Below are 57,671 nucleotides of genomic sequence, written 5' to 3' on the forward strand. Positions count from 1 at the left end.
CTAATATTCCTAAATATCTTATGGATCAATTTGCGTTTGCATTTTCATCAATAAGATGCGCTTAACCGATTCGTTGAGGCGTTCATTCGAAATCGTTCCATCCGCCACCGCCTGGGTCAGCGCACGATGGACTTCATCGATATGAATCGTATCCGCATCAACAAGGATGAGATCACTGCCCGCCAAGATAGAGGCCACAGCGTAATCGCCTATCTTTTGATTGGATTGCAACGCACCCACATCGATACGGTCTGTCATAACGATACCCTTATAGCCAAGCTCCTTGCGAAGCCAACCATCAATAATCGCCTTAGAGGAGCTCGCCAAATTCTCGTTATCGATAGCGGGAATTTGAATATGGCTCATCACGAGCATATAGCTATTCGCCGTCGTCTGTGCAATGAGACGTTTAAAGACGGCTACATCATTATTGCTGAGATACGCTTTCGCCTCATTAGCAGATCCAAAGGACGCATCCCCTAAGGTCACCGCCGGAAAGTAGTTATAAGCAAACCACATATGATTAATTTGGTAACGCTCCACCATGGCAAGGTTTATGTGACCTGCCCACGTGGGGTCCGATGTATAGGACATATTCGGTACGCCAAGGTTAGCATTAGGCCCCATAACCAAGTTAAAGCCCATATCCCGCATTTCAATAGCAGATCGCGTGGCCAAATTAATGATATGATCCATAGGCAATTGCCCCCACCGATTGGGCTTCGGTAACCGCAAGAAACTTTCATTCCCATGCAATATGCGATCACGATGCACCGCAATATAAGGTGTCACCATGCTAGAGGTTATCGCCGTTTGCATAATATCGCTGGTGAAAGTTTTCACTTGGTTCTTATTAATAAGATTTTTATTCGTTAGCATAACGCCACTGACACGGTATTTTCGGATCACATCCTTTTGGGATTGTCCTATCGTACTACCATGAAGGCTGATCATCATCAGCTGCCCCACCTTATCCTCTTGGGACATGGCCGCAATCCAAGTGTCCACCTTTTCAGACACGGGTTTATTGGACTCCAGGACGGCACGGTACGATACGGTTCGTACCGTTTCTTGTTCTGCCTGACTCTCATGTTGGCATCCAGTTGTACCAACGACAGCAACTAGTAAGGCAAGGCCACTCAGGACCCGCCGAAAAAACTGGTTCATCTCTCCTAAAAGCTCCTTAATGCTTACGCAATATTATGAATATTATGGGCTTTCTATGTTGCTCTCCCAATGCAACACCCATAAGTCCCCTCTTGATCCGTACAGTATATTTTTATATTATACACTAAATGATTCATCTTTTCCTCATAATAAAATAATTTTTTTATACTGAATTATTATAATAAAGTTATACAGTAAAAATATGTGAATTTTGAATAATTATACAAAAAAATCCTACGGATCGTTTAAAAAGTGACCGCACTGTAACAAAGGCTACGTGAGTATCAAGTCACTCATGACCCGTAGGATTTTCTATTTTATATTGTTGTACCCTAAATAGCTAACTATCATTAGCCTTTAAATTTAGGGGATGTTGGGCATGTTTCAGGTGTTACGTCTTTACGAGTACCAAGAACCGCGCTGCGGTCTGTGTAGTGTGTGTGTAAAAGTTCGTGTGCCTTATGGCCCAATGGTTCGCCTAAGAAATCTTTGTACAATGTTTGGATTTCTTCATTTTCATAGGACGCAACCCATTTGTAGTTTTCGTCAGCTTCGTAAAGACCGCCGATACGAGCTTCTTTAGTTTTCACGGCTTGCGGCAATTTAGTGCGCGGTTGGCCACCGCCACCAATACAGCCACCTGGGCACGCCATAACTTCGACAAAGTCGTAGTGTTTACCGCTGTCTTTCAATGCATTCAAGAAGTCACGTGTATTTTTACCACCGTGAACAACGGCAACGGACAATGTTACGTCATCACCCAATTGAACAGTTGCCTCTTTTACGCCTTCCATACCGCGAACGTCTTCGAGGTGAGTCAACGCATATGGAGGTGGCTCTTTATCAGTGATGAGCTTGTAAGCCGTACGCATCGCCGCTTCCATAACACCACCTGTGTTACCGAAGATGATGGATGCGCCAGTTTCCATGCCGATTAAGTCGTCGAATTGAGATTCTTCCACTGTGTTGAAGTCGATATGTTCCTCTTGAATCCAACGAATAAACTCACGAGTTGTGATGGAAATATCTGTGTCCATGCCAAGGGATTCGTCATTGTGGTAACGAGCCGCTGCATTTTCTTCTTCCCGTTTCGTTTCTGCTTTTTTAGCCGTACAAGGGTTTACAGATACGGATACGATCTTACGAGGATCGATGCCTTTTTTCTCTGCAAAGTACGTTTTAATCATAGCCGCTTCCATAGCGATACAAGAACGTGTGGAAGACAAGTTAGGAATCAATTCAGGGAAATAGATTTCCGCAAAGCGCACCCACGCTGGGCAACAGCTTGTAAACTGAGGGATTTGACCGCCATTTTTAAGGCGTTCTACAAGCTCGGATGCTTCCTCCATGATGGTTAAGTCCGCACCAAAGTTAGTATCTACTACATAGTCTGCACCAAGTTTACGCAAGGCACCGACCATTTTGCCTTCCAAGAATGTACCTGGTTCGTAGCCGAAGCCTTCACCGATGGCTACACGAACAGCAGGAGCCGTTTGGATAACGACGATTTTTTCAGGATCTGCAAGGGCTGCTTTTACCTTTTCAAGCTCGGATTTAGCATGCATGGAGTCGAATGGGCATGCTGCCGCACATTGACCGCAATGAATACATACAGGCACATCGCCGTTTGCATCAAGGTCGTAATAATCAAGTACGCTCATTACATCCGCACAAGCGCGACGGCATAACGTACAGTTTTTACACTTGGAAATGTCGTGATAAATGGATGGATTGTCTAGTGCAATCGGCACGCGTTTATCGATAAATTCGTATTGAGACATGAGGACCTCCTCTAACAAACTATAATGACCAAACTATTGGGGCGAAATATGCCAAACTACGGAGCACTGCGCCCAAGCCATACTTCTGCATCTTACCTATAGTATACGCTATGGTGAAAGTTTATACTATGTAGAATTGTTACACTTTTGCACAAAACCTCTGAAAAAGTGTACTGTAAATCACATTTTACCATGAAAAAATGAATAATTCACCTAAAAAACGCACGCTCTTTAAAAGAACGTGCGCCAGTGAAGCTTTCACAAAATCATTCAATCTAAACAAGCCTGTACTGATCAATAGTGTACTCGTCTGTAGGATTCAATTATTTACCGCCCCAAATAAGTTGGAATACAGCGTACGCAGGCGTACCTGGCTCAACCTTACGGCTATTTTTATTAACTTGTTCCTCTTTCACAACATAACCTTGTGGGTTATAAAGAGTTACCTTAAGATCCTTAACTTCCCGTTTTTTATGATTGAACTCTTCAGTCACGATATAGTGGTAACCTTCGTAATCCATAGCTTTAATGTCCATTACCGCTTTTTTATCATCTTTTTTAACAGAATCATTGTCGATAGACCAAGTAACACCATTACTATCAGTGCCTACTGTATACCAATTAGCCGCATCAACACTACCAATACCGCCGATTAATAATGCACCTGCTGCCAAAACAGCTGCCAATGTTTTTTTCATATTAATACCTCTCAAAGAAAATACAAAAATATACAAACTAGTATATAAGGGAAAACTAAATATTTTATGAAAGACAAACTTATGGACTCGAATCTTAAAGCTTCACATAATAGGTCGAACGGCCGCCACCCTTACGCTGAATACGACCAGCCTTCACAAGAGAACGCACTGCACCTTCAATAGCACTATCACTGATATTTGGACACCATTCTCTAATATCTTGCTTTGTGAAAGCCCCTAAATGCCTATCGATGGCAGCTTGCACCTGATTCATCGCAGAACCGCTATTTACTATCAAAGCACTGCGGTCCTCAAAGTCATGATAAGCGGCCAATAACATTTGTAACCAATACCGAATGAAAGCCGTAGGGCAGGAGCTTTCACCATACCACGCATCACTAGACTCGCGTAAAGCCGCATAATACATGTCCTTATTTGCTGCAATTTTAGCCTCTAAGGACACATATTTACCGACCATAAAGCCACTGCGATACAACAATAACGTCATCAACAATCGACTCATGCGACCGTTCCCATCATTAAAAGGGTGAATATATAAAAAGTCATGAATAAAAATGGGAATCGCTAGAAGTGGTTCCACCTCGCCATTACCTACAACCCGATTATATTCCGCGCAAATCTGATCTAAAGCCTCCGCCGTTTCATAAGGTGCTAGCGGAGTAAATAATACCTCTGTTCGACCATCTGGATACGTAGCACTAATATAATTCTGTACGCTCTTTAACTGCCCACCACGTGCATTAAACTGGTAATTATACAAAATCTTGTGCAACTGCAAAATATGGTTCCGAGACAACGATATAGAATCATAACTCTCATGGATAACATTCAATGCATCACGATATCCCATGATTTCCTGCTCATCCCGATTACGAGGTGTCGTCTTATCAGCCACTAATTGCCGGAGGCGAATGCTCGTCGTCACAATCCCTTCAATCGCATTTGAAGCCTCTGTACTCTGTACCTTTGCCAACTCTACAAGCGAATCTAATATGGCAGGACTCTGTGAAAGCAAAACCTCCTCCTTGCCATTTGCCCGATAAATCCCCGCAATAAGACTCAAAATATCCATATCCCACGACAAAGATTGAATCTGACCATACTCAAAACGACGCATACACACACCTCCATTCCGCTCTAATCCCTTATAAATAAAACTATTCCCTTAAATTATACCATAAAATAAGGGAATAAATTTAGAATTTACCAAATCAAGTGATATACGTAATCTAGATTACTTTCTTCTTGTATTTGTATGTCTGTATTGTCGTATATTTGGCCACCGATTATATAGCCTGCTGGATTGTATACTTTCTTCTCGAGCAGTTTAGCGGTCTTTGCAGCACGATTGAATTGAAATGTATAGATAGAGTGATCATCGCTAGGATCAACAATCTTTAAATTCAACTTAGCCTGCGCATCATCTTTCTCCACCGCATCAGTATTGAGAGGATACCAACTTTCAGCATAAGACATGCCCACACCAGCACTAAATAACAAACCTGTCACCGCTAAACATACAAACCATTTTTCATAACCGTTCTCTCCTGATTAGAAAATCTAAACAACTATGCATTTTGCATAATACAATTTATTATAACTTCATTATAATATCATAATTGCATAATGCTAATAAAAACTCTATAAAATGCATAAATTGTATGGCTAAAATAGCTTAACAATGATTAATGCCGAGATTTATAATACATCCTGTAAAAATCTTCTATACTCACGATTTAAGTTCTTTAATTATAAAATCATTTATAGCTTTGATTTCTGTTTGCTCAATTTTTTCATTATGCTCAATAAAATATAATTCGTTATCAAATTTTAAAACAGATATATAGGCTTCATCATATACTTGATTTATTAATTTTTTTGAATTTGAAAACCTCTTAAAATCTTCACTACTCCAAGAAAGTTTAACTCTTTTAGTATTTCGGTCTGTATAATATTGTAATAATCCATTACCACAATACACTTTTACAACTTTATTATTTGAAGATACTAATAATACACTGATTAATTCCCTTTTACATAGCAAATGTTTCTGTAATAAAATCTCTTTTATCATAGTAGAAACAATATACTCATGATTAGTAACAAGAAAAACACTTTCTGATTTTTTTTCATTTTGCATAAAAGAATCATGTAAACCTGTATATATTTCAGTTTTTTTATAACAGTCAATAATATCTATACCTATATACTCCTCTACAAAAGATTCAGTATATGGTTCTGTAATAGAATCAAAACAACGATATAAAATCTCTTTATCCATTAATAAAATAGGAAATGGATCTATTGCTAAACGCATCACCGAAACAATTCCTATACACTGTTTAAGATGTTTTTCAAATGTAACTTCTAACTCCTCTGCTCTGTCACTAATATAGATATTATAAGGTATATAACTATAAAAGTGCTGAATCCCCTGTTTATGAACATACTTATTTAATTCTGAACTGAGATTTTTAGCATTATCAAAGAATACAGGCATTTTATCTTTCATATCAACAAAGATGTCCCCATTTCTTGATAACTCCTGAATGATTTTACCTTGCATTGGAAAATCTAAAGTTTCCATCCATGCATCTAAATATCTTTTCCGCTCATCTTCAGGCATATCAACTAAAAACACCATTATAGTTGATATCTCAATTGCTGACCGTAACAAATAATATGCACAATCAAAATAGCCATCTGAAAAAAGTTTAATAGCATTAATTAATTGTTGTGCAGCTTCCTTGATAAATAAATTGGATATATTACCATCTAACCTTCCACTTAAACTATGCTCAATATTATAAATATCTATATAATATTTAAGCTTATTAAGAGAGTCATTCTTTAAAATATTATTATCTTCAATATATTTTATATATTCAAAATCATTATCATTCATATGCTTTACAACCCTATTTAACCAATGAGATTACTTACCAAAGGACTATAATCAGTTTATATAAATCTAAAAATGATAAAAGGATGACTCTAATAATATAAACCAAGCTTTATTTAAATAAACTGCTTTATATAAGAGTCATCCTATTATACGAAGGATTATTTTCCCCATAGGGCCTGCATAACTTCCGCCCCCATGGTATCCGGTTCAATTTTCGTAGGTTTTTGTGCTTGTTTACTGGATAACAATGCTATACCAGCATTGCTATATACTGTTGTATCAAGTTCTGTCCATGTTTTTTCTTTGCGATCAATCCGAACTGTATAAATATATGTGAAGCCTTCAACATTGTTAATTTTAACAAGTACTGTGGCGGCATCATCTGTTTTATATACAGAAGAGTTGTCAATAAACCATGCCGCATCGTCAGCATCAGCATCGATATAGTACCAGTCAGCAGCACTAGCTTGACCAAAGCCACCTACAAAGAAAACCCCTGCTGCAAACATAGCAGCTAACCATTTTTTCATTTTTAAACTCCTCAACACTAGAGGCGACCATCTAAGATGATCGCCCATGGTTACTTAATAGTTATATAGTGTTTTATATTATTCTACTTCTTCTTCGATTTCAGCGCCTGGAATAACAGCAATACTAGCTACCTTATCACCTTCGTCGAGATTTTGTGTTTTCACACCAGAGATAGCCTTGCCCTTCTTCACAGCAATGTCATTCATATTGAAGCGGATGATTTTGCCTTGCTCAGAAATAAGCATGACTTCGTCATCGTTATGAACAACTTCTACGGCTACTACATCGCCGGTTTTGTTCGTAATCTTGAAGTTCTTAGAGCCTTTACCACCGCGTTTTTGCAATGTATAAGCTTCCGCATCATTGCGTTTACCAAAACCTTCTTCAGAGATAGTAAACACTTGTGCTTCACTTTCATCAGTATTAAGAACACCAGCGCCTACAACTACGTCGCCTGCATTCAATTTAATGCCGCGCACGCCGTGAGCCGCCCGTTTCATGAGGCGCACATCGTGTTCGCTAAAGCGAATAGCGATGCCCAACTTAGTGCCAATCAAGATATCTTGGTTGCCAGTCGTTACATTAACGGAAATCAAACGATCGCCTTCGTCGAGGTTAATTGCATTGAGGCCAGAACGACGGATATTGCGGTATTCTTCAATAGCCGTACGTTTTACAACGCCGAACTCAGTGACCATGAATAAATTTACATCTTCATGAACCCGTTCAAGGTCGATCATAGTCGTAACGGATTCGCCTACCGCGAGTGGCAATACGTTAACCATAGCGGTACCGCGAGAGTTGCGAGAGCCTGCTTCCGGCACTTCGTATGCCTTGAGGCGATATGCACGGCCTGTAGATGTGAAGAATAACAATGTATTATGGGTCCGCACATGCATAATTTGCGTTACATAATCATCTTCCTTCGTCTTCATGCCGATAACGCCAGCGCCGCCTTTATGTTGGTTGCGATATACGTTCGCGTTCATGCGTTTGATGTAACCTTGTTTAGTCAAGGTAATAACCATTTCTTCGTCAGCAATAAGGTCTTCTACATCAAGGTCGGATGTGTCGATGGTGATTTCAGAACGACGAGGGTCGCCGTATTTTTTCTTCATATCATCGAGTTCGTCTTTGATGATTTGACGTTGACGCGCTTCGCTAGCCAAGATAGCTTTCAAATCTTCGATCAATGCCAATAATTCCTTGTATTCGTCTTCGATTTTTTCGCGTTCCAAGCCTGTTAAACGGCGTAAACGCATGTCGAGGATGGCTACCGCTTGTTTCTCTGAAAGCCCGAATTTTTGCATTAATGCATTGCGTGCAATTTCGTCAGTTTGGGAACTGCGGATTGTAGCGATTACTTCATCGATGTGGTCGAGGGCAATCAACAAGCCTTCCAAGATGTGAGCGCGCGCTTCAGCTTTGTTAAGCTCGAATTGAGTACGACGTACGATAACATCTAGACGATGATCTAAGTAGTAACCCAATACTTCTTTCAAATTCAATACGCGAGGATGTCCATCTACGAGGGCTAGCATAATCACGCCGAATGTTTCTTGAAGTTGAGTGTGTTTATATAATTTATTGAGTACGATGTCTGGTTGCACATCAGCCCGCAATTCGATAACGATGCGCATACCTTGGCGGTCAGATTCATCGCGAAGTGCTGTGATGCCATCGATAACCTTATCACGGCTCAAGTTCGCAATTGTTTCAATTACGCGAGCCTTATTCACTTGGTAAGGAATCTCAGTCACTACGATCTTATGCTTGCCCTTAGACATCTCTTCGATGGTTGCACGAGCACGCATTTTAACGCTACCACGACCTGTGGAATACGCTTTTTTGATGCCTTCTCGGCCCAAAATGAGCGCTCCAGTCGGGAAATCTGGACCTTTAATAGCGGTCATCAATTCATCTACAGTCACATCCGGATTGTCGATGAGCATCGCTAGGCCATTACATACCTCGTTGAGGTTATGTGGTGGAATATTTGTCGCCATCCCTACGGCGATACCACTGGAACCATTGATGAGAAGATTTGGAATCTTCGCTGGCAATACAGTTGGTTCTTGCAAGCTTTCATCATAGTTCGGCATGAAATCAACAGTTTCCTTGTCGATATCGGCAAGCATTTCCGTTGTAATCTTCGCCATACGTACTTCGGTATAACGCATCGCAGCAGCACTATCGCCGTCGATGGAACCGAAGTTACCGTGACCGTCAATCAAGAGGTAGCGCGTATTGAAATCCTGCGCCAAACGAACCGTCGCATCATAAACGGAATTATCACCATGTGGATGATACTTACCGAGTACGTCACCGACGATACGAGCGGATTTCTTGTACGGTTTATTTGGCGTCATGCCTGTTTCGTGCATCGCGTACAAAATACGGCGATGTACTGGTTTCAAGCCATCGCGCACATCTGGAAGCGCACGCATAACGATTACGGACATTGCATAATCGATGTACGCATTCTTCATTTCTTTATCAATCTGAACGGGATGAATATTCCCGTGGGACCATTGTTGGTCTGCCACAATCTCACCTCATTTTACTAACACTGATACTAATTCATCATATAATTATAGCATTTTTAAGGGTTTAAAGCTATATTTTATGAAAGCATCTATACGTTCATTATTTTTTATATTGCTCTAACTTAGCTGCAGTTTTAATATCCTCAGAAAACTTAAAAATTAAATCAGAAACTAGATTATGTAATTCTACGTATTCTGAGATGCTAGAAACACCTGACAAACGCTCTATACGCTCTCCATGAGCAACTTTATTTCTATTTTCTAATAGTCGCTCATTTATAATATTTCCTTTTAACTCATATTCTGTAGAGTCCAGTGATAAACAAGCAGCAATTTCCTTAAAAATTTCTATTTTTAAGTTACTATTAGTTTTAATAACGTTTTTGTAAGGTATCTTAGATTGCTCTTCTTGCTTTAAAAATATACTCCTTACAAATTGGTTATGTAATGATGCTTTTTGACTTGCATCAAATTGTACAAATTCGTGCTTCATTGTTATTGCTAAAAAACTATCTTTTAATTCTTTATAATAAAGATGTTGATTAGCAACATAATTTAAATAATATTCAGCTAAAGACTTAATTGCACCTTCCCAATGTGCATATAACATAGCAAGGCCCATTCTAATAAAACGACTCTGCTCAGCTTCAATAAAATTTCTAGATTCCTCAACATTAAACTTTAGAGCACTTAACTCCTTTTTCCGCCAAGATAGCTCCGAGTCAATTTTATCTATTAAGGCATCTAAATCAACAATCTTCATTTCTAAAGATTCCTCTCCCCAATAAAGTTAATGCCTTAAATCTCGGTATAGCTCGTGAACCACTTTGAGTATTTGCAATATATTCATCATTAGTATATATAGATCTAATTATATCTCTAATATGATCTTGTGGCATGTCTTCTACCATGTCTAAGTTATAAAAAATCCCAGTTGCAATACACTGAAATGCAGATACTAAAAAAGCTCCTCTATGTCTATCCTCACTATACTTTCTAAACGAATCATCTTCTAGTATTTCATTTAAAATTTTGAACGTTTTATCAAATCTTATTTTAATATCTTCATATGTTTCACTAGCTATCTGATTTACCAAATTAATTGTTTCCTTATCAAGTAGCTCTTTTAGATCTAAATATCTATCTAATGTATTGAAATCAATATATTGTGCAATCAATAATCGTAAAATCAATTCAAGCTTAAACTGTTCATCTTCCTTACGATTACTTATGTTTACACAAGTATTAAAATCATTATTCTTAGATAATCCAATTAAAAATGAATAAAAATCGCGATTCGTCATTATTATCAAGCAGTTTCTAACCTCTTGATCAGATAGACTTGTGCCACCTGTATTTAAGCGTTGAAATAGCTCATATTTAGTATTAGGGTCACTCTCTTTTTTCACAATAATAACATCTATTCTTGATCGTTTAAATGCTAATTGTTGTTCCTTATTAAATGATTTTTCAGGGTTCTCCTTATTATCCCATAACATATCTTCAAAAGATGGCAAGTAATCAGTTTTAAGTAGTTTTAAAGGAGCAAGTTTCACTCCAGCATCATCTTTAAAAAAACCAACAAATTGAAAAATAGTAGATAGTCGTTGAACACCATCAATAACATCCCAAACTCCTTGCTCATTTTGACTTACAAAGATTGATGGTATCGGTATATTCAACATTATGGATTCTATCAGTCTCGTTTTCTGAGCATCACTCCACCGAAAAACTCTTTGAAATTCTGGATGTATATCCATCTCACCATCTCTATATAGATTTATAAGCTCTCCTATTGACATCTGATATGAATCTCTATATATTTTACTTGATTTTTCAATAATTTCATCTTGAAGGCTCATAATAGCACATACTCCTTAATACAAACTTATACATAACAATTAAGTTTAATTATCTAATTTCAAAAGCTCAGCTTCTAAAAAAATAGTTTCAGATTGGGTGAGTCCATATAAGTTATAAATTACTTCATCAGTAATAGATGTGTTATCTATTGTTTTTAAAATTTCAATATCAGGAACCGAAAAGTTTTTTATCATATTCTTTGCAGTAGAGTAATATCCACTACTATATGGTTTTGAAACTCTACTTATATAAAAATGAAATAATTTAGATTCCAATAGTCTACCTATTGCTAATAAAACTTTATAATTTTCATGGAAAATAGCATATCCTGCTGCAAACACTTCATCATCACTATTAGATAAATGAGTTGATAACTGCCCTGAAATATATGGTAAATATAATCTTGGTCCATATTGGTTTAAACCTTGAGAGCGTCCATATAAATACCAATACTCCATTTTACTATCTACTTTTCTTAAAGATAATTCATCTTTAAATACTTCAAGATACTCTAATGCATAAGGAAATTGCTCGCGCATTTGATCTGGTGTTATTGAACATACTGTTTGTGTAACACTATTGTACTTATATGGAAATATAATTCTTAAGTTTGGGTCCTGTTTCTTTATATTAGGCAAGACACAAGGTCTAGTTATTAATTTCTCAACTTTATACTCATAATCATCTTTCATAAAATAATAATATTTGTTATCTTGATACGTATATGAAAACATATAAATATTATTTCTTTGAGTGGCTACACCATTTTTAAAACTAAAGTCATTTAACTTAAAACTGAATTTATTCTCTAGCTTATTTACAATGATTTCATCTTGTCCCGACAATAACTGCCAAGAATCTGTAGGATCAATATATTCCCAATTAAAATCGTCTTTTATCGAATCCTCTGAATAATTTGTAAGAAATTGAATTCTATTAATTTCTCCAGATTTTATTTTTTTTCTGAAAATTGTAATAGCTGAGTAATGTAAAACCTTATCAAATACAAGACTCCCCTCAAAGTCTATTAATTTGATTTCACTCGTCTGATTAATCAAATATTTTCTCAATTTTTTACCATTTAAACTTCTAAAGAATGAGTTTGGAGTTATAAAGCAGCACACTCCTCCAGGCTTTATCATCCGTATAGCTATCTCAAAAAACACTATATAAATATCAGGATTCCCATAAACAGTATCAGAGAATCTTTTTAATAAAGCTTTGGATTCCTGGTCAATTAATTTTGATCCGATATAAGGAGGATTAGAAATTATAATATCAAACTTATCAACCCCTATCGTATCCTTTAAGTTATCAAAATCAATACTTAATGAATTCATGCAGAGAATATTAATTCTATCTGGTACAGATTGATTAATCTCAAATGCTAATAATAGTAACATTAATTTACAAACTTCAACATTCTCTTTTAACTTATCAATGCCATAAAGATATTTCTCAATAATTATCTTAATATTTAAATCTTTTTTTTTGATAAGCTCTCGTGCTAACCGAATCAATAGTATTCCACTACCAACCGCAGGATCTAAAATAAATGGCCTTCTTATATTATTTTCTAATAAAACTTGCTCAGCCATAAGCTTTGTAGTGGTTAAAGGTGTAAAATAGACTCCATTTCTTTTCTTACAGTCAGATGAGAATAAATTATTCAAAGAATACGCCATTTCTTCTACGGTATCATATTCCTTGCCAATCATTCCGTTGATATTAATATCACAATCTATCAATGAATCTATAATTTGATTCATTTTTTTTAAGAACTTATCATTTGGCGTTATATTTTTTCGCTCCAAATATTTTAATAAAATCTGTCTTAACAAATTAGAGTCCTTCCTCTATTAATAATCTTATGAAACGAATATCTTCTTCTGATATCTTATAAAGATAATTAATTTTCCTATTAATGCTCTCCAATATTTTATCTAATCGATTTCTATGATAAATGAACTTATCTCCTACAGAGCCTTTTAACAACTCAATTGATTTAATGATTTCATCAAAATTACTTGCCAATAAATTGATATCCTCATACTTCAATTTAGGGATTGGAACCTTCTCTAAAAATTGTTTATTCATTTTTAGATATCCATCAGAAGCTTCTGCAGCATAAATATATGCAAAAGAGTTAAATATCTCTGAATTTAATATAACACATAATGCTTTTAAATATTGTTCATCATCATTCTGATCCATTATAGTACTTATATTTGAATTATCTCCAAAAACGCACCCAGAAGTAAATGATGCAATAACATTACGACCGGTCATAGGTACAAAAACTTTTGGCCGAGCAAAAGAATTTAGTTTAGTTTCTCTTGTATATCGATAAAATTCATTTTTATTATCTACACGAGCGGTCTTACTATAAAGATCTATATGGTTAAGATACTTATATCCATATGGATAATTAACTTTTATTGACTCTAAAGGTATCAATTTACCAAACTTATCATAAGGAAATAATATAAAAACACTAAATTGTTCATCAATCAGAAATGGCTGGGGATGCTCATTTCTATATAATGGCTTTAAGAGACCGGTTTCTATAATCACTTCTTCATCTCTTCGATTTTTACATCTTATAAGATTATCTGAAATCTGATCAATTTTAGAGAGGAAATAAAATTTAGAATCCAAAACCTGTGGGCCTACACCAATATTTATATTGCCTATATCTTTAAGCTCTATTAGATGTTCACCTTTACACCATTTATCGAAAAAAAAGAATTCCTTATAAGACCAATTAGACTTATCTAAATTATCATTATCGACAATAACCATCTTTGATTCATCAAGTAAAATATCTTCAATATTATTTCTCTCTTTATTCACTTCTCCTGAGTGATAATAGTATTCTACTGACTCTTTTACCCTATCCATATCAGAAATTAAGCAAGCTATATACGTTAGTCGGCTTTTAAATAATTTATTAGCTTGAAATTCATGAATTTCGGTTAAACATCCATTTTCTTTTAAAAACTCTCTAATTGCAGCGCCATACTTTGTTTTGAAGAATCTTTTTTGGATAATAAATCCAGCCCTCCCATTTTGGGCTAATAAGCAATAAAATCTCTTTACAAAAAACATAGATAAATCGAGTTTATCTGACAGGTTATAATTCTCTTTAAGATATTTCCAAGTCTCGGGCCAAAGCTTTTTAAAATGCTTTGGCTCAACATAAGGTGGGTTTGTAACAAGATAGCTAAAACCACCGCTTTTCATAACATCAGGAAATAACGCTTCAATATTTGTAGGAATTTGATCTATCAATTCTTCAGTAGGTAACTGCGCCAATTCATCAACTATCGTATTTCCAAGACAAAAATTTTGAGATATATTGCTAAGAATCTGCTTAAATGGTTCAGTAATTACATATCCGCTAGTGACTAATTTTAACGCAATTGTCATCTTTAAGACTTCTAATGCAGTTAAATTAATATCAATACCATAAAGACAATTTTGTATTATAAGTTTAACATCCTCAACAGTGACCGTTTTATAGTTTGTAATCGCCTTATATTTTTCTACTAATTTATCCATAGAAGATAATATAAATGTTCCACTTCCCACACAAGGATCCAATATCTTTATATCAAATAATTCTTTTAATTTAGTTACATTATCTAAAAGAATTGTCTTATCACATATATATTTAGACAAAACCGAAGGAGTTGGTACAGTGCCCTCAGGACTTAAGGCCGAAAACAGACTAGTCACAACTCCATCATTTATACAAAGTTGTTTGCCAAGAAAAACATCATATATTTCAGCTAAGAATTCTGATTTTATAACATCAAATCTATATGGGCTATCAATAGTAATAGCCTGTATAAAATCCTCAAATAAAGCATTATCTAACTTAAATGCTGGCAAGACTTCTGAAAAAATTGCCCCATCATACTTTTCATAATAATCAGTATTTGCTTTATCTACAAATTCAACCCAGAAATTTTTACATGATAAAAAAGAGTAAAGAGTGCCCCTAACCTCAATATTTAAATCCTCTAGTATTCTAATAAATAAAATTCTATTAATTATTATCTGTACATAATAATTAAGCTTCGTATTACTTATATCTGGAGTATTTTTATATATACCTTCTCCAAGTTTGACACGAAATCGATCTAATAATATAAAAAAACTTTCATCTAAAGTACGATATAAATTACCTACTTTTTTATCACTAAATAAATATTCTAGATCAGAAAAAGAATTATAAATAAAGTTCTTGGAAAGGTATCTTGAATACCTATCATACTCATTAATTAAATCATCAATAGTAAATAATATTGTCCTATATTGTGGATCCTGATTAATATGAGGTTCAAAACTTGTATCATAAACACAAAACTCGCGGAAATTTGTTACGATCCCTATCGGTAATCCTTTAGACCAAGAGTATGACCTGATTTGAAAAGCTATTTCATAGCTATCTTTGAAATTAACATCACTACTCTTAGCTTCAATAAAAAGACGCCCTATACCATCTTTACAAAGTAAATAGTCAGGTCTACGATGTTTACTATTTATAAAATTTAATTTATCTTCTGCCAATCCCTGTAATATTAATTCTTCTACAACTTCATTAGGGTTAGAAATATTCCAACCTAAAATCTCAAGTAATTTATTTATATACCCACTTCTAATTTTTTCTTCACTAATATAAGAATTTTGACTTTCAATATAACTATCAAAATCAGCCTTTAGTTTTTCTATCTTATATATAGGATATAAGTCATTCATAAATTACCTCAACCAAATATAAAACTTAACACTAACTTCCCAATTATCTTTAGCCAACCTAAAAAATACTTACAATCTCTTACTTTATAATTTATATCTATCTACATCCTAGATAATATTTATTCAATAATATAGTCATCATAATTATACAATTAATGAGCCGCATGTTGTATCATATGATCTAAAATGCTAACAAAATCTCGTTCTACAGCCGAAGTGTCGTTACCAGTACTACCAATACCTGTTAGCATGGTTTCTTTCCAATCATTTTTTGCCATAAATCGAAAGGCGATTAAATACTTAGCTTTTGTTTTGTCCGCTTCTCCTTTTGGTAGATAATAAAAGCCTACGCTTCTATCAGAACGAGGGTGCAATAACGCTGGGTTGTCTTGCGGTTTATACAGGCTATATATAGATTTCATAAAGGTTAGAATATCTCCACCCTTTACAGATTCGTCTACAAAGATAATCTCATCATATGTGAATAGAGATATCTTATTAGTACCTGCTACACGTGTCGCTTTAGACTTGGCTAACTCCAAGGCTTCCTCGTGCGTCGCCATCCGCATGCCATACTGCCTAGCACGTTCCACTAACGAACCATTCAAATGAACTAAATACGCTTGTGAATACGCAAAATCCGCATCATTTTTTCGCTCGCCACCAGGGGCCGGCAATGTTGGCCGCTTGACTACAGAATTTGTAGTAAAGGAAATACCATTACTTTCATCATAAAACACATACACGTTTCGCTGGAATGGCTTCTCCTTCTCCACCACAGATGACTGAAGAACAAGATTCGGATGCACAACCGAAAACTCCTTCTCCACGCTAGACTTGATATCCTCTGGTGTAGCAGGATCACCATTCTCCGTCGTCCAAATGAAAGAACAACCACTCAACACTACACTACAAACACCAACGATACCTAACAACACAAACTTAACAAACAACCTCATACACAAAACATCCCCTCTCTCCTTGCACCAACTTTAGAATAAATATGCTGATATAGCTATAGATAGGATTAAATTATTATTGATGGGACACCTCTATAACTAGCGTATTAAAAAGGGCTATTACCTATTGATGAGCGACTTAGGTCACTATGGAGCGAAGAGATAGGTAATAGCACTTTTTAATTAATTACGTATATAGTTCTCGGGCCCCATCAATAATAATTACCTATTAACTAGTTCATCTAGCATATTCATCCTGTAATTTTCTATTACGTTCATAAAGAATTGATTGTGTATCGGATTTTCGCTCATTCCGAATAGATGGCTATTGCAGTCACAGTCGCTGCACCCAAAGTTCGGTACATTCCATTCCGCAATAGCTCGCACCGCATCAGCGAGAGCACATTCTACGTCAATTTTTGTTAGATCTACATCTGTGCTTTCAAGAGCAGCCGAATTATCAGAGAGTTTACCTTTACGCCGTTCCTGAGCAGAAATTGTCATAGCCTGCGGCCGCCCACTAGTACGAATCGGCAAGCCCGCTATCATTTCACAGTGACCGCGGAAGTAATCTAGATGCCAATGCATTTTCTTCCGTTTTCGTTTATGACGTTCAATGCGTTTCGTCAAATTTGTCTTCGCGGAACCAACGTACATATAATAACCAGGTTTGAAATGCATCATCCCTTTAGAACCGATTTCAAGATCTAGATCGTGATCGAGGTGCATGACCATCACATACACGCCACTATCATGAGCCTCTGTGTCGAGGATATAACTAGGATAGGAACATTCATGTGTCACCGTAGGCATGGTGAAAGTCTCATCCCACGCCACAGCCACAGCTTTCCAATCTAATGAAGGTGCCACCTCTTTAAAGGTTTTAGCAAATTCCAAATCCGTATGATAATCTGGCAAGAACCACTGCGCTTGGTCCCATTGTACGAGGAATAGAACACCCGTGTGGTAGCCTTCGTTTTGTAATTCTTTCAGATGCAATAAATGCTTGCGCCCTCGCTCTGTAATAGCATCAGGGAACATGGCTCCCGTCTTGGAGAACAAGGTACAAGACTTAACCTCTAGTAAAAACTCATCCCCCTTATCATTGGTGAGGAGCAAGTCAAAGCGAGATGATGTGCCGTGTAGTTTAACCGTATACTCCCGTCTCACTACGCGCCACTCCTCCCAACCAGGGATACGTTTATTTTCAATCAAATGTTCCGCTACATCGTTGCTGTAGTTTGTATCGAGCATGATAACAACGCTATCACGTTCTATACCTACCACGCGATATTTCGTCTTCGCATCCGGCTTATCGTGAGGTACGATGTACATCGTTACCCCCGTAAACAAAAGCTCCCACATGCGGCCCGGATTTGGCAAATGAGCGAGCACACTTTCACCATTCAAATCTAAAGTCACCACAAAACGGTTCGGGCGACCTATGTATGTTGCTTTTAAAATAGTATCGTAAAGGACTTTCATCGTTTCTCCTACATCAAGAACATTCTATATGTCTATTATACGATATGTAACCTTGGGTTTCATCTGTAAACAGTATCGTATATAATGATAGTTAGTAAACAATCAATAATTAATATTAAAAAAGTTCTATTTTTGTAGCTTGAGTTACATTATTGTTTGTTAAAATGGTTTATACTAAGAGCGTCGGGTCAGTATTCTAAATACCCATACTGATCATTACGCCGGGTTTTGATGAGGCATCGCCTAGTTGATCTCATCCCACTTGTCCGTATATATGTGCGAAGCTTTCACAAAACCCTAGGGCGTAAATAATTAATATATAAAGAGTTTAATAGATTAACTAAGTAGTTTTAGCCACTATTCTCCGCAGAGAGGGCTCGAGAAAGGATTTAATATGGCACAAATTGCAGCAAATTTACAACGCATAAAAAACGGTCAACGCCGTTATGCAATTACACCTCGCGTTCCTGCAGGTTTCATTCAACCAGATCAATTACAAAAATATATCGACGTAGCAAATGAGTTCGGCGCTGTTCTTAAATTAACTGGCAGCCAACGCATTATGATTACGAATTTGAAAGCAGAAGACGTAGATAAAGCATGGGAAATGCTTGGCATGGAGCCAGCATACACTGTGTCCAACCGCGTGCGCAGCGTAAAAATCTGCCCAGGTACCACCTTCTGTAAACGTGCTAAACAAGACAGCGTACACCTTGGCATGCAAATCGAACGCAAATATTTGTCCCTTGAAATGCCAAGCAAAATGAAGATCGGCGTGTCCGGTTGTCCAAACTCTTGTACTGAAAGCCGCATGAAAGATGTGGGCGTTATCGGTACTGTAGACGGTTGGAATGTATACGCTGGCGGTAGCGGCGGTGCGCATCCTCGCATCGGCGACCTCATCGCAGAAGTTAAAACAGAAAAAGAAGCTCTTGCATTAGTTGATCGAATCATCGCATACTATAAAGAAAACGCACAAATCGAACGCATGGGCGAATTCATCGACCGCATTGGTTTAGAGGCTTTCAAAGCAGCTGTATTGGGCGACCTTGAAGGGGCTCCAGCTGAAAGCAAGTCCGAAGAACCAGCTGTGTTCTTGCCTGGTCAAGGTAACGATCCTGAAGTAGAAGCACCACGTCTCGAAGCAGGTTCCCCTATCACTCCAGACACAATTATTCGCGACATCGTTGAAACCTACCCACATGTTGTACCTGTATTACAAGGTATTGGTATGGGCTGCCTAGGTTGCCCATCTGCAACAGCTGAGCCATTATGGCAAGCCGCAGAAATCCACGGTTTTAATGTATACGATTTAGTAGAGAAATTAGAAACAGCACGAAAAGGAGCTTAATATGTCCGCATTCTTAGGTCACATCCATTACTGGTTATATCGCAAAATTCAATTGCTCGTTGAGCGTGAAAACTTGATTTTAGAAAAAACGTCTAAAGTTGTTGATGATTTGGCAGAGGAACTACACTCCATCTCCGTAGATACATACGGCGAGCCAATTAATCCAAGCATTCCCTTGGAAAACATCATCGACCATGGCAATATTCATGGCTGGTTATCCAACCAAATCAACATCGCTTCCGTTCGCGAAGCAGCTTTCATCAAGGATATGCTCGACACAAACTCCGGCGATGAAGCAGTAAACGTAGTAACTGCTATTCTAGATGCCTTTGCAGTACAAGGCCAAGCATGTGGCGTTGTGGCACAAGATAACCTTGAAGAACACACTGCACCAGCGATTTACAATGCGTTACAAAACTTCTACGTAAATGGCATGCCTTGCGATGGTGGTGACCAAGTGGTTTCTGAAAGCCCAGAAGAATTTACATGGGTTGGCGACCACAGATTACAAGCAGGCTACTGGCGTACAGCAGGCGTTGACCCTAAGTTCATGGCATTAGCTTACCAAACATGGTTCGAGGCCTTTGTAAAAGCTATCGATCCAGCATTTGAACTTGTAACGACAGAAGAAAACGGCACACGTTTATACTCAATTCATAAAAAATAATATAAACTATCTACTCTCAGATATATGTACTGAAAAAGGAGCGTAACTTACGCTCCTTTTTTCATACCTATTTTTATATAAATTATACAATAGCTTAACTATTTTCGAAACTGTAGCCATAAGCACAACATTGATAAACAATATCATTTATAATACAATTATAAGATAGATATACAACATAGTATGTATTACATTAAACTTTCAATATAAAAATTAGAACTAGGAGGTCCATTATGGCAGGCACAGTTAATCAAGAATTAGGTTTATTATTCCAAGGCCCTAACTATGTAATCGTAAAAAAAGGCGGCAAGGCTGGTGAAAAGGTAGAAAAACATAACCACCCTGAAGCTAATATCATCTTTACAGTTGTAAAAGGTAAAGTACAAGTGTTCCTTAATGAAACGGAAGAACATGTACTCGTACCAGGCCAAGTATTGGAATTCAACGGTGACAACTACATCCAAGCTACACTCGTAGAAGACAGCGAATTCGTTGTAAACCTCATTCATAAACCAGAATAAAATACAAAAGGACAGTTGATACAAGCAACTGTCCTTTTTATATGAACTATGTATTAAAGAGAAATCATATAGTTATTAAGTTTTATAGAACTGTTCAATAGTTCAGTTATATCCATAGTTATTAAATACTTATAGAGTAATACATAGTCTAAAAAACATTCTTTTAAAAGGAATTATAGATTGTAAATTCACTCACATCAAAGCGTTTTGTATGGCCCGGTGCAGGAACACAGTCTGGATGAGGATAACCAATTGGGAAGATGGCTACAGGGATGATAGTATCAGGCAAGTTATATGCCTTGCGTACTTTAGCAGGATCAAAGTGAGCAATCCACGTTGTACCTAGACCGATATCGGCTACGGTAAACATGATGTGAGATCCCACAATGCTAGCATCTACAACCCCCATATCCGCATCATCGTATTCTCGCTTCCAGCTCACCGTATTATCATAACAAACAATAATTGCTAACGGTGCATTAAAATGGCCATTTGTACAATCTTTTAGTTTGTTTAAGCTATCTTCTGTATTTAACACGAGCAATCGTTGCGGCTGATAATTGTGCGCCATAGGTGCTAATCGAGCGACTGCTAGTAACATATCTACCTTCTCCTGCTCCACTGGTCGACTATCGAATTTTCGAACCGAATACCGCTCTGTGGCTAATGCTTTAAAATCTTTCATTAAATCTCACTCCTTTATCGGATTCATCCAAATGTATTTTAATAAATAACCCCCTAGCTGATACCTCAGTTAGGGGGTTTTGTGCTTATTATTTTTTAAGACGGCTAATTACTTCGTTAGTAATGTTTTCGATTTTGCTGTTAGCGTCAGCAGCACGAATTGTGTATGGGTCATCCAATACTACGTCCATTTGTTTTTCAACGCGGATAGCTTCAACAGTGTTGTGAATTGCTTGCATCATAGGTTGAGCAATTTTATTGATTTCTTCGTTTTCTTTTTGAAGCAATGGAGCTACAGTTTTGTTGAATTCTGCTTCTGCTTGTGCAGAGTCTTTAATTTTTTCAATTTCTTGTACTTTTTTTTCAATTTGTGGACGGTATTGAGCGTCTACTTGTTGCATTTTCATATCTAATGCACCGTAGCCAGGGTAGCTATTTACTACTTGGCTCATATTTACTAAGCCAATGTTAGCAGCACTTGCTACTGCAGCAGTAGCAGACATAGCACCAACGATAGCTAAGGTAGTCAATTTTTTAGATAATTTCATCTGAAATCCTCCTCGATTAAAAGTGTCACTATACAATCCAATAGTGTACTATTTTTACTATAACAAATCTTGCTAACTTTCACAAGACTATGATAAATAGCATAATAAAGCCCTATGAACTACTTATGAAAGTTATTAGAACTTAAAATAATACCCACAAGCATACTCTGAGACCCTTAAAGCAATCGATACAGACATATTCAGAACACACATGTGGGCATTTCGACTTTCACCAATTATTTATAATTTGTCATCAAATTATGGTTTATTATTCACCGAATTATTGTTCATCATTTAAATAGATGTATTTATCGGATTTCAATTTGGACACGAGATCAGGCACCAAACCGATAAGGCGATCAAAGCTGCTGCTGTAAGGGTTGCCCTTAATGTTGAACAATTCGATGCGGTCACCTTTAATAACAAGGATTGCGCTTGGTTCCATTTTGGCACCACCGCCACCGCCGCCAGATTCTTGGCTTTTATTGGCTGTGCAGTGGTTTGTACCAGTACCAAAACCAAAGGTTACGTCAACGAATGGAACGAGTGTAGTATCGCCGATTTGCACAGCTTCACCAACTACCGTTTCCACTTTAATCATATTCTTAAACTTCTCGAATAGGACTTCCAAATTCTCTTTTACATTACTGTTCTCCATCACAGTACCTCCGCTTTTTGTGAAAGTATTATAGCTGTAATAATACAGCTCATATACTCAATTGACTTTATATATCCTTACGCTGTTTGACCTTGTTCGGCTTTTAGCTTTTCTAGCTGCTTGGCTTCCTTCCGTTTAACCCAGAAGACACGAGCACTTTCACCCAATAGGGAACGCATAGGTTTAGATACCAAGAATCTAGTACCATACCACGCCAATACGGCAAGAATCATACGACCTTTAATATGGCCGCTGCCTTCAGCTACCCAGTTCACATAATCTATCTCAATAGACTCTGCTTGCTCAGGCCAAATGCTATACAACATAGATGCAATAAGCCCCATCCGATACGGATCGCCAATACCAAATCGGCCCTCTATAGCCATATCACGTGGTTTAGAGTGGTTATAGCATCGTTTCGACACAAGGAATATCTGACGCCACAACTCTGTATTTCTCAAGTGTTTCATGAACCAGAATGTAGGAATTTCAGACTTGAATGATGCTACCGGATCATTGGGATCAGGCTTTCCAAAACGTTGTTTCACAGTCGTTTTGATATCATTTACCTTTGTAAATACCTTTTCCTTGATAGATCCGTCACTATTGAAAGTAACATGACTTATTACTTCATCATCATCTTGAATATGAGCCGTTGGATCTTGTTGTATCGAATCATACCGCTCAGCACGAGCTTGTGCATCCATATCCTTAGAAGCCGCATCAGGTCGCTCAATGCGCTCCTTTGCCCTAGGTGCGCTCCCCGCCCCTGGTGATTCGTCATCATCAAAGATTGTATTGGAGCCTTGGGCACTCTTCAAGTCATCAAAGCTTGTGCCGCTAGAGCTTGCAGTCGGACCTTGTCCGCCTCCTTGCATAGCCTTTGCAAAAGCTTCTGCTTGTGATATGTCGCCGTCATCATCCATTACCTTTTGATATTCTTCATCTACACGATTTTCAAGCCATTGTTCATAGTCTTTCACAGGACCGATCTTAAGTACACCTAAAACGTATAATTCCTTAAAAAATGGTTTATTTTGAATGTACGCTAAGTGGAGTGAAAATACGCGCCACAGCCATTTGATACGCAGTTCGCCACGATATGGCGTCCGTCCATCAATTTCGATGCTATATGTGATTGGTGCCAGTAGGATAGTCAAGATGAGTGCTACAATGATGGCCACAATAACGAGGGCCACAATAGCCACTGTACTCAACCACATCACCTCCTTAGGTGTTCCTATGATTAGTTTTCAATGCCTTTTCGAGCCATTACGCCTTGTAGGTAGTAATGTTTAATCTCTTTCATCTCCGTTACGAGATCGGCCTCATCAATTAATTCTTGAGGCGCCCCACGGCCCGTAAATACGAGTTCCGTTTCTGGATGACGAGCATCGAGTAAAGCTTTAGTTTTATCCCATGTAATGAGTTCAAAGAAGAGAGCCATATTGTACTCATCAAGTACAACGAGGTCGTACTCACCACTGCTGATCGCAGCGAGTGCACGTTCATAGCCTTTTTCGATAAGAGCCACATAATCCTTCGGAGGATTACCAGACTCAAAGACAACGACTTCATCGCCCCATTTAGCAAGTTCATCCTTACTCTTCATGCCTTCTTTGATGATAAAGAATGGCTTGCCCACAGTTTCTAACGTTAAATTTGTTAAGGTAGGTAAAATAGTATGCTCACTATATACTTTAGATTTCATAAATTGTAAGAAGAGGACTTTCTTGCCAGCGCCGATGGCACGAATAGCTAGGCCAATTGCGGCAGTTGTTTTGCCCTTGCCTTCGCCGGTATAAACTTGTACATAGGCCTTCATAGATATACCTCCGTTCATATACTTTTATTTTACAATATATATATACAAAAGGAAAGAAAAAGAACTTGCTATAAGCGCATATGCACGCATAACAAGTTCTTTTTAGGTCTTATATAAGCTTTTATATTTCTAATTGCTAATTGGTAAGAAAATCATAGGGTCTACAGGCGTATTGTTAAGGCGTACCTCATAGTGAACGTGGGCACCCGTACTTTTACCAGTACTACCCATCAAAGCAATGGTTTGACCTTGTTTCACGCTCATCCCTACCGTTACCAATACGGCACTATTATGGCCATAACGGGTAACAAAGCCATTGCCATGATCGATTTCAACAAGGTTACCATAACCGCCGCTTGTATATCCTGCAAAGGTTACCACCCCTGCCGCAGTAGCCACGATTTGGGAACCATAGTCATCGGCAATATCGATACCTTCATGGAATGCACCAATAGCACCCGTAACAGGGTCAACACGGCTACCAAATGGAGATGTAATAACGCCCTTACTTGGCCAAATACTAGGTGTCGTACTATTCACAGCACCACCAGAACCAGCGGAGAAATTGATGGATTGTAATGCCATCAAATCTTGTGCGCCACCATCACGAAGGATATTGCGCATTGTATAGAAACTAACAAGCAATTTTTGTGCTTCCTTATCCATTTTGGATAGTCGAGCCGATAATTGTGCCGCTGTTAACGTCTGTGCTTCACTATTATCAGCGGCTTCCTGCTTTGGGTCGCTACCATCCCCACCACCTTGAGCTGGTGTGCCAGATTCAGCGCCCTTCAGCATTTGCTTATTCTCTTCACTAATTTGATTTAAGTTTTGAATTTTCTTATCCAGAACCTCTGTTTTTTGTTGTAACAATTTCAACTGTTCCGATTGCAATTGCGTTTGTTGACGTAATTGCACAACCTCAGCCTGGCGCACGATGCCCCAAATACCGAGTACCAATGCCAAGACCAATACTACAGAACCAATAATGGCAACGAGTTTCGCTTGCTTGGTAGTTAATGTCAATATGCAGTTGTCACCATTTCTTTCAACTTTGTTTGAAATGAATGCCGGTATTTTCAACATAAAACTTCCTTATTTCGAGACGATAGCACTCGTCAACGCTTCCTCATTGGTACGTTCACCCAACGCTTCGTTCAAACTTTCTAATTCTTCTTGTGAAAGACTTACTAAACTTTTACCTTTCACAATAGGTTTACTAAAAATACGAGATTCGCTACGACCGTAAATACTAGAGATACAGATGCCATTATTGTTGCCATCTAGCAAGGTAAGCGCAAAGGACAGATCATTTCCGATATTTTCAAAGGCATTATACTTAATAAAGCCAATTTTTTGTATCGTATTACTCTGAATATTGCGAATTGCCACTTGCTCGGATAACAAGGACTCAAGGCCTTTCGCAGCATCGCGAATTTCACTAACCTCTACAGATAATTTACGCTCTAGGCTCGCGCCATGCTCCCCTTGCATAAAGAAATCGTATTTCTTTTTCAAACTACCTAAACGGATGTGTAAGATTACACAATATACGAATAACACTATAACAAGAACGATGGTAACCATGCCTATCCACGGTTGAATCGATTCGAACATGTATTTTCCTTCCTATACAATCATCAAAACTCCAACAGTTAATTATACCACTCCTATTGTGAAAGTTAAATGACTGCATGCAATTTAATTTAATATATCTAATATTTAATATATCTAATATAGATAAACGATACCTATATAACAATGTATATAACAAGCATGTAATGTATATCTAAATGTATGTGTTACATACATATTACAATGCTACTTATTAGCCCTCTAGTTCGTCAACAAATGGGCTTATTGCTCGTTCTAGTATACCATGTAGAGCTGCTATGAGTACACCGTAATTTACAATGGGTGTACCTTGTACAACAGCGCATTCAATACGACGTAACACCTCACGGCGTGTTAGCATACAAGCACCACAGTGGATGATCAAATCATACTGTGATACATCCTTAGGGAATGTTCCCCCACTAGTGAATTCTAACTGTAAATCTGTATAACCTTGCTTCTTTAAAAGATTAGGTATTTTTACAGTCCCAATATCATCGCATTGACGACGATGTGTACAACCTTCACTGATAAGCACCTTGGAACCAGCTTTCAGATTCTTAATAGCCTTAACACCAGTTACTAAATCCTGTAATTTTCCCTTGAACCGCGCCATCAAAATAGAAAAGGACGTCAACGGAATCGAATCAGACGTCAACTCATCAACCCGATCAAACGCTTGGGAATCACAGATTACCATTTTAGGGGGATTCTTAAGCGAGTGAATCATAGCCGGTAATTCTTCTGTTTGGCAGACTAAAGCTAAGCCTTTATAATCGAGAATTTCTCGGATAGTTTGCACCTGTGGCAAGATGAGTCGCCCCTTTGGTGCGGCACTGTCGATAGGACATACAAGAATGATTGTATCCCCCTCTTCAACTAAACCTTGTAAAAGAGTTTGCTCCCCTTCTACATCAAGTGGTGTTAGCCCACCGAGTAAATCAAGCAACTCTAATCGTTTCGCATCAGATGTGAAGTCAGCAGAGTCAATGACAGTAACCAATTCAGATAAACCCGTATGATCTGCTATATAACGCTCTCCCAGTATATCTCTGCCTATACTAGCTTTAGACTCCGTTAAATTGTTTGGCACAGCATTAATCTCATTAATGAAAAGTGCAACAGGTACATTATTTTGTTTCAAAAGACCTAACCAGTGCATATCGTCGGAGGTTGGCTCTTCATCGGTGCGAAGCACATAAACAGCCAAGTTAATCTTTTTCACGACCTCTTCGGTTTTCTCCATGCGCAATGCACCTAATTCAGTTGTATCATCTATACCAGCAGTATCAGTAATCACCACAGGGCCAAGTGGTAAGATTTCCATAGCTTTGCTTACAGGATCTGTTGTAGTCCCTGCCACATCGGATACTAACGATACAGGCTGATCAGTTAACATATTGATCAATGTAGACTTACCAGCATTACAACGGCCAAAAAAGGCAATATGTATGCGGTTTGCCTTAGGTGTTTGTTCCATAACCTATCCTTGTTACTTAACCTTCACATATATTACAAAATATATTATAAAACTTCTTCCGTCTTATCTTATTTTTTAATAAATTTCTTACATATAGTAAAAGCGCAGCCCGTAGACTACACTTTTACCTCAGATTGTTATTATTACGACTATTACAATTGCTATAGCTGTTATTATTGTTATTGTTGTTATTATTATCGTTACTATTATTGTTGGTGTTACGGCTATTGCTATTACTATTGCTTTTGCTTTTGCTTTTGCTTTTGCTTTTGCTTTTGCTTTTGCTTTTGCTTTTGCTTTTGCTAGCCAATTATACTCTAAACTCTATTGTTTCCGTATCTTCTGTTTGATCTTGCCCATCCATATATGCAATAAGTCTTTCTAATTCAGCTTCAGAGGAGAAAGCAATTTCAATTTTTCCTTGTACTTTTTTGCCTGCACGGAATTTAATATTCACAGGGGACCCTAAGCTTAGTTTTAAACGGTCCATTAGGGCACGAACCTCTGCCGTATTTTGAGGTTTACCAGTCTTTGCTTTAGACGATTTATTTTGCATAGACTTAACAAGGGCCTCTGCTTGTCTAGCACTTAGCTCACCCTCTTTAATACGTTCAGCTGCTTCTATTTGTTGAGCTGCACTTCTTAACGCTAATAATGGACGAGCTTGACCAACCGTTAAATCACCTTCGATAAGATCCTTTTGTACAGAATCACATAATTTTAAAAGACGAACCATATTAGCAATATATGAACGGCTACGGCCAAGACGAGCAGAAATCATTTCTTGCGTTTGCTTATAAGTATCCATCAATCCTTGATAAGCCAATGCTTCTTCAATGGGATCTAATCCTTCACGTTGTAGGTTCTCTACAAGAGCAACCTCTGTCATTTCTTCGGTATTATATTTTTTAACAATAACTGGTACTGTTTTCAATCCAGCAATCATAGCAGCACGATAACGGCGCTCACCAGCTACAATTTGATATTTATTCTTTTGTTTACGAACTACAATCGGTTGGAAAATACCAAGATTCTTGATTGATTCAGCCAATGTAGCTAGACTATCTTCATCAAAACTTTTACGCGGTTGATCTACATTTGGAACTAACTCAGAAATTGGCAGTTCATGTATCTCCTTTTCAGGCAATACAGACTCTACAGAGTCAACCTTCATTAAATTCTCAAGGCCCTTCCCCAATCCAGACGCTTTGCTTTTTTTGCTTTTAATTTCTCTTGGCATACAACTAACCTCTCTCGGCCTTACAAATATTTACAAATTTAAAATATGTAAATCACGCAAACCACCAAAAACTAATATTCTTAGCATTAGATACATACATATAACAGATACTTATTACCTTTAGGTACTTACTTCGCTTTTGTGTTTATTGAGCTTTAATACTTATTTATCTCTAGTGCTTATTTAGTTTTAGATGCTTTAATTACCTCTTTAGCTAATTTCGTATATACATCAGCACCTTTGGATTTTGGATCATATACAATGATTGGCTCCCCATAACTAGGTGCCTCACTTAAACGTACATTACGAGGAATAATTGTTTTATATACTTTATTGCCAAAGAATTTTTTTACTTCATCGGCTACTTGAATCGATAAATTTGTGCGGCCATCAAACATAGTCAATAGCACGCCTTCAATTTCAAGATCCTTATTTGATGTTTGTTGTACAATTGTTATCGTTTTAACTAATTGACTAACCCCTTCCAATGCGTAAAATTCACTTTGAATCGGAATCAATACACTATCAGCAGCAGTGAAGGCATTTAATGTTAATAACCCGAGAGATGGTGGACAGTCAATAACGATAAAATCATATGTATCTCTTACTGACGCTAATGCTTTTTTCAACATTGTTTCACGTGAAACAACGGAAACTAGTTCTACTTCAGCACCAGCTAGTTGAATTGTTGCAGGCGCCACAAATAGGTTTTCAAGCATTGTAGGTTGTACAATATCAGCAATTGGTTCTCCATCAATTAGAACATCATGCACACAGAGCTCTAAATCATCCTTTTCAATACCTAACCCAGAACTAGCATTACCTTGTGGATCCAAATCAACCAGTAATACTTTTTTACCTGCATCAGCTAAACAAGCACTCAAATTTACTGATGTTGTAGTTTTACCAACACCGCCTTTTTGATTAGTAATAGCTATAACTTTGCCCACTTAATTCACCTCACATCTTCGTTCAAAATATTTCTTTTCCATTATAACATAAAACAATGCTAATTACGGTATTTATAAATCAAATTCTCATTAATTTTTTATCTACTATATTATTTTATTTATCTACTACATTTTTCCCACTTACATTTATATTACGCACATAAACTTATAGGTAAATAACTTCATTAATATAATTACAACACTTATTTTTTATTGTTTCACGTGAAACATAGCAATTTATTCCTTTACTATATAGTACAACACAAAATAAGAAAAATTACATCAAATGTTTTATAAGTTTTACGATTAAATGTTTCACGTGAAACATCTAAGGATTAAAATCTAACGCAAAAATTAAGTTATAAAATTAATAAAAAATTTTACAGTAAAAAATTATCATATTAATATAAATCTATACCAATAGACAAATATACACAAAATTATTTTATATCATTTTTTTTATTTATAGAACAACACCATTAGCGAAAGGTATAAAGTAATCAACTTTTGATCGGTAACATTATATATAACAATAATATACGAAATGTAATGAACTAATATTAATATACTTATATACTCATAACAAATTATTAGATTATATTTAATAAATTGTTTCACGTGAAACATTATGGTTAACATTAAACATATAAAACCTTCATCATCAATAACTTTTATGAACAAAAATCATTTTGATATAACTTTAAACTATACCTATATACTACTAAATTATATGAGAATACAGGCCCCATATACTTTGACAGGTATTATTCATATCTATATACTATTAGTTAGATAGTAATTAGATTGATAATCTTAAGAGTCTAGAAAAATCACTTTATAAGATCTATATATACAATTGATAACAGTAAGCACACGCTCTACGGATATGCAGAGCTTTTTATTTTGAAGAGGAGGCGTTTCTATGCCCATCTATAACGGAATGCTTCCTGCCATCGACAAAGCAGAAGTAAAACGATACGCAGGACTTCGTCACGCTGAGGATTTCCCACAAAACTATGTTGACGAAGCATGTAAGGAAATCCAATTATTGGCTACACCTAGGGGTGTATATCAAGAATATGATTACGATGCAGAAACAAAAACAATTTTAAGCAATCCACCACTTAAAATTGAAGGGTCTATCATCGAAAAGCATCTAGAAAAATCTACTAAAGTATACGTATTAGGCGTAACAGTTGGAGAAGATGTAGAAATTCGTAGTGAACAGTTATTTAAACAAGGTAACTATACGGTAGGCTTATTACTTGATGCAGCAGCCACAACTGCTGTAGAACAGGTAGCTGATCAGGTAAACGAAGTAATCAATACAATTGCTAAAAAACAAGGCTATAAGCCAACTTGGCGTTTTAGCCCTGGTTATGGCAACTGGCCACTAGAAATCCAACCACAATTAGCTAAAATCATCAAAACAGAGATGATTGGCTTACAAGTAACAGAGAACTATTTATTATTCCCACGTAAGTCTGTAACGGCTATCATCGGTTTAATGCCAGCAAACGAAGATATTAAAACTAAACGAGGCTGTACATCTTGTTCACAACAAAACTGTGCATCTCGAAAATTACCAGAGAAAGCAACAGTCAACACCCAAGATGGGGGAGAAGAGGAAGGTAGTAAAACTACTGCCGACATTTCTGGTATTGCCATGAAGGGGCAACCAATACAATAGTGTTTCACGTGAAACATTGTAATTTAGGATGTTAAAGGAAGATGTTTATGTATATATTTGACGGTGCTATGGGCACAATGCTTCAAGCGGCAGGCTTAGAAGAAGGCTATTGTCCAGAGCTATTTAATATTGAAAGACCAGAAGTAGTAAAGGATATTCATGCTCAATACTTACAACATGGCAGTGATGTAATCACTACCAATACATTCGGTGCTTGTGGTCTTAAATTAGAAGATTATGATTTACAGGATCGCGTAAGAGAAATCAATATTGCAGCTGTGAAGGTAGCAAAAGAAGCCATTGCAGAGACTAAACCAACTGCTCGTGTAGCAGGTTCTATGGGACCTACAGGTCGTTTTTTACAACCATTAGGCAATATGAGCTTTGACTCCATTTATGATACATATCGTGAACAAGCCGAAGCATTAATCGAAGGTGGCGTTGATTTTATTATCATTGAAACTATCATCGACGTACAGGAAATGCGTGCCGCTTTATTAGCCTCTTTAGATGCTCGTGAAGCAGCAGGGAAGACAAAAGATGATGTACAAATCATCTGTCAATTTTCTTTTAGTGAAGACGGTCGTACTATTACAGGTACACCACCAGCAGTAGCAACTACTATCGTAGAAGCTATAGGGGCTGATATCATTGGTATCAACTGTTCCCTTGGACCTGAACAAATTACACCACTTATCGAAGAGATTGCAAGCGTTACAAATTTACCAATAAGCTGTCAGCCAAATGCCGGTATGCCTCAATTAATAAATAAACAAACTATATTCCCACTTTCAGCTGAAGAGATGGGACCATTGATGCTCGATATCGTTGATGCAGGCGCTAGTTATGTTGGTGGTTGCTGTGGTACAACACCAGCTCATATTCAATCTATTTCCGATGCGGTGAAAGCTCATACGCCAAAAGAACGTACCCACATTACACCTAAAACAATTATTACAAGTCGTACTAAACTTTTAGAGTTGGGCCATCATACAAAACCGCTTATCATTGGTGAACGTATTAACCCAACAGGTCGTAAAGTACTCGCTCAAGAATTGCGCGATGGCTCTTTCATTCGTGTAAAGCGCGATGCCTTAGATCAAGTAGAGGCAGGCGCAGATATCCTCGATGTAAACATGGGCGTAGCTGGCATGGATCAAACTCCATTGATGGAACGAGCAATCTTTGAATTATCCATGCTCGTTGAAACTCCATTGTCTATCGATACATTGGACCCAGCAGCTATGGAAGTAGCTCTTAAAAACTACCCAGGCCGCGCTCTTATTAACTCCGTAAATGGGGAGGAGGAGTCCATCACTCAAGTTATGCCTTTAGCTAAACGATACGGTGCAGCATTGCTTTGCTTGCCATTATCCAGTGGTGACCTTCCTGAAAAAGCAGAGGACCGCGTTGCTTTAGCTGAAAGTATCGTAAATCGCGCGTATGGTTATGGTCTTCAACCACATGACTTATTACTCGATCCATTGGTATTAACACTTGCCAGCGGTGAAGATAGTGCACGCCAAACATTGCGTACACTACAATTATATAAAGAAAAATTTGGCTTCCCAACAGTAATGGGCTTGTCCAATATCTCCTTCGGTATGCCTCAGCGTCCATATTTGAACGGCCAATTTTTAACAATGGCTCTCGCATGTGGCTTAACAACACCGATTATGAATCCACTCAATTATCCAGCAAAAAAAGCATTTGTATCTAGTACTACCTTACTAGGCTGGGACCCAGGTTCTGCTGAATTTATTAAAGAATACGGCTATGAAGACGAAACTACCGCTCCTGGTAACACTGCTCCTAAAGGGCCAGATAAAAAATCCTTCGATAGTAATGATCCTTTAGCCAATATTCGCGCATGTGTAGAACAAGGCGAAAAAGAAGCTATCATTGATCTTGTAAAAAAAGCCTTAGCAGATGGTATCGATCCATTAGATCTTACGAAAAAAGGCTTATCTGAAGCGATGAACGTAGTGGGGGATAAGTTTGGTTCTGGTAAGTTATTCTTACCACAAGTAATGCTTGCTGCTGAAACAATGCAGGCTGCTTTCAACACCATTAAAGAAATTATTCCTGCTAGTGAAAGCTTAGATAAAGGCACCGTTGTCGTAGCTACAGTTAAAGGCGACATTCATGATTTAGGTAAAAATATCGTAGCAGCATTGCTCGAAAACAATGGTTACAAAATCGTCGACCTTGGTAAGGACGTTGACCCAGAAGTTATCGTACAAGCTATTAAAGATAACAAAGCTGCCCTCGTTGGCATCTGTTCCTTGATGACGACAACCATGCCACAAATCGACAATACTATCGCTGCTATCCGTGCAGCAGGCCTTAAAACTAAGGTCATGGTTGGTGGCGCCGTAGTATCTCAAGACTACGCAGACCAAGCAGGCGCGGATATCTACGCTAAAGACGGCATCGCTGCTGTTAACCATGCTAACGATTTCTTTGAAACACTAGAAAAATAATGTATAGTAACGAGGTACATGATGACATTAAGAGAAAAACATCAACAAGGGCAGTTCACCATTACTGTTGAATTGGATCCTCCTAAAAGCAGTTCTGCAGAAAAGACCTTCGAACAAGCAGCCCGTTTGAAAGGGAAGGTGGATGCTATCAACATCGCTGATAGCCCTATGTCCAAAATGCGCATGAGCCCAATTTCTCTTTCTTATTTATTACAACATAACAAAGAAATTGAAACTATTTTCCACCTTACATGCCGCGACCGTAATATTATCGGATTGCAATCTGAATTACTCGGTGCAGCAGCTTTAGGCGTGCATAATATTTTAACACTCACTGGTGATAAACCAGATAATGGGGACCATCCATTTGCACAATCCGTATTTGAAGTCGACTGTATGGGACTACTCAACATCGCTAAGACATTAAATGCAGGCAAAGACCTTGCAGGTAATGACCTAGACGCACCTACAAACTTCTACATCGGTGCCACTGGTAATCCTGGTGCTCCAGATTTAGAGATTGAACGCCAAAAATTAGCTGCTAAAATTCAAAATGGCGCTCACTTTGTACAAACACAACCAATTTACGATTTAGAACAGGCAAAACGCTACATTGACAAGATGTCTGAATTCGATGTACCTATCATGCTAGGCTTGATTCCACTTAAAAGCTTTAAAATGGCTACATACCTCCATGAAAAAGTGCCTGGAATTAACCTTACTCAAGAAATCTTGGACCGCATGGAAAAAGGTGGTAAAGAAGCGGGTACAGAAATTGCGATTGAAACACTTGAACAAATCAAGAAAATGGCAGCAGGCGTACATATTATGCCTTTAAATGATATCGATACAACATTATATATTATTGACCACGTATAATACGTATGCAAACAGGAATACTTTCTTTTCGCCTCCAAAGCAAGCTAAGTCGGCTCAAAAAAGTATTCCTGTTTTATTTAATATAATTATGTACAAAAATATATAATCGTTTAACTTTTGTTGTAAACGATATCATTTAATAGATATAGGGTGGGGGAGGGAATCCAAACTAATTCGTTACTAAGAAAAGGGAAAGAGGATGCAGATCTAAGATTTGCATCCTCTTTTTCTTTGTGCAGCAATGTAGCATGGGGTTTATTTATATTAATTTATATTAGCTTTTACGCCTACATCATCAACTGCTATACTAACGGTTTGTCTTTGATTTCTTTTGGTTTACGTGGATATTGTTTTGGTGTTTTTCCAATTTTCTTTATATACACGATTGCTCGTTTATCCTCTAAGGTTGGCAAAGTAACGGTCCTTACTTCTTCGATAGTAGCTTTTAGTGTGCTAAGGGCTTTATTAGATTCTTTAACTTCTTCTTCGTAGATAGCGCCTTTTAAAGCAACAACGTAGCCACCTTCTTTTACATATGGCACAGTCCATTCTAAAAGAATCGGCAAGCGTGCCACGGCACGGCTCGTAGCAATATCAAAGCTTTCACGGTAATCTTGATGACTCAAATCCTCCGCACGTCCGTGTAAAGTAGTACAATTCGTCAGATTTAGTTCATCTATAACCGATTCCAAAAAGGTAAGCCGCTTTTTCAAAGAATCAAACAGGGTAACCTTGAGGCTACGGTCATAGATAGCCAATGGAATACCAGGGAAACCTGCACCGGTACCAGCATCGATAATCGTCATGCCAGATTTGATAATTTCAGAATCATAACAGGACAGGGAGTCAATCATGTGCTTAACCACGACCTCTTTCATATCCGTAATACCCGTTAAATTGAGATATTTATTTGTTTCAATCATATGCGCATAATACATGTAAAAGTCTTTTGCTTGCTCTTCCGTACAAGGCAAGCCAAAATGGCTCATTTGCTCCATCATGTACGAAACAAATTCAGACTGAGGTGCTATAGGCACATCATATTTTTCTTTCATAAGTACTCCTAATGAATTGTCTAATATGTATAGGACAATAAGATCTGTAGGAAATATCTTTTAAAATCTGTAAGAAATATCTTCTAAAAAGTTCATATAAAATGCATGTTATTACATGCTATTTTTATTTACTTCTGTTGTATTGTTCGAGTTGGATCAACAAAACAGATACGTCCGCAGGGGATACACCAGAGATACGGCTTGCTTGGCCGATGGAGTGAGGACGAATTTTGTTGAGCTTTTGTTGAGCTTCAAGGGAAATGCCCTTGATTTGTGTATAGTCCCATTCTTTTGGAAGAATTTTTTCTTCTAGTTTACGAACCTTATCGACTTGCTCCATTTGCTTCTTGATGTATCCTTCGTAGGTAATAGAAATATCGACAGCTTCCTCTACATCAGGTGTATAGCGTTTCAAACCAAATGCATCGGCTACGACGGCATAAGAGAGTTCGTTACGTTTTACTAAATCATAAGCGTGAATACCTGTTCTAATAGGTGCTGTACCTAGACTTTCAAGCAAAGCTTGTGTTTCCTTGGATGGATTGACAGGTGTATTTCGTAACATGTCCATTGCTTCTTCGATAGCAGCTTTTTTAGCTGTAAATTTGGCCCAACGATCATCTTTTACAAGACCGATTTCACGGCCTTTTTCCGTAAGACGCATGTCTGCATTATCTTGACGAAGCAATAAGCGGTATTCACTGCGGCTTGTCATCATGCGATACGGTTCATTTGTACCTTTTGTTACAAGATCATCGATGAGAACACCGATGTACGCTTCAGAGCGAGCAAGGATGAATGGTTCTTTACCTTCAAGCCACAATGCTGCGTTGATACCAGCCATGAGGCCTTGAGCAGCCGCTTCTTCATAGCCAGATGTACCATTAGCTTGACCAGCAGAGTAGAGGCCTTCAATATGTTTCACTTGAAGTGCTGGTGTCAATTGTGTTGGATTTAAGCAATCGTATTCGATAGCATAGGCAGGGCGCATAATTTCTACATTTTCAAGGCCTGGAATAGTACGCAAGAATGCATATTGTACGTCCATAGGAAGGGATGTACTCATGCCTTGAACGTACATTTCATTTGTACCCGTACCTTCTGGTTCTACGAATAATTGATGGCGTTCTTTATCGGCAAAGCGCACTACTTTATCTTCGATGGAAGGGCAGTAACGAGGGCCTACGCCTTCGATTTTGCCACTATACATAGGAGCGCGGTGAATATTGCTATGAATGATTTCGTGCGTTTCTTTGTTAGTATAGGTCAACCAACATACATCTTCATTACGGTTAATCCATTCATCCATAAAGGAAAATGCGTGATGATGTGCATCGCCTTCTTGAACTACCATATTTTCGAGGTTTAAAGTACGTTTATCTACACGTGCTGGTGTACCCGTCTTAAAGCGCATCAATTCAACACCATTATCGAGTAAAGATTGAGAGAAATGTTCCGCTACGCGTTGGCCATTTGGACCGCCCACATAATCGATATCGCCGATGAGGATTTTACCTTTCAAATAGGTACCTGTACAAAGAATTACCGCCTTAGCGCCATAAAATTCACCAAGCTCCGTAACGATACCTGTGACCTTGCCATCCTCAACCTTAAGCTCTGTCACCATGATTTGCTTAACATTGAGATTATCTGTATTCTCCAATGTTTGTTTCATCAAATGTTGGTATTTAATCTTGTCGGATTGACAACGCAAAGAATGAACGGCAGGTCCTTTGCCCATATTGAGCATACGCATTTGGATAGCTGTAGCATCCGCATTAATACCCATTTGACCGCCTAATGCGTCAACTTCGTAAACAAGATGGCTTTTACCAGAACCACCCACGGCAGGGTTGCACGGCATAAGTGCAATATTATCTAAACTGATGGTCGCCAGCAACGTGCGATGACCCATGCGGGCAGTAGCGAGAGCCGCCTCACAACCAGCATGACCGCCGCCGATGACGATGACATCATAATTATCTACTGTGTACATATCTATTGAATTCCTAACATTTATTACTTATCTTAATTGTAAAATTTTGATTGACTCAAAACAACGAGGCCGAATATCCCAGAGTCCAGTTCCTCACTGTGAATTTTCTTTAGGCTACGTTGTAGCCTAGAAAATTTTACGTTCGGAACAAAGTGAAGCTTGGGTTTAGCTCAGAGTACAGGTCGCTCGCTGAGCATTTTTCTTCGAAAAATTGCACGCTCCGACCAAAGCGATGCAGTGTCCCTATCGTCGCAAGCTCCTCCATTGACTACCGCCCTGCTTTTATTTACCTAAACAGAATCTACTGAATAGTTCGTCGATCATGGATTCTCTAATTGTATCGCCCGTGATGTCGCCTAGTAGTTCCCAAGCGCTGCGCAGGTCGGTAGCTACAAAGTCTACAGGCATGCCCATGTCGATAGAGGAGAGGGCTTGTTCGACTTGTGCCTTTGCTTGTTCCATAAGGCTAATGTGGCGCACGTTACTAATCATGGCGCTGTTGTCTTGTTTTACGCGACCGCCATAGACGAGTTCTTGTACCCATTTAGAGAGAACTGCAGAGCCTTCCCCTTCTTTAGCACTAATGCGTTCAATAGCTGTAAAATTCCCATGTTCTTTAATATTTTCATCTGTAACGACTTGTGCCACGTCGGACTTATTAAGGAGTACGATGGTGTTTAAACCGCTCACAGAGGTCAAAATTTCGATTTCTTCAGGATTTAACGGAGTAGATCCGTCAATAACGCAGAGCACGATGTCTGCTTTGTTGATATAATCACGAGCACGCTCCACGCCAAGGGCTTCTACCGTATCTTGTGTATCCCGAATACCTGCCGTATCGATGAGGCGTAGAGAAATGCCTTCTACGGTCATATATTCTTCAATGCTGTCCCGCGTCGTCCCCGGAATATCCGTTACGATAGCGCGGTTTTCGCGCAAAAGAGCGTTCATGAGGCTCGATTTACCTGCATTTGGACGACCCACAATAACCGTCGTAATACCATCTCGAATGAGGCGACCTGTATTCGCTGTGGACAAGAGATCATCCATGGCTTTCAAAATAGGCTGTAATTGATCACGAACCTCTTGGCTCGTTACGTCCTCGATATCCTCCTCAGGATAGTCGATGGTTACCTCTAAATGAGCAATCATGGCGATGAGCTGTTCTCGCACATCTTTCACAAAGGACGAAACAGTCCCATCTAGCTGAGATACAGCGAGGGAGAGGGAGTCCTCCGTTTTCGCTTCAATAATATCAATGATCGCCTCCGCTTGGGTGAGGTCGATACGTCCGTTCATAAAGGCGCGCTTCGTAAATTCACCGGCCTCAGCCATGCGCACATCGTGATTGACGAGGAGTTTCAGAATTTGTCGAACCGGTACAATGCCACCGTGACACTGAATTTCTACCACATCTTCCGCCGTGTAGGAATGAGGCCCTTTCATTAATAGTACAAGTACCTCGTCGATGGTCTTGTTCGTCGCTGGGTCCACAATGGTCCCATATTGTATCGTTCTATTTTGGCGGTCCATCAAAGGAACGGTGCCAGTGCTCTTGAACAGGCTATTTACAATAGGAAAACTATCCTTGCCGCTGACCCGAATAATACCAACCCCACCGATGCCGGGCGGCGTCGCAATGGCCGCTATTGTATCATCTATATACATACATATCTCCATATTTCGATTATCTAGTATTTATTTTTGTATATGTTCTTCGCCTGTGAAAGTTAAACTAAACCAATCTTACCCGCGCGAAGATTAACTTAGGTTAGCTTTCACCATAACCTAAAGAATAAAGGGAACAGCCCTCAAGTAACGGAAAATCCTAGCTACTTGAAAGCTGCACCACTATATTTTATTTTTTGTACGAAATCACAACGTGACGGAATGGTTCATCCCCTTCACTGTTGGTAACAACGTTTTTATCTCCTTGAAGGGCAGTATGAATGATTTTACGTTCAAAAGCATTCATCGGTTCTAAGGAAACCTTTTGACGGTTGCGTTTCACCTTAGAAGCCAAGCGTTTCGCGAGATTTACCAATGTTTCTTCTCGGCGAGAACGATAGTTTTCCACATCTACCACGATATGGCAATGGCCAGATACATCCTTGTGAGCCACGAGATTTGTTAAGTATTGAATAGCATCCAAGGTTTGACCATGTTTGCCGATCAAAATACCTAGCTCTTCGCCGTGTACTTGGAATGTGATTTTATCTTTCGTCATCATCTTTTCGATAACCACAGTGAGGCCCATTTGTGTAAACATATCATCGAGGAATTGTTTACCTTTTTCAGCAATTTCTTGTTGATCTTCTTTTGAAAGTTCTTTTTTAGAAGATTTTTCCGTTATAGTATTTTCAGAAGTTTCAACTGCTGTATCTTGTACTTCTGTTTCGCTTGTTGCCACTGGTTCGGAAGCAATAGCTACAGATTGTTCTTCTGCGTTAGCTACTTCTTTTGCAGTAGCAGATTGAGCCAAAGCAGTGAAGAATAAGCGAACAACTGCTGGTTTACGACCAATGCCTAAAAATCCACTAGAAGGTTGTTCTAAGACTTTAGTTTCTACCAATTCTTGACCTTCAGCGGCTAATTGAGCTACACCTTTAGCAATGGCATCTTCAATGGTTTTAGCAGATACATCGATAAATTCCATAATTGCCTCCTACTTAGCGTTCAAATTTTTGTAAATGAAATGCTGTTGAATCAATTGGAATACGTTAGAAACTACCCAGTAGATAACGAGACCAGATGGGAAGCTCAAAGAAATGTAACCAATGAATAAAGGCATAAAGATTGTCATAATCTTTTGTTGTTGCGCAGCTGCACCAGTCGCACCATTACTAGTTTGACGAGACATAACCCATGTGGATAATGCACTCAAAATAGGTAAGATGTACATTGGATCTGGATCGCCAAGGCTAGGCAACCACAAGAATTGTACAAAGTTTGGATCGTATGGGTAATCTTTCAAAGCCCAGTAAATCGCGATCAAGAATGGCATTTGTACCAACAATGGCAAGCAACCAGCCAATGGGTTAACGCCCATTTCTTTATACAATGCACCCATTTCCGCTTGCAGTTTTGCAGGATCGTTTTTGTATTTATCTTGCAATTGTTTCATGCGAGGCTGCAATTCTTGCATAGCCTTCATGGATTTGATTTGCTTAACAGTAAGTGGTGCCAAAATCGCTTTAATAACGATTGTTAAAAGGATAATAGCCACACCGTAGCTTGGATAACCTATCATTTGAGTCAATTGGAACGCATAAGTTACCAATGTGCTCATTAAATCAACGATAGGTTGGAAAATACCACTTAAAAAGTCCATTGTTTCTCCTTTTTCATACAGTCCCAAATCGTCCTTTGCGCATCTATATATCGTTATGGTATGGTCTAAATTTCATCCATACAGATGCTCAGGTATTTCCAAAACTGTGCTCGATGGTTTTTATGAAAGTAACTTTCACAGAACGCATCCAGCCTAATCCCACGTGGATTAGGGAACTGGATCGTAGCCACCCTTATGGAAAGGATGACAGCGAAGAATGCGTTTTAAACCCATCCAGCTACCTTTCAAAGGACCATATTTTTCGATGGCCTGCAGAGTATATGTGGAACATGTCGGATAATAACGGCAACATCCAGGTTTTAAGGGAGATATGGCGAGCTGATAAAACCTAATTAAAAGTCGTAAAAGCATGGTTATACAGCGTTTCATGGAAACCTCCATATACACAAAAAGGACCAAAGCCTCTAACTTGTGGTCCTATTTATCATTTTGTATCAATAATTTGCTTTTTCGCAAGAGATACAAAATCTCCTTTTCCGCTTTTTCATAGGTAGCGTTTTTCAGAGGGCCACGTCCAACAATTACGATATGATACCCTTCGCGAATGGCGTGCTGATTGAGGCGATATACCTCTTTCATCAGGCGTCTAGCTCGGTTGCGCTCCACTGCACAACCAACCTTTTTGCCTGTTACAAAACCAATGCGCGTAGGTTGCTTTGCCACGGGCATACGATACAGTACACACATACGGCCTACTTCGTATTTTCCGTGCTTATACACAAGGCGATATTCATTATTGTGCGTCAGTCGTCTTGCTTTATCAAGGCAATAATCCATATGCATTGTCCTTAAGTCCTAAGAATAGAAAAACTTGGCAGCAGCGCCAAGTTTTTTCTCCTGCCTAACAGCTATTATATTATGCAGATAAGCGTTTTCTGCCTTTTGCACGTCTTCTTTTCAAAACGAGACGGCCACCAATAGTTTTCATGCGTTCACGGAAACCATGGGTACGTTTTCTCCAAAGAGTATTTGGTTGGTAAGTACGTTTCATTAGTAAAACACCTCCTCGTCATTCTGTATTGTTTTACTTATACCATAACAGGGTAATTATAGAGGTAAAACGTAAATTTGTCAATCATTTAGGGCTATTCTGAAAGACTTTCATGTGGATTTTACTTAAATCCGATAGAACTTAAAACTGATACTACTTTTATAGGGGGGAGGAATAGATGTGGTTTTTTCCCTCCATACTCATCGTAAGTCGGTCAAAAATCCACATCTATTCCTGCTCCTAACACACTCTAATGACTACTCATACACCTACCACCAGTATAAAAAGTAGTATCAGTTTTTATAGGAAATCTAAAAGTCTTTCAGAATACGGATCTAAGATTTAACAAATATTACCTTTTAACCTCTTGATAGGAAAGGGGGACAATTGATACTATTAATTTCCTCTGACTTCTCTCCCCGATTTTCATTTAAGTTGTGTTGATAACGTTTTATAAACAGATCTAATGTAGATTGATAGAAGGTATATCTATTACTTTTTTGGTTATATGTATAAAAATCATAAAATTATATGGTTGGAGGAGGGGAAGTGAAACTACTTTTTGAGCGACTTGCGTCAGGATGGAGCGATAAAAGTAGTTTCACTTCCTATCCCAAAAGTAATAGATATACCAAGAGAAAATTAAAATATACATTATAAACAGTTTATAAAAGTTATCCACAGATTGAATGACAAATTACTTATTTTTTGGTACAATCATACTTGAAATTAGGAAAAATTATATATTTTTATAGGTTTTTGATGGATAACTTTCGAGGTTATCCACATTTTTTCTCTTTTAGTTTATAAAAACTAAAAAGTCAGTAATTATCTATATAAAATAGACTTTTATTTTTACTTATTCACAGGTTATACACAAGTTATTCACAGGAATAATAGTTTTTTCCACAGCTTTTACAATAGTTATGCACATTATTCCTAAAGTTATACACATTTATTGCAATAGTTATTCACAAGAGGCACGTCATGCAATCATTTGATTTAAATAATATATGGGAGCATATATTGCAAGAGGCGAAAAAGAATATGCAACATTTACCTGACGCATTGTATTTGCGCGTCACGTCATCGTTGATTCCCATGTCTCTCGAAAGTCATTCGATCCATATTGGGGTCATGCAAACATTTGTAAAAAACTTAATCGACCAGCAGCCACAGATTAGCAAGGCTTTGCAGGATGCTATTACTACGGTCATCGGTTCCCATCGAGATATGGTGTTATTCGATTTCAATCAAGAGAGTGTAGATACTACCTTTGTTGATGAAAGTCTCATCGATACGCCAGTTGTGGCACCGCCATTGCCTTTACCACCTATAGTAGAGGAAAAGACTCATCAAGAGGAGTTTTACACTCCAGTCTATCAAGATCCTGTCTATATCGACCGCGCGCCAGCGCCTGTGGAGATTCCAGACGAACCAATGGTAGCGATACCAAAGAAATCTACAGAAACAATGCCAACATTGCAGTCTGATAATGTACCTGTAGATTTATCACTATCTAATCTCAATCCGGCGTACCGTTTTGATAATTATGTAACGGGCAATGCCAATCGCATTCCTTTTGGAGCCGCTCAAAATGTAGCTGAATTTCCTGGTGGAGACTATAATCCGCTCTTTATATACGGTCCATCTGGCCTCGGCAAAACACACTTGATGCACGCCATCGGCAATGCTATCAAAGAAAATCATCCACATATGAAGGTCATGTCTATTACAAGCGAAAATTTTATGAATATTTTCGTTGAAACATTACAGCGCAATCAAGGTAAATTATTCCGCAACACATTCCGCAATATAGACGTGCTCATGATTGACGATATTCAGTTCCTTGAAAGCCGTGAAAGTACGAAAACTGAGCTGTTTAATACGTTCAATGAATTATTAAATAACAACAAGCAAATCGTACTTACCTCTGATACGATGCCAAACGATATGGAGCAATTCGAAGATCGTCTTCGCTCTCGTTTCCAAGCTGGCTACATTGCCACAATGGAAAATCCAGATTTAGAAACGCGCATTGCCATCTTCAGGTCACTGCTCGAACGAGAATATAAAAAGAATCGCATTATTCGCATCGATAATGATTCAATTAACTACGTAGCATTGCAATTTAGCGAAAACGTCCGCGTATTACAAGGTGCTTTCACCAAACTCATCGGTACAGCATCCATCGATCAACGTCTCGAATCTATCGACCTAGAATACACAAAACACGCCTTGGCGGGCCTCGTTCATACCGAAGAGGTGAATATGGTTAATATTGAAAGCATCCAGAATTTTGTAAGTTCTTATTTCAATATTAAAAAGCAAGACCTACTCGGCAAGAAACGAAAAGCCCAATTCGCATTTCCACGGCAAATCGCCATGTATCTATGCCGCGATATGATCAATGAAAGCTATCCTCAAATCGCAGCAGCTTTTTCTCGTGACCATACGACAATTCTCCATGCGTACGATAAAATAACGAAGGAAATTGAAAAAAACGAAGAAACTAAACGAATGGTTGCAGAAATTAAACAGAAATTAACAACCTGTGGATAACTCTGTGGATATACGGTGAATAACTTTGTGGATATCCTAAAACTCATACTTTGATGTTAATATGTGGATAAGTAAGTACAAACTATCAACATAGTTATACACAACCCATAATTCACACAGTTAGTGGCGCCAAATCACTTTTACACATATAAACAGACCCCTACTATTACTACTACTAAAACTAACAAACAATCAAAAAACCAGTAGAAATAGATCTACCGTAGAATATCTATAGAGCATCTACGATAGTAAACATTGAATATTACAAACAAAGCAAGTAATTATTAGTGCTTTTACAATATATAAAAATTATAAAGGAGTAACATATGCATATTACATTCCCTAAAGCAAATCTCCAAAAAGCAATCAACGTATTGCAAAAGGTATCTCAAAATAAAACAAGTTCCAACTTACCAGGCGCTATTTACATGACTACAAAAAATGGTCAAGTAGAATTGCAAGGTAACGACTTTGAACTCGGCATTCGCTTAACCATCGATGGAGACATTAAAGAACCTGGTACTTTAGTAGTAGGTTCCCGCTATTTCCAAGAATTAATTCGCAAATTACCTGGCGATACTATCGAAATTTACAAACCAGAAGACGGAAATTCTTTAACCATCACATCTGGATCTTCCGAATTTAACCTTGTTACATTACACCCAGATGATTTCTCCTTGGTGGAACAAATTCACGACCAAGATCATGTAAACATTGATAGCTTTGCTATGAAAGAACTCATCGATTTAACAAATTATGCAGCTGCTACTGACGAAGATCGTCCTGTATTTACCGGTGCTCTTCTTGAAATCAAAGAAAACGAAGTGACTATGGTTGCTACCGATACACACCGTATGGCTGTTAAAAAAATTACCATCGATGAACCAGCAACGACTCCAATGCGCGCTATCATTCCAACAAAAACGTTGGCTGAAGTATCTCGTTTATTACCAACAGATAATCCAGCTATGATCAATATCATTTGGAATCGCACACAAATCGTATTCAATTTTGAATCTATTTATATTATTTCTCGCTTAATTGAAGGTACATACCCTGAATATGAAAAGGTAATTCCTTCCCAATTCGATTCTAGCGCTGTAATTGATCGCCGCGAATTTGCTGGTGCTGTTGATCGCGTATCCTTGTTGGCTAAAGACATCAGCTATAATGTAATTCGTTATGATTGGTCTGAAAGTAATGTCACATTGTCTACTCAAAATACTGAAATCGGTATGGCAAAAGAAGACGTAGCTGTTGAATTTAAAGGCACACCTTTCACAATCTCCTTCAATGGTCGCTACATCTCTGACATCTTGCGTCATAGCACAGGTGACAATATCCACTTGTTCTTAAAACAAAATGGTCCTGTTGTCATTCGCCAAGACAATAATCCAAACTATACATACGTAGTAACACCAGTTCGCACAAATGCTTAAAGTAGGGTGTGAGCTAACAGAGGAGCGGTAGCGACGATGGGAGACACACATCACTTTGGTCGGAGCGTGCAATTTTTCGAAGAAAAATGCCCAGCGAGCGACCTGGACTCAGTATGATATATATGCTTATGTTAATTGTCTACTTTAGGAGAACGTTATGAAAGAGCAACAGCAGGTACCCATTCATACGGAGTATATTCAAATTGATCAGTTGTTGAAGTTAGAAGGCATCATTGAAACAGGTGGTCAAATTAAATCTTTCATCGATGAAGGCATCCTTACCTTGAATGGTCAGGTCGTAACGGAAAAACGCAAGAAATGCCGCGTTGGTGATGTGATTTCTTGTGAAGGTCTCGATGTAGACCTCGTGATTACACAAGAGGAGGCATAATCGGTGAGAATTGACTCACTGCAGTTATTTCAGTTTCGTAATTATAAGGATGTACAGATACAGTTTAATCCTGAGATTATTGTTCTATATGGCACTAATGGGGCTGGTAAGACGAATATCCTCGAATCGATTTATGTTGGTACCATTGGTAAAAGCCATCGTACGAATGATACGTCAGATATGCTCATGTTCAATGCTGAAGAAGCAGGCATAGTTGTAAAATTCGAGAAAAAAGATACGCCTCAAAAGGTAAATATTAAATTATTCCGTCAAGGCCCTAAGGATATTCGATTAAACGATACAAAAATATCTCAAAAAGAACTGATTGGTACATTAAATACAGTTATCTTCTGTCCTGAAGATTTACAGCTCATCAAGGGAACTCCTTCGGGACGTAGGCGATTCCTCGATATGGAAATATCTCAGACCAGCGCTACATATTATCATCAATTGATGCAGTATAATCGGCTGTTACAGCAACGTAATGCAGTCCTAAAAGAATATAGAGGAAAGAATACTATTCCTCTTGAAGAATGGGATTTGCAGCTAGCAGATATGGCGAGCTTTATTGTAAAGAAACGATTAGAAAGCTTAAAAAAAATCAATTTGCTCATCGATTTGATGAATCGTAAATTGACAGGTGGCCTTGAGAATTTAACCATCGGTTATGAACAGCCGTATATGGACAATGGTTCATTGGAATATACAAAGGAAGGCTTTTACGAACGTATAAAAGCAGCGTTGCCGCAGGATCGTCATCGTTTAAGCACTAGTGTGGGTCCTCATCGCGATGATTTACGATTCTTTTCCGATGCGATGGATTTAAAGAAATTTGGATCGCAAGGGCAGCAACGAACCGCTGTATTGTCCTTAAAGTTGAGTGAGCTTGAGTTTATCAAGTCAGAGGTAGGAGAATATCCAGTTCTTCTCTTGGATGATGTATTGAGCGAACTTGATGAGTCGAGACGAACGAATTTATTGCAGTTTATTCATAAACGAATTCAAACATTTATTACCACTACAGATATTCACGATTTTAAAGATTTGAAATCCGTTCAATTTATTTCTTGTGAAGGGGGACAAGTTCAGTATGGACAGCCTTGATCTTTGTTTACCAAAGGCCTTAGCAGAACTGAATTTACTGGAACAATATAAATTAAATACCCTTGTTCACAAGTGGCGTGATGTAGTAGGTGATGTCATCGCGGATCATACAAAAATTGTGTCCATCAAGCCTCCAAATATGGTTATCAGTGCAGATAATTCCATGTGGATGCAGGAATTACAGATGCAAAAACGTCGTATCATCGAGGCTATCAACAAGTATTACCGCCAAGAGGTAATCACCGATATTCGCTTCATCATGAAACGTCAGAGCTATGTGAAAGTAGAAACTAATACGTCTCTCACGATTCCTGATGAACAAATTATTACAAAACGTATTAACTTTGCAGATATCGTGCTTTCAAAAGAAGACGTAGACGCTATCGATACATCGTTGAAACAAACGGATAACGAAGTATTAAAAGCTGCTTTCAGGAAAGTACAGATTACGGCTCGTAAGAGAGAAATCTATTTAGAGCAGCATGGATACCATCGTTGTAAACGATGTGGCATGCATATGAAATCTAAAAAGGAAATCTGTCCAACCTGTGAATATGAATTGCATCGGGCTCATATAAAGGAGATTAAGGCGGTTATTAGAAAGTATCCGTACTTTAAATACAGCGACTGTCAGCAATTTATACAGTGTAGTTTTTCAGACTTTGCAGAAGCGATGCGGGAATCCATATACTTTTACCTTGATAAGATTTATAAAGGATCTATCAATCGCCGTCATATGTTTATGGTGGCTATGCTTATCACCCACAAAAAGCCTGATGAGTTGACGGATCAGCACGTTATTAATTTGTGTAATAAATATCGGTCTAAGTTCCTTGCTGAAGAGGAGCAACGCAAAATCGATGCCCTTAATGGGACATTAGAAAAGTAGAGGGGGCATTCTTATGTACGTTCATATTGGAGATACCATTTCCGTGCCCATAGAATCCATTATTACGATGGTGCATGCCAAGGGCGGAAAGTCCCATAAAAGTCCTATTCATCACTATGAAACGCTAGAATATATCGCCATGGTGCCAGAGGAGCAAATCAAGACATATGTGGTCACAGATGATTGTGTGTATGGATCTGGTATCAGTATTAAGACTTTAATGAGACGGATTGATGAGTTTTATAGTATAATAAAGAGATAAAGTTTAATCCTGTACATGTTTTGTTACTTTATTTCAATCAAGTACAGTATGATAGATTGTTAGGAGGAGTTTGTTTCATGCCTGAACAAAATTATGGCGCTCAGAATATTCAGGTTCTTGAGGGTCTAGACGCGGTGCGTAAACGCCCAGGGATGTATATTGGTAGTACGTCTGCTCGTGGTTTGCATCACCTCGTATACGAAGTTGTAGATAACTCTGTGGACGAAGCGCTTGCTGGTTACGCTACACATATCGAAGTATCCATCAATCCAGATAACAGTGTTACCGTTGTCGATGATGGTCGTGGTATTCCAACAGGGATGCATGAATCTGGTATGTCTGCGGTAGAGCTAGTATTAACGAAATTGCATGCAGGTGGTAAATTCGGCGGTGGTGGCTACAAGGTATCTGGTGGTCTTCATGGCGTAGGTATTTCCGTAGTTAATGCGTTGAGTGAATGGACTAAGGTTCAAGTATCTCAAAATGGCATTGTTCAAGAGATTTCCTTTGCTCGTGGTCATAAAACTTCCGAGTTGCACGAAATCGGCAAAGCTTCAGGAACTGGTACTACAGTTATTTTCAAGCCAGATGCAGAAATCTTTGAAACTACCGTATTCAGCTTTGATACATTGAAAATGCGTTTACAAGAATTGGCATTTCTTAACAAAGGCCTTCGCATTACATTGAGCGATTTGCGCCTAGAGGAACCTCGTGTTGAAAGTTTCCACTATGAAGGTGGTTTAATTTCTTTCATTACTTTCTTGAACGAAAATAAAGAAGCAATTAATCCAACTGTTATTAACATTGAAAATACAAAAGATGACGTTGTGGTAGATGTGGCATTGCAATATAACGATAGCTATAGCGAAAACTTGTTGTCCTTTGTAAATAACATCAATACTATTGACGGTGGTACACATCTATCTGGTTTCCGTGCTGCTTTGACTCGTACACTCAATGATTATGGTCGTAAATCTGGTTTGATCAAGGAAAATGAGTCCAATCTTTCCGGTGAGGATGTACGTGAAGGTTTGACAGCTGTCGTATCTGTAAAAGTGTTGGAACCTCAATTTGAAGGCCAAACAAAAACTAAACTTGGCAATAGCGAAGTTAAAGGTATTACAGATGTTATCGTTACAGAAGGTCTTAAAACATTCTTTGAAGAACATCCTCAAGATGCGAAGAGAATCATCGAAAAAGCAACGATGGCAAGCCGTGCTCGTGAGGCCGCTCGTAAAGCCCGCGACTTAACACGCCGTAAAAATGCGTTGGAAGTATCTAGCCTTCCTGGTAAATTGGCGGACTGCTCTGAAAAAGATACATCTATGACTGAAATTTATTTAGTCGAAGGTGATTCTGCAGGCGGTTCTGCAAAACAAGGTCGCGATCGTCGTTACCAAGCAATTTTACCATTGCGTGGTAAAATCCTTAACGTAGAAAAAGCACGCCTCGATAAGATTTTGGCTAATAACGAAATTCGCTCCATGATTACCGCTTTTGGTACAGGTATTGGCGATGAATTCGATATTACAAAATCCCGTTATAACAAGATTATCATCATGACAGATGCGGACGTTGACGGCGCTCACATCCGTACATTGTTGTTAACATTCTTCTACCGCTATATGAAACCATTGGTAGAGGAAGGTCATATCTATATTGCTCAACCACCTTTGTACCAAATCAAGAAGGGTAAATCTCATTGGTATGTATACTCTGATGCAGAGTTGACTTCTAAACTTGATGAAGTAGGCCGCGATGGTACTACAATCCAACGTTACAAAGGTTTAGGTGAAATGAATCCTGAACAATTATGGGAAACTACGATGAACCCAGAAAATCGTACGATTCTACAAGTTAGCTTAGAAGATTCTATCGAAGCCGACAAAATCTTTACGGTCCTCATGGGTGATAAGGTAGAGCCTCGTCGTAAATTTATTGAAGATAACGCAAAATACGTGCGTAATCTAGATTTGTAAGAGGTGACCCATGTCTGATAATCATAATAATAACGTAGAGTTTACGTCTAACAAAGATCAACACCTAAAACGTTCTCTAAAGGCGCGTCATATGAATATGATCGCTTTGGGTGGTGCTATCGGTACAGGTTTATTCGTTGCTGGTGGTGAAGTCGTAAGTACAGCTGGCCCTGGTGGTGCTCTTGTAGCTTATGGTCTCATTGGTATCATGGTTTATTTCCTCATGACATCTCTCGGGGAAATGGCCACATATTTACCAATTCCAGGTTCCTTCGGGACTTATGCAAAACGTTATGTAGATCCTGCCTTTGGTTTTGCTTTAGGTTGGAACTACTGGTTTAACTGGGCTATTACCTTGGCTGCTGAAGTATTAGCAGGGGCGCTCATCATGAAATATTGGTTCCCTGATGTGCCTGCCATCGTATGGTCTGCTCTGTTTTTGCTCATTTTATTCGGTTTGAACTATTTATCTACTCGTTCCTTTGGTGAAAGTGAATATGTGTTCTCTAGCATCAAGGTGATTACCGTATTCGTATTCCTATTCTGTGGCTTTATGCTCATCTTTGGCATCGGTGGCACATCTCCAGGATTTGCGAACTGGACAGTAGGAGAAGCTCCATTTGTAGGTGGTTGGGAATCTATCCTCGCAATCTTCATGGTGGCAGGATTCTCCTTCCAAGGTACTGAACTTATCGGCGTAGCCGCTGGTGAAGCGGAAGACCCTGAAAAGAATGTGCCAAAAGCGATTAATACAATCTTCTGGCGTATTCTATTGTTCTATATCGGTGCTTTCACGGTTATCGGTTTCTTGATTCCGTACACAGATCCAAATTTGTTGAACTCTAGTGTAGAGAACGTATCTATTTCTCCATTTACACTCGTATTTGACCGCTTTGGTTTTGCCTTTGCTGCTAGCTTTATCAATGCTATTATCTTAACGGCTGTATTGAGTGCTGGTAACTCTGGTTTGTACTCTTCTACGCGCATGCTGTATGCACTCGCTAAAGAAGGTCAAGCACCTCAAATTTTTGCTAAGCTTAACAAACGTGGTGTTCCAGTACCTGCGTTAATCTTAACGACAGCAATCGGTTTATTTGCGTTCCTTACAAGCTTTATTGGCGAAGGTACGGCATATACATGGATTGTTAATATTTCTGGTCTATGCGGTTTCATCGCATGGGTTGGTATCGCTGTATCTCACTATCGTTTCCGTCGTGCTTTCATTGCACAAGGCAGAGATCTTAGTGAATTGCCATACAAAGCGTGGTTATTCCCAGTGGGCCCAATCTTGGCGTTCATTCTTTGCGTCATCATCATTGCTGGTCAAAACTATTCCGCTTTCACAGGCGATACAATCGACTGGTACGGCGTATCCGTTGCGTACATTGGCTTGCCAATCTTCTTCGCAGTGTACCTTGGTTACAAATACATCAACAAAACTAAAGTTGTGCCGTTGAAAGAAGTTAACCTTGATCGTGACTTCGATAGATAACATATAAAATATATTGTAGTCAATTAGAAAGGATACAATTATGATTATTACTACAACTATGCATATTGAAAATAAACCTGTACAAGAGTACAAAGGTATTGTATTTGGTGAAGTCGTAGAAGGCCGTAATTTTGTGAAAGATTTCATGTCTGGTATTCGAGACATTGTTGGTGGTCGTAGCGGTAGCTATGAAGATTCTTTGATGAATGCGCGCAAAGCAGCTCTCGACGAAATGTCTCAACGAGCTTCTAAATTGGGTGCTAATGCTATTATTGGCGTATCCTTCCAATATAGCACAGTAGGTGCACAAAATGGCATGCTTATGATTACATGCAATGGTACAGCCGTTGTAGTTTAATAAATAATAGACTAAGTCAGATATAATTATTAATATAATCCTAAGGGAAATAAATAAGTCGTAATGTATTATTGTGACTAAAAAAAAAGCAGGGGAAAGCCCTGCTTTTTTTTTATATGATATTTATTAAAAAACCCCCTATAAAAAGTATTAGAAACTTTTATAGGGGGTTTTTTGTATTGTGGTTTATCTATATATCTTATAGATAATAAAAAAGCAGAAATAGTTACTGCTTTTTTATTTTACCTTATACCAGCTTGCATACATGACTGGTAATACGATGAGTGTTAGAACCGTTGCCACTAGTAAGCCGCCGCTAAAGGCGATGGCCAATGGGCTCCAGAATACAGATCCCATGAGAGGAATCATGCCTAAAATCGCTGCGATAGCGGTGAGCATGATAGGGCGGAAACGAAGTGTAGCGGAGTTGATAATCGCTTCACGAGGTTCTTGTCCTTCTGCCTTGTGGATTTCAATTTGGTCTAATAAGATAATGGAGTTACGGATGATCATACCTGAGAGGGCGATAATCCCTAGAATAGCCATAAAGCCTAATGGCGTTCTCGTAATATTGAGTGCTAATACAACACCGATTAGTCCCAATGGAGCAGTGAGTAGAGCCATTACCATGAGGACGATACGCTTTAATTGGAACATGAGGATGGTCATGATTACAAAGAGCATAATCGGCATTGGTGTTAATAGCTTTTGAACGGCTGTTTCGCTCTTTTCAGCGGCGCCGTCTAGGTCAATAGAATAGCCTGTAGGCAAGGAATCGCGAATGTCTTGTAAGGATTTGTAAATCTCTTTCGTTTTCGCATTACCCAATACACCTGCTTTTACATTGGCATGGACACTAATGGTTGGCATCATATTGCAATGCCAAATAATACCATCCTCTTGTGTCATGGTAATGGTTGCAATTTGGCTAAGTGGTACATAGGAGCCATTTCCTGTTTGAATTGGCAAGGATGAAAGAGCACTTAAGTTATGTTGCTCGTTGTCACCTAAACGGAAGGTAACAGGAATGGTTTGGTTCCCTTCGTAGTATTCACCAGATTTAGTACCAGACAATAGACTTTGCAAGTGCAAGGATACAGCATAGCTATCGATGCCGAGTAAACGTGCCTTGTTTGGATCGATGTGAATATTGGCTACAGGTTCTGTATCTGGCCAGTCAAAAGCAATATTTTGTAAGTCTTTATCGTCTTGCATTTTAGCTTTTACTTGATTTGCAATTTCTTTTACCACCTTTTGATCAGGGCCAGCAACGCGAAGCATGACTGGAAATTTGGATGGTGGACCGATTTGTAAGAATTGCGTATTTACAAGGGCCGATGGGAATTGCTCGTTTAAATACGGAGTCAATTCAGCATAGAGTTTATCGCGATCCTCTAAGGATTTTGTAACAATTACATATTGCAAGAAGTTGTTCCGTTGCAATTCGGGTTCCAAGGTGAGGACGAAACGTGGAGAACCTTGCCCAATGTAGGAGGTGAAGGTTGCAATGCGTTCGTCATCTTTCAAATGTTCATCGATGAGTTTTGCTTGGTTAGCAGTATATTCGATGGACGAGCTTTGAGGGAATTGCATGGATATAATGATTTCATTACGCGTTGATGATGGGAAAAATTCCTGTTTGATCAATGGTAGTGAAAGCAAGGATAAAACGAAAGCACCTAGGGTGGCTAGTAAGACTACCTTGTGATGTCCTAGAGCCCAATGTAATAGTTTTTCAAACTTATCATAGAAGGTCACATTGAGCTTGTGCATGATACGGTCTCGTTTAGTCCATTCCGATTCCGGCTTGGGAGCCTTGTTTTCGATGATTTTATAACCCAATACAGGGCTGACGAGAACAGAGGCGAACCAAGATAGGATGAGCGCCATAAATACAACGATGGATAGGGACTTTGTAAACTCTGCTACCATACCTTGTGCCAATGCTAATGGCAAGAAGCCTGCACAGGTAATGAGCGTACCCGATAGCATTGGAAATGCTGTAGATTGGTAAGCAAAGGTAGCTGATTTAAAGTGACCCCACCCTTCTTCAAGCTTAACGCTCATCATTTCTACAACGATGATGGCATCGTCTACAAGGAGGCCTAAAGCTAGGATTAAGGCACCTAAGCTAACCTTATGTAGATAGATGCCGCTTTCATACATCAAGATGAACGTTGTAGACACAACAACTGGAATGGTGAGGGCTACAACGATACCGGTTCGTAAGCCGAGAGATGCAAAGCTTACGAGTAATACGATGGCAATGGCTTCAAATAAAGATTGAGAGAAATCGCCGATGGATTCCTTAACGATATGCGGTTGATTCGATACTTGATTGAGTTCGAGGCCGGCAGGAATCGTTTTCTGTAATTCCCCGAGCTTCTTGTCGATGGCTTCGCCAAATTCGATATTATTAGCCCCTGCATCCATGGAGATGGCGATGCCAATGGCTGGCTTGCCTTTGTAATAGAACTGTGGATCGCTAGGGTCTTGGTAGGTCATGGTTACATCAGCCATGTCACCGAGGCGCAAGGTTTGGTTATTGATGCGGATTGGCATATCTCGCACCGCTTGAGGACTATCGAATAGGCCGTTGACGCGGAGATATACATTGTTTGTATCCGTTGTAATCACACCAGCTGGAACCATCATACTTTGCTGTTTAAGCGCTGTTAACAGCTGTTGTGTACTGACTTTATAGGATGCGAGTTTATCCTTGTTTATGGTTACATTGAGGGTTTGTTGTTGAACCCCAATGAGGCTGATTTTCTTAACATTAGGAACAGATAAAAGCTGACGTTTTAAGTCTTCTGCTTGTTGTCGTTTTTCTTCGTACGAATACTCATCACCACTGATGGCATAGATAATGCCATATACATCGTCGAACCTGTCGTTAATGGTCGGTCCTTGAACGCCTGCAGGCAATGATTTCCATTCGTCGTTGATCATATTCCGCGCTTCTTCCCAAGCGGGGCGAATCTTATCGGATGGCAAATCCTCTCTTAAATTGATATAAATAACGGATTTGCTGCCATCTGTAAAAGATTTTGTATAATCTACACCAGGAAGGTCGCGTAGTTTTTCTTCGAGTTTGTCCGTTACCTGATCCGACATTTCTTGTGGAGAAGCCCCCGGCCAAGCAACACCGACCACCATGGTGCGCATCGTAAAATCAGGATCTTCCATGCGTCCCATATGGGTGAATGAGAAGATACCAAAGGTGAGGAGCACAGCCATGAAGTAGTAGATAATGGACTTGTGTTTAAGAGCCCATTCGGCTAAGTTAAATTGTTTCATTGACTAACCGCCGTCCCTTCTTGTAATTGTTGGGTACCTGCGGTGATGACAATGTCACCTTTAGCTAAACCAGATGTAACGATGACGGAGTTCTTACCGAACTCACCAGTCTTGATAGGCACGAGATGAGCCTTCTTATCGCGGATGATATAGACCGCATTATTGCCGTTAGAGTCTTTTACAAGAGCCGTCAACGGAATAGAAATATTGGTATTATCTGTAGTAGATAGATTAGCATTGACCGTCATACCTAGCTGTACCTCTTTAGGCGCATTTTGTAAGGTAATTTTTACGGTATACGTTCTCGCTACAGGGTCAGGAACTGGTGAAATTTCACGCACTACGCCTTGTACTGTTACATCTGGTAAGGCCCAGAAGGTAATAGTAGCAGGGCTACCTACATGAATTTTACTCAACTCTTGTTCAGGAAGGGCAATGACTGCTTCTGGGTCGTGACCAGCCGCTAAGGTACCAACGCTTTGACCGGCTGCTACGACTTGTCCTGCTTCAATATTGAAAGCTGTAATAATACCTGTATCAGGAGCCGTCAAATTAGTATAGCTATTTTGATTGCTACTCAAATTAAGGCTTGCTTGTGCTTGTTGTAATTGAGCAGATGTGGCATTCAATTGATTTTCAGCTTGGTCTAATTGCAATTTACTAATCGCTTGTTGTGCATAGAGCTCGCGGTATCGTTTAGCATTGGTTTCTGCCAATTCGTAGGCCGATTGAGCAGCTTTTACAGCACCTTCAGCATTTTGCACCTGAGCTGATGTATCTGAACCATTGATTTGAGCAATCACTTGGCCTGCTTGCACTACATCGCCAACATTTACAAATTTGTTGATGACACGCCCTCCAATTTGAAAGGCTAAGTTTGTTTCTGTTTTATTATGAATGGTGCCTGCATAGCCAGCATCAGTAGTTCCAGACTCTTCACCTATAGTGATGGTACGCACCTTGAGACTTGTATCTTCAGGTGGCTTTTCTGATCCACAACCACTAATAATCGCGGTCCCTATTAATAGGGCTCCTATGGTTGCTATGATTCGTTGATTCATAGAATCTCTCCTTTGACTACCGCATATAAGCCCTATGACACAGAACTACAAATAGGTAGTAATCATAGGACTCTATATGTATATTAGAAAACTCTAATTTCTAATTATATATTTTATAGAAAAAACTAAT

At 38.6% G+C, this 57,671-nt stretch carries 49 protein-coding genes; 15 read left to right on the top strand and 34 right to left on the bottom strand.

From position 1 onward, the window contains the following. Positions 1–18 precede the first annotated feature (18 nt). The 14 genes from DW000_RS03865 to sfsA form a co-directional block, all read right to left on the bottom strand. Positions 19–1,167, bottom strand: coding sequence for a glycoside hydrolase family 3 N-terminal domain-containing protein (locus tag DW000_RS03865; protein WP_120055175.1), 1,149 nt, complete (start codon positions 1,165–1,167; stop codon positions 19–21). 350 nt (positions 1,168–1,517) lie between these two features. Beyond that, positions 1,518–2,948 (bottom strand): [FeFe] hydrogenase, group A, encoded by a 1,431-nt coding sequence (locus tag DW000_RS03870; RefSeq protein WP_120055177.1) that lies wholly within the window; start codon positions 2,946–2,948, stop codon positions 1,518–1,520. Positions 2,949–3,271: 323 nt separating this feature from the next. Next, positions 3,272–3,646 carry a hypothetical protein gene (locus DW000_RS03875; protein ID WP_004694437.1) on the bottom strand — a complete coding sequence of 125 codons (375 nt, stop codon included), beginning with the start codon at positions 3,644–3,646 and terminating at the stop codon, positions 3,272–3,274. Between the two features lie 94 nt (positions 3,647–3,740). Continuing rightward, entirely contained in the window at positions 3,741–4,784 is a 1,044-nt protein-coding gene (locus DW000_RS03880; protein WP_120055179.1) for a Fic family protein, read from the bottom strand. A gap of 86 nt (positions 4,785–4,870) precedes the next feature. After that, positions 4,871–5,176, bottom strand: coding sequence for a hypothetical protein (locus DW000_RS03885; protein WP_243624522.1), 306 nt, complete (start codon positions 5,174–5,176; stop codon positions 4,871–4,873). A gap of 220 nt (positions 5,177–5,396) precedes the next feature. Continuing rightward, positions 5,397–6,572: a teicoplanin resistance protein VanZ gene (locus tag DW000_RS03890; protein WP_120055181.1), complete on the bottom strand. Its 1,176-nt coding sequence runs from the start codon at positions 6,570–6,572 to the stop codon at positions 5,397–5,399. Between the two features lie 158 nt (positions 6,573–6,730). Continuing rightward, entirely contained in the window at positions 6,731–7,102 is a 372-nt protein-coding gene (locus DW000_RS03895) for a hypothetical protein (protein ID WP_004698032.1), read from the bottom strand. A 78-nt stretch (positions 7,103–7,180) separates the two neighbouring features. Continuing rightward, a complete protein-coding gene (gene gyrA / locus DW000_RS03900) occupies positions 7,181–9,649 on the bottom strand; it encodes a DNA gyrase subunit A (protein ID WP_120055183.1) in 2,469 nt (822 codons plus the stop codon). A gap of 100 nt (positions 9,650–9,749) precedes the next feature. After that, positions 9,750–10,412, bottom strand: a complete 663-nt coding sequence (locus tag DW000_RS03905) for an MAE_28990/MAE_18760 family HEPN-like nuclease (RefSeq protein ID WP_120055185.1) — start codon at positions 10,410–10,412, stop codon at positions 9,750–9,752. Beyond that, a complete protein-coding gene (locus tag DW000_RS03910; RefSeq protein WP_120055187.1) occupies positions 10,399–11,511 on the bottom strand; it encodes a DUF262 domain-containing protein in 1,113 nt (370 codons plus the stop codon). Before DW000_RS03910 ends, DW000_RS03905 begins: the two co-directional genes overlap by 14 nt. A 45-nt stretch (positions 11,512–11,556) precedes the next feature. Continuing rightward, positions 11,557–13,353 carry an N-6 DNA methylase gene (locus DW000_RS03915; protein ID WP_207798784.1) on the bottom strand — a complete coding sequence of 599 codons (1,797 nt, stop codon included), beginning with the start codon at positions 13,351–13,353 and terminating at the stop codon, positions 11,557–11,559. 1 nt (position 13,354) lies between these two features. Then, positions 13,355–16,276 carry an N-6 DNA methylase gene (locus DW000_RS03920; protein WP_120055189.1) on the bottom strand — a complete coding sequence of 974 codons (2,922 nt, stop codon included), beginning with the start codon at positions 16,274–16,276 and terminating at the stop codon, positions 13,355–13,357. A 152-nt stretch (positions 16,277–16,428) separates the two neighbouring features. Continuing rightward, the gene (locus DW000_RS03925; protein ID WP_120055191.1) at positions 16,429–17,235 is read right to left on the bottom strand and encodes a hypothetical protein; all 807 of its coding nucleotides are present in this window, start codon (positions 17,233–17,235) and stop codon (positions 16,429–16,431) included. A 222-nt stretch (positions 17,236–17,457) separates the two neighbouring features. Next, on the bottom strand, positions 17,458–18,720 hold the full coding sequence (gene sfsA, locus DW000_RS03930; protein ID WP_120055193.1) for a DNA/RNA nuclease SfsA: 1,263 nt from the start codon (positions 18,718–18,720) through the stop codon (positions 17,458–17,460). A 394-nt stretch (positions 18,721–19,114) separates the two neighbouring features. On the opposite strand from sfsA, the gene DW000_RS03935 reads away from it, so the two are divergent. From DW000_RS03935 to DW000_RS03945, 3 genes are all read left to right on the top strand, one after another. Next, positions 19,115–20,071 carry a DUF1858 domain-containing protein gene (locus DW000_RS03935; protein WP_004694418.1) on the top strand — a complete coding sequence of 319 codons (957 nt, stop codon included), beginning with the start codon at positions 19,115–19,117 and terminating at the stop codon, positions 20,069–20,071. 1 nt (position 20,072) lies between these two features. Beyond that, positions 20,073–20,738, top strand: coding sequence for a hypothetical protein (locus DW000_RS03940; RefSeq protein WP_120055195.1), 666 nt, complete (start codon positions 20,073–20,075; stop codon positions 20,736–20,738). A 233-nt stretch (positions 20,739–20,971) separates the two neighbouring features. Beyond that, positions 20,972–21,259 carry a DUF1637 domain-containing protein gene (locus tag DW000_RS03945; protein WP_120055197.1) on the top strand — a complete coding sequence of 96 codons (288 nt, stop codon included), beginning with the start codon at positions 20,972–20,974 and terminating at the stop codon, positions 21,257–21,259. A gap of 163 nt (positions 21,260–21,422) precedes the next feature. Here DW000_RS03945 and DW000_RS03950 read toward each other — a convergent pair whose 3' ends face one another. From DW000_RS03950 to DW000_RS03995, 10 genes are all read right to left on the bottom strand, one after another. Next, positions 21,423–21,944 carry a nitroreductase family protein gene (locus tag DW000_RS03950; protein WP_120055199.1) on the bottom strand — a complete coding sequence of 174 codons (522 nt, stop codon included), beginning with the start codon at positions 21,942–21,944 and terminating at the stop codon, positions 21,423–21,425. A gap of 88 nt (positions 21,945–22,032) precedes the next feature. Then, the gene (locus tag DW000_RS03955) at positions 22,033–22,491 is read right to left on the bottom strand and encodes an OmpH family outer membrane protein (protein WP_004698051.1); all 459 of its coding nucleotides are present in this window, start codon (positions 22,489–22,491) and stop codon (positions 22,033–22,035) included. Between the two features lie 280 nt (positions 22,492–22,771). Then, positions 22,772–23,149 carry a spore germination protein GerW family protein gene (locus DW000_RS03960; RefSeq protein WP_004698027.1) on the bottom strand — a complete coding sequence of 126 codons (378 nt, stop codon included), beginning with the start codon at positions 23,147–23,149 and terminating at the stop codon, positions 22,772–22,774. 77 nt (positions 23,150–23,226) lie between these two features. Continuing rightward, the gene (locus tag DW000_RS03965) at positions 23,227–24,366 is read right to left on the bottom strand and encodes a hypothetical protein (protein WP_120055274.1); all 1,140 of its coding nucleotides are present in this window, start codon (positions 24,364–24,366) and stop codon (positions 23,227–23,229) included. 29 nt (positions 24,367–24,395) lie between these two features. After that, positions 24,396–24,974, bottom strand: coding sequence for a cob(I)yrinic acid a,c-diamide adenosyltransferase (locus tag DW000_RS03970; protein WP_004694402.1), 579 nt, complete (start codon positions 24,972–24,974; stop codon positions 24,396–24,398). Between the two features lie 129 nt (positions 24,975–25,103). Next, entirely contained in the window at positions 25,104–26,060 is a 957-nt protein-coding gene (locus DW000_RS03975; protein WP_008714564.1) for a M23 family metallopeptidase, read from the bottom strand. Positions 26,061–26,069: 9 nt separating this feature from the next. Beyond that, on the bottom strand, positions 26,070–26,591 hold the full coding sequence (locus tag DW000_RS03980) for a DUF4446 family protein (protein WP_004694397.1): 522 nt from the start codon (positions 26,589–26,591) through the stop codon (positions 26,070–26,072). Between the two features lie 211 nt (positions 26,592–26,802). Continuing rightward, positions 26,803–28,068 (bottom strand): [FeFe] hydrogenase H-cluster maturation GTPase HydF, encoded by a 1,266-nt coding sequence (gene hydF / locus DW000_RS03985; protein WP_120055201.1) that lies wholly within the window; start codon positions 28,066–28,068, stop codon positions 26,803–26,805. A gap of 310 nt (positions 28,069–28,378) precedes the next feature. Next, positions 28,379–29,308 carry a ParB/RepB/Spo0J family partition protein gene (locus tag DW000_RS03990; protein WP_120055203.1) on the bottom strand — a complete coding sequence of 310 codons (930 nt, stop codon included), beginning with the start codon at positions 29,306–29,308 and terminating at the stop codon, positions 28,379–28,381. Positions 29,309–29,487: 179 nt separating this feature from the next. Further along, the gene (locus DW000_RS03995; protein ID WP_004698040.1) at positions 29,488–30,258 is read right to left on the bottom strand and encodes an AAA family ATPase; all 771 of its coding nucleotides are present in this window, start codon (positions 30,256–30,258) and stop codon (positions 29,488–29,490) included. A gap of 922 nt (positions 30,259–31,180) precedes the next feature. On the opposite strand from DW000_RS03995, the gene DW000_RS04000 reads away from it, so the two are divergent. From DW000_RS04000 to DW000_RS04010, 3 genes are read left to right on the top strand one after another with little or no spacing between them, the layout of a single operon-like run. Next, positions 31,181–31,948: a hypothetical protein gene (locus DW000_RS04000; RefSeq protein WP_004698043.1), complete on the top strand. Its 768-nt coding sequence runs from the start codon at positions 31,181–31,183 to the stop codon at positions 31,946–31,948. Between the two features lie 47 nt (positions 31,949–31,995). Further along, on the top strand, positions 31,996–34,431 hold the full coding sequence (locus tag DW000_RS04005; protein WP_120055205.1) for a homocysteine S-methyltransferase family protein: 2,436 nt from the start codon (positions 31,996–31,998) through the stop codon (positions 34,429–34,431). A 21-nt stretch (positions 34,432–34,452) separates the two neighbouring features. Further along, complete coding sequence (locus tag DW000_RS04010) at positions 34,453–35,310, top strand: methylenetetrahydrofolate reductase (protein WP_004698072.1); 858 nt, start codon at positions 34,453–34,455, stop codon at positions 35,308–35,310. 302 nt (positions 35,311–35,612) lie between these two features. On the opposite strand, the gene rsmG is transcribed toward DW000_RS04010, so the two are convergent. From rsmG to rpmH, 8 genes are all read right to left on the bottom strand, one after another. Further along, the gene (gene rsmG / locus DW000_RS04015) at positions 35,613–36,365 is read right to left on the bottom strand and encodes a 16S rRNA (guanine(527)-N(7))-methyltransferase RsmG (protein WP_120055207.1); all 753 of its coding nucleotides are present in this window, start codon (positions 36,363–36,365) and stop codon (positions 35,613–35,615) included. A 124-nt stretch (positions 36,366–36,489) separates the two neighbouring features. Further along, positions 36,490–38,361, bottom strand: a complete 1,872-nt coding sequence (gene mnmG / locus DW000_RS04020; protein ID WP_120055209.1) for a tRNA uridine-5-carboxymethylaminomethyl(34) synthesis enzyme MnmG — start codon at positions 38,359–38,361, stop codon at positions 36,490–36,492. Positions 38,362–38,643: 282 nt separating this feature from the next. Next, positions 38,644–40,029 carry a tRNA uridine-5-carboxymethylaminomethyl(34) synthesis GTPase MnmE gene (mnmE, locus tag DW000_RS04025; protein WP_120055211.1) on the bottom strand — a complete coding sequence of 462 codons (1,386 nt, stop codon included), beginning with the start codon at positions 40,027–40,029 and terminating at the stop codon, positions 38,644–38,646. 190 nt (positions 40,030–40,219) lie between these two features. Further along, positions 40,220–41,017 (bottom strand): RNA-binding cell elongation regulator Jag/EloR, encoded by a 798-nt coding sequence (gene jag, locus DW000_RS04030; RefSeq protein WP_120055213.1) that lies wholly within the window; start codon positions 41,015–41,017, stop codon positions 40,220–40,222. 9 nt (positions 41,018–41,026) lie between these two features. After that, positions 41,027–41,692, bottom strand: coding sequence for a YidC/Oxa1 family membrane protein insertase (locus DW000_RS04035; RefSeq protein ID WP_004692948.1), 666 nt, complete (start codon positions 41,690–41,692; stop codon positions 41,027–41,029). Positions 41,693–41,860: 168 nt separating this feature from the next. Further along, complete coding sequence (gene yidD / locus DW000_RS04040; protein WP_012865047.1) at positions 41,861–42,082, bottom strand: membrane protein insertion efficiency factor YidD; 222 nt, start codon at positions 42,080–42,082, stop codon at positions 41,861–41,863. A gap of 48 nt (positions 42,083–42,130) precedes the next feature. Continuing rightward, on the bottom strand, positions 42,131–42,490 hold the full coding sequence (gene rnpA, locus DW000_RS04045; protein ID WP_004692947.1) for a ribonuclease P protein component: 360 nt from the start codon (positions 42,488–42,490) through the stop codon (positions 42,131–42,133). Between the two features lie 79 nt (positions 42,491–42,569). Beyond that, positions 42,570–42,704 carry a 50S ribosomal protein L34 gene (gene rpmH, locus DW000_RS04050; protein ID WP_004692946.1) on the bottom strand — a complete coding sequence of 45 codons (135 nt, stop codon included), beginning with the start codon at positions 42,702–42,704 and terminating at the stop codon, positions 42,570–42,572. A 987-nt stretch (positions 42,705–43,691) separates the two neighbouring features. On the opposite strand from rpmH, the gene dnaA reads away from it, so the two are divergent. From dnaA to DW000_RS04095, 9 genes are all read left to right on the top strand, one after another. Next, positions 43,692–45,266: a chromosomal replication initiator protein DnaA gene (dnaA, locus tag DW000_RS04055; RefSeq protein ID WP_120055215.1), complete on the top strand. Its 1,575-nt coding sequence runs from the start codon at positions 43,692–43,694 to the stop codon at positions 45,264–45,266. 326 nt (positions 45,267–45,592) lie between these two features. Next, entirely contained in the window at positions 45,593–46,705 is a 1,113-nt protein-coding gene (gene dnaN, locus DW000_RS04060) for a DNA polymerase III subunit beta (protein ID WP_120055217.1), read from the top strand. A gap of 157 nt (positions 46,706–46,862) precedes the next feature. Next, entirely contained in the window at positions 46,863–47,096 is a 234-nt protein-coding gene (locus tag DW000_RS04065) for an RNA-binding S4 domain-containing protein (RefSeq protein ID WP_004692943.1), read from the top strand. Positions 47,097–47,099: 3 nt separating this feature from the next. Beyond that, entirely contained in the window at positions 47,100–48,200 is a 1,101-nt protein-coding gene (recF, locus tag DW000_RS04070; RefSeq protein ID WP_120055219.1) for a DNA replication/repair protein RecF, read from the top strand. Continuing rightward, positions 48,187–49,089, top strand: a complete 903-nt coding sequence (locus DW000_RS04075; RefSeq protein WP_120055221.1) for a DUF721 domain-containing protein — start codon at positions 48,187–48,189, stop codon at positions 49,087–49,089. The genes recF and DW000_RS04075 overlap by 14 nt, the downstream gene beginning before the upstream one ends. A 13-nt stretch (positions 49,090–49,102) precedes the next feature. After that, entirely contained in the window at positions 49,103–49,351 is a 249-nt protein-coding gene (locus DW000_RS04080; protein WP_004692940.1) for a DUF370 domain-containing protein, read from the top strand. A gap of 77 nt (positions 49,352–49,428) precedes the next feature. Continuing rightward, entirely contained in the window at positions 49,429–51,330 is a 1,902-nt protein-coding gene (gene gyrB, locus DW000_RS04085) for a DNA topoisomerase (ATP-hydrolyzing) subunit B (protein WP_120055223.1), read from the top strand. A 10-nt stretch (positions 51,331–51,340) separates the two neighbouring features. Next, a complete protein-coding gene (locus DW000_RS04090) occupies positions 51,341–52,822 on the top strand; it encodes an amino acid permease (protein WP_120055225.1) in 1,482 nt (493 codons plus the stop codon). 40 nt (positions 52,823–52,862) lie between these two features. Beyond that, a complete protein-coding gene (locus DW000_RS04095) occupies positions 52,863–53,180 on the top strand; it encodes a YbjQ family protein (protein ID WP_004692937.1) in 318 nt (105 codons plus the stop codon). A gap of 237 nt (positions 53,181–53,417) precedes the next feature. Here DW000_RS04095 and DW000_RS04100 read toward each other — a convergent pair whose 3' ends face one another. Together DW000_RS04100 and DW000_RS04105 are read right to left on the bottom strand one after the other, a co-directional pair. Then, positions 53,418–56,480: an efflux RND transporter permease subunit gene (locus DW000_RS04100; protein WP_120055227.1), complete on the bottom strand. Its 3,063-nt coding sequence runs from the start codon at positions 56,478–56,480 to the stop codon at positions 53,418–53,420. After that, on the bottom strand, positions 56,477–57,541 hold the full coding sequence (locus DW000_RS04105) for an efflux RND transporter periplasmic adaptor subunit (protein ID WP_120055229.1): 1,065 nt from the start codon (positions 57,539–57,541) through the stop codon (positions 56,477–56,479). The genes DW000_RS04100 and DW000_RS04105 overlap by 4 nt, the downstream gene beginning before the upstream one ends. Positions 57,542–57,671: the final 130 nt, after the last annotated feature.

It is taken from the genome of Veillonella sp. AF36-20BH, from assembly GCF_003602765.1.
Lineage (GTDB): Bacteria > Bacillota > Negativicutes > Veillonellales > Veillonellaceae > Veillonella > Veillonella hominis.

Coding starts and splice junctions, on each gene's coding strand:
- DW000_RS03865 (WP_120055175.1), bottom strand. CDS start 1,167: ATGAACCAGTTTTTTCGGCGGGTCCTGAGTGGCCTTGCCTTACTAGTT.
- DW000_RS03870 (WP_120055177.1), bottom strand. CDS start 2,948: ATGTCTCAATACGAATTTATCGATAAACGCGTGCCGATTGCACTAGAC.
- DW000_RS03875 (WP_004694437.1), bottom strand. CDS start 3,646: ATGAAAAAAACATTGGCAGCTGTTTTGGCAGCAGGTGCATTATTAATC.
- DW000_RS03880 (WP_120055179.1), bottom strand. CDS start 4,784: ATGCGTCGTTTTGAGTATGGTCAGATTCAATCTTTGTCGTGGGATATG.
- DW000_RS03890 (WP_120055181.1), bottom strand. CDS start 6,572: ATGAATGATAATGATTTTGAATATATAAAATATATTGAAGATAATAAT.
- DW000_RS03895 (WP_004698032.1), bottom strand. CDS start 7,102: ATGAAAAAATGGTTAGCTGCTATGTTTGCAGCAGGGGTTTTCTTTGTA.
- DW000_RS03905 (WP_120055185.1), bottom strand. CDS start 10,412: ATGAAGATTGTTGATTTAGATGCCTTAATAGATAAAATTGACTCGGAG.
- DW000_RS03910 (WP_120055187.1), bottom strand. CDS start 11,511: ATGAGCCTTCAAGATGAAATTATTGAAAAATCAAGTAAAATATATAGA.
- DW000_RS03920 (WP_120055189.1), bottom strand. CDS start 16,276: ATGAATGACTTATATCCTATATATAAGATAGAAAAACTAAAGGCTGAT.
- DW000_RS03925 (WP_120055191.1), bottom strand. CDS start 17,235: ATGAGGTTGTTTGTTAAGTTTGTGTTGTTAGGTATCGTTGGTGTTTGT.
- sfsA (WP_120055193.1), bottom strand. CDS start 18,720: ATGAAAGTCCTTTACGATACTATTTTAAAAGCAACATACATAGGTCGC.
- DW000_RS03935 (WP_004694418.1), top strand. CDS start 19,115: ATGGCACAAATTGCAGCAAATTTACAACGCATAAAAAACGGTCAACGC.
- DW000_RS03940 (WP_120055195.1), top strand. CDS start 20,073: ATGTCCGCATTCTTAGGTCACATCCATTACTGGTTATATCGCAAAATT.
- DW000_RS03945 (WP_120055197.1), top strand. CDS start 20,972: ATGGCAGGCACAGTTAATCAAGAATTAGGTTTATTATTCCAAGGCCCT.
- DW000_RS03950 (WP_120055199.1), bottom strand. CDS start 21,944: ATGAAAGATTTTAAAGCATTAGCCACAGAGCGGTATTCGGTTCGAAAA.
- DW000_RS03955 (WP_004698051.1), bottom strand. CDS start 22,491: ATGAAATTATCTAAAAAATTGACTACCTTAGCTATCGTTGGTGCTATG.
- DW000_RS03960 (WP_004698027.1), bottom strand. CDS start 23,149: ATGGAGAACAGTAATGTAAAAGAGAATTTGGAAGTCCTATTCGAGAAG.
- DW000_RS03970 (WP_004694402.1), bottom strand. CDS start 24,974: ATGAAGGCCTATGTACAAGTTTATACCGGCGAAGGCAAGGGCAAAACA.
- DW000_RS03975 (WP_008714564.1), bottom strand. CDS start 26,060: ATGTTGAAAATACCGGCATTCATTTCAAACAAAGTTGAAAGAAATGGT.
- DW000_RS03980 (WP_004694397.1), bottom strand. CDS start 26,591: ATGTTCGAATCGATTCAACCGTGGATAGGCATGGTTACCATCGTTCTT.
- hydF (WP_120055201.1), bottom strand. CDS start 28,068: ATGGAACAAACACCTAAGGCAAACCGCATACATATTGCCTTTTTTGGC.
- DW000_RS03990 (WP_120055203.1), bottom strand. CDS start 29,308: ATGCCAAGAGAAATTAAAAGCAAAAAAAGCAAAGCGTCTGGATTGGGG.
- DW000_RS04000 (WP_004698043.1), top strand. CDS start 31,181: ATGCCCATCTATAACGGAATGCTTCCTGCCATCGACAAAGCAGAAGTA.
- DW000_RS04005 (WP_120055205.1), top strand. CDS start 31,996: ATGTATATATTTGACGGTGCTATGGGCACAATGCTTCAAGCGGCAGGC.
- DW000_RS04010 (WP_004698072.1), top strand. CDS start 34,453: ATGACATTAAGAGAAAAACATCAACAAGGGCAGTTCACCATTACTGTT.
- rsmG (WP_120055207.1), bottom strand. CDS start 36,365: ATGAAAGAAAAATATGATGTGCCTATAGCACCTCAGTCTGAATTTGTT.
- mnmG (WP_120055209.1), bottom strand. CDS start 38,361: ATGTACACAGTAGATAATTATGATGTCATCGTCATCGGCGGCGGTCAT.
- mnmE (WP_120055211.1), bottom strand. CDS start 40,029: ATGTATATAGATGATACAATAGCGGCCATTGCGACGCCGCCCGGCATC.
- jag (WP_120055213.1), bottom strand. CDS start 41,017: ATGGAATTTATCGATGTATCTGCTAAAACCATTGAAGATGCCATTGCT.
- DW000_RS04035 (WP_004692948.1), bottom strand. CDS start 41,692: ATGGACTTTTTAAGTGGTATTTTCCAACCTATCGTTGATTTAATGAGC.
- yidD (WP_012865047.1), bottom strand. CDS start 42,082: ATGAAACGCTGTATAACCATGCTTTTACGACTTTTAATTAGGTTTTAT.
- rnpA (WP_004692947.1), bottom strand. CDS start 42,490: ATGGATTATTGCCTTGATAAAGCAAGACGACTGACGCACAATAATGAA.
- rpmH (WP_004692946.1), bottom strand. CDS start 42,704: ATGAAACGTACTTACCAACCAAATACTCTTTGGAGAAAACGTACCCAT.
- dnaA (WP_120055215.1), top strand. CDS start 43,692: ATGCAATCATTTGATTTAAATAATATATGGGAGCATATATTGCAAGAG.
- dnaN (WP_120055217.1), top strand. CDS start 45,593: ATGCATATTACATTCCCTAAAGCAAATCTCCAAAAAGCAATCAACGTA.
- DW000_RS04065 (WP_004692943.1), top strand. CDS start 46,863: ATGAAAGAGCAACAGCAGGTACCCATTCATACGGAGTATATTCAAATT.
- DW000_RS04075 (WP_120055221.1), top strand. CDS start 48,187: ATGGACAGCCTTGATCTTTGTTTACCAAAGGCCTTAGCAGAACTGAAT.
- DW000_RS04080 (WP_004692940.1), top strand. CDS start 49,103: ATGTACGTTCATATTGGAGATACCATTTCCGTGCCCATAGAATCCATT.
- gyrB (WP_120055223.1), top strand. CDS start 49,429: ATGCCTGAACAAAATTATGGCGCTCAGAATATTCAGGTTCTTGAGGGT.
- DW000_RS04090 (WP_120055225.1), top strand. CDS start 51,341: ATGTCTGATAATCATAATAATAACGTAGAGTTTACGTCTAACAAAGAT.
- DW000_RS04095 (WP_004692937.1), top strand. CDS start 52,863: ATGATTATTACTACAACTATGCATATTGAAAATAAACCTGTACAAGAG.
- DW000_RS04100 (WP_120055227.1), bottom strand. CDS start 56,480: ATGAAACAATTTAACTTAGCCGAATGGGCTCTTAAACACAAGTCCATT.
- DW000_RS04105 (WP_120055229.1), bottom strand. CDS start 57,541: ATGAATCAACGAATCATAGCAACCATAGGAGCCCTATTAATAGGGACC.